The following is a 57671-nucleotide window of genomic DNA, read 5'->3' as shown; positions in this document are numbered from 1 at the left end:
ATTATTACGAATGATTGCTGGCTTAGAAGAAATTTCTTCGGGGAATTTAATTATTAATGAACGTGTTGCAAATGATTTGGAGCCGAAAGACCGTAATCTATCAATGGTATTTCAAAATTATGCATTATATCCACACTTATCTGTAGAAGAAAATATTTTATTTGGGCTTAAGGTAAGAAAAATACAAAAAGAAGAGCGGCAAAAACGATTAATAGAAGCTGTTGAAATGGTAGGACTGAAAGAGTATGTGAAAATGAAACCGGGGCAATTATCAGGTGGACAAAGACAGCGTGTTGCGCTTGCTAGGGCGATTGTGAGTCAAGCACCGATTTGTTTAATGGATGAACCACTTTCGAATTTAGATGCGAAATTACGTGCGCAAATGAGGATTGAAATTAGAGAAATTCAGCAACGATTAGGAATTACGATGATTTACGTTACTCACGATCAAATAGAAGCAATGACTATGGGAGATCGTATCATGGTTTTAAATAAAGGAAGTATACAACAAGTTGGAACACCGCTTGATATATATAACGAACCAGCAAACGAATTTGTTGCGAGTTTTATAGGTTCTCCTTCTATGAATATAAATGATGGAGAGGTGGATAAAGAAAAAGGGGTATTACATATAGGGCAATTGCAAATTCCATTATCTATTGGACAGTTAAAGCGATTACAAGAAGGAACAATTCGAATAGGCATGCGTCCTGAGCATATTGCATTGTCTGAGGAAGGACAAGAAGTTACGCTACAATCTATAGAAGTATTAGGAAATGAATCTATATTAAACTTTGCGGTAAATGGTGCAACTTGGAGTGCGAAAGTTATCGGGCAGTTACTTCTGAACAAAGGTGACAAAGTAAAATTATTATTCTCGCAAGATAAACTATGCTTCTTTCATCATGATACGAATGAACGATTAAAAGTGGTAGAAGAAGAGTTGAAAGTGGTGGCGAAATAATGATTGAAGTAAGTAAGTTACCAGCTCAAACAAAAGTGTCAAACAAGAAAAATTTATGGGGCAGAACGAAAGATTTAAGAATAGGATTATTGTTTTTGGCGCCATCTATTTTACTATTTTCGATTTTTCTTTTCTATCCATTGTTTAGGACGATTTACTATAGCTTTTATTTAACAGATATACATGGAGAAGCTAATCTTTTCGTTGGCTTAGAAAATTATCAATATTTATTTTCTGATCCTGCTTTCTACAAAAGTATAAAGTCAACTTTACTATTTGTTTTATATACAGTGCCTACGAGTATTATATTTGCTTTGTTTCTTGCATTGATTGCAAATGGCAAGGTAAGAGGTATTGGGTTATTTCGAGTCCTGTTTTCTTCAACGATGGGAATATCAGTAGCTGCTAGTGCAGTGATTTGGCTATTTTTATTTCATCCAAGTGTAGGATTATTTAATAATATATTAGCCTCTATGAATCTTCCTGCAATCGCATGGTTAACGAGTCCGGACTGGGCACTGTTTTCTGTATCGGTTACAACGATCTGGGTGAATACAGGATTTGCATTTTTAGTTATATTAGGTGGTTTACAAAATATTGATACGTCTTTATATGAGAGTGCATCTATAGATGGTGCTAGCTATTTATATAAGCTCCGTCGCGTGACATTACCGATGCTATCACCAACTCTATTTTTTATCGTGACAGTAACGTTAATTAGTGCGTTCCAAAGCTTTGGACAAATTGATATTTTAACGCATGGTGGACCGAATGATGCAACGAATTTAATTGTGTACTCGATTTATAAAGAAGCATTTGTGAATCATCAATTTGGAACAGCAAGTGCACAAGCGATGGTATTATTCGTTTTCATTTTTATTGCTACATTGATTCAATTCAAGTTTGCTGAGAGAAAGGTGCATTATAAATGATCGTTAAACAGTGGAAACAAAATTTCCTATTATACATGCTGCTCATTATTAGTGCAGTAATGGTGTTTTTTCCTGTACTCTATGCGTTTTTAATAAGCTTTATGACACCAGATGATATTCAAATGAGAAGGTTATTTCCGACCCAATTTACTTTCGATAATTTTATTAATATCTTTCAAAAAGTACCGCTTTTTACATACTTGTACAACAGTTTAATTGTATCAACGATTGTTATGATTGGACAACTTATCGTATCCAGTTTAGCAGCTTATGCTTTTGTTTTTCTTCAGTTTAAAGGGAGAAACGTAATTTTCTTCCTGTTTATTTCAACGATGCTTATTCCGTGGGAAGCAACGATGGTACCGAACTTTTTAACGATTCAAAGCTTTGGTTGGATCAATAGCTTTGCTGGGATGACAGTGCCATTTTTTGCAACAGCTTTCGGTATTTTCTTACTACGTCAACATTTTATGACACTTCCGAATGAACTGAAAGAAGCTGCTTTTATTGAAGGGATTGGAAATGTAAGGTTTTTATTCAGCGTTGTAATTCCGTATTGTAAAACGAGTTTTATTACGCTTGGAGTATATAGCTTTTTAACAACATGGAATATGTATTTATGGCCACTTTTAGTGACCACTGATGAAAAAGTAAGAACGGTTCAAATTGGTGTGAAGCAGCTTCAGTCACAAGAAGTTGCAACTGATTGGGGAAGCGTAATGGCTGGTGTTACGGTTATCGTTATTCCAACATTGATTTTACTATTTTTAGGACAAAAACAATTACAACAAGGATTAACAAAAGGTGCAATTAAATAACTAAGAGAAGGTGAGCTTAAAATGAGTTTAGTAAAAAAAGGTGCTGCTCTATTAATGGCAGCAACAATGGCATTATCTAGTGCCGCTTGTTCAAATAGTAAAACAGAGGGAAAACCTGAGGCGCAGGCAAAAGTAGCACCAGTTGAAAAAAATGGTGATAAAACTGTAATTCGCTTTTGGCATGCGATGGGTGGAAAAACACAAGGTGTACTAGATGGTCTTGTTGCAGACTATAATAAGTCACAAAATAAATACGAGATAAAGGCAGAGTTCCAAGGGACATATGAAGAGTCTTTAACGAAATTTAGAACGATGTCTGCAACGAAAGAAGCGCCAGCTCTTGTTCAATCGAGTGAAATTACAACGAAATATATGATTGATAGCAAAAAAATCACACCAATTGATAGCTGGATAAAAAAAGATAAGTACGATACGTCAAAATTAGAAAAAGCAATTACAAATTATTATTCAGTTGATGGAAAAATGTATTCTATGCCATTTAATTCATCTACACCAGTATTAATTTATAATAAAGATGCTTTTGCAAAGGCGGGCTTAGATCCAGAGAAAGCTCCGAAAACATATGCGGAATTACAAGAAGCAGCGAAAAAGTTAACGATTAAAGAAGGTGGAAATGTAAAACAATATGGATTCTCCATGCTTAACTATGGTTGGTTCTTTGAAGAATTGTTAGCGACACAAGGTGCTTTATATGTAGATAACGAAAACGGCCGTAAAGATGCTGCAAAGAAGGCGGTATTTAACGGTAAAGAAGGACAGAAAGTATTTGGAATGTTAGATGATTTAAATAAAGCTGGTGCGCTTGGAAAGTATGGAGCAAGTTGGGATGATATTCGTGCCGCGTTCCAGTCTGGACAAGTTGCTATGTATTTAGATTCTTCGGCTGGTGTTCGTGATTTAATTGATGCATCTAAGTTTAATGTAGGCGTTTCGTATATTCCGTATCCAGAAGATTCGAAACAAAATGGTGTTGTTATTGGCGGTGCATCATTATGGATGACGAATATGGTTTCAGAAGAAACGCAACAAGGTGCTTGGGACTTTATGAAATATTTAACGAAGCCAGATGTACAAGCAAAATGGCATACAGCAACAGGATATTTCTCAATTAATCCAGATGCATATAATGAGCCGTTAGTAAAAGATCAATACGAAAAATATCCACAGCTAAAAGTAACAGTAGAACAATTGCAAGCGACGAAGCAATCTCCAGCAACTCAAGGTGCATTAATTAGTGTATTCCCAGAATCAAGAGATGCAGTTGTAAAAGCATTAGAAGCAATGTATGACGGAAAGAATAGTAAAGAAGCTTTAGATGAAGCTGCAAAAGCAACCGATAGAGCAATTAGTATTTCGGCTCGTACGAGTCAAAAATAAGAGAAAGCCGTATCCCAAAAGGATACGGCTTTTTTACAAGGAGATAAGGGATCAAAAAAATGAAGAAGTTTTATCTCTTTTATATGAGTAAAGGGTCTAGAATGAATCTTGTCCTTTTCATTATTTGTTTAACTCCATTGCAACCTGTTTCCCATTTACAAAAACCTCTGCCACCGCTACTACAACTTCCATCACTTTTTTCATATCTCATCTCTCCTTGTTTTTTGTTTCATTTCTTACTTTTAGTATAAGGAAATACAGTAATTGCAACCATCGAATTGGATGACAAGAGACTTACATTGTTGTAAGGATAATAGTTTTAGTTTGTAATAAATGTGATTTTGGATCAGGATTCAGAAATTTCTGTTGTTTTGAACTATAATTAGAAAGAGGGGGTAGAATATGAAAAGAATTCTTGTTATTAGTGATATTCATGGAGAAATAGAAAAGTTCGAACAGCTATTGGAAGAAGCTCACTACGATGCAAAACAGGATCAACTAATTTTATTGGGGGATTATGTAGATCGTGGCCCGAATGCAAGTGCTGTCATTGAAAAGGTAAAAGAGTTAAAAGAAGAGGGAGCCTTCGTTTTAAAGGGAAATCATGAAGATATGATGATTAAGGCGTTAACGACAGATGAGGAGCGTCCATGGAGCCATTGGGTAAAAAGGAATGGTGGAGATAAAACGTTATATAGCTATGGATTTGTAGAAGAAGACATTGCGGTTAATGAGGAAAACTTCCAAAAACCGATTTTACAATCTCATGTATTAGAGGAACATGTAACGTTTATTCAAGGATTAGATCATTACATTGAAACAGAAGAGTATATCTTTGTGCATGCTGGTGTTGAGCCAATGAAACGAGTTTCTGAATCTGAACCATACACGTTAATGTGGATCCGTAATGAATTTCATAATGGGTATAGTGGTGAAAAGGTTGTTGTATTTGGACATACGGAAACGAAGACGCTTCATGGTAATGATGATTGTGGAGTGTATTTTGGGGATAATCGTATTATAGGGATTGATGGCAGTGCTGTGTATGGTGGCCAGTTAAATTGTTTAGAATTGCCGAGTAAAAAGGTGTATGTAGTAAAAAATTGAAAGGGATAAGGGAAATCTTATTTCTTTCAATTTTTTATTAAGCAAAATTTAAGAAAGAGCTTTTATAATAAAGGTTCAAAATTCTAGATCAAGCAAAACCTTAGAAGGAAATAGTTAAAAATAAAATTACATAATATGATTACATTCTTTCGTTATGAAGAGAAGAAATGTAATAATAAATAGAATTGAAATAGATTGTGGAAGGTGAGAATATGCGTTTACTTGTAGTAGAAGATAATGCTTCTTTATTAGAATCTATTGTCCAAATCTTACGTGATGAGTTTGAAGTAGATACAGCGTTGAATGGAGAAGATGGATTATTTTTAGCACTGCAAAACATTTATGATGCAATCCTACTTGATGTGATGATGCCAGAAATGGACGGATTTGAAGTGATTCAAAAAATACGTGATGAAAAGATTGAAACGCCAGTCCTGTTTTTGACAGCGAGGGATTCTTTGGAAGACCGGGTGAAAGGATTGGATTTTGGTGGAGACGACTATATTGTTAAGCCGTTTCAGGCTCCTGAATTAAAAGCGAGAATTCGTGCTTTACTACGTAGAAGTGGTAGTTTAACAACACAGCAGACCATTCGCTATAAAGGGATTGAATTGTTCGGGAAAGATAAAGACGTTCAAGTAGATGGACAAGCAATTAAGCTTACATTAAAACAGTATGAACTTCTAGAGTACCTCATTCAGAATAGCGGTAAGATTTTAATGCGTGAACAAATTTTTGATCGTGTTTGGGGATTTGATTCAGATACGACAGTAGCAATTGTAGAAGTGTATGTGCATCATTTACGTAAAAAATTAGAAGCATTCGGTTATCAGAAAGATATTCAAACCGTTCGAGGTATTGGATATATATTAAAAGAACAATGAAAAAAGGAAGTATGTTTCAAAAAACACGCATTCGTCTGACTATATTAAATTCGTTAGTGTTTATTATATTAATTGGAGTGTTAGGAAGTTTAGTGTATTCATATACATCCAATGAAATTTATAAGGGAGTAGATGAATCGATAAAGGACTTTATTATAAAGATAACGAGAGAAAAGCCACTAGGACCTCCACGATTTGAGGTGGGTAAAGAATTACGTATAGGGGATTCAAAAGCTTTTTACTTAATATGGGACGAAAGTAAGCAATTGCGAGAGATTGATCCGAGAGTTCGAGATCGTAGTTTTCTGGAAGAAAACAAAATAAAGCTATTCCCCAAAAAAATTGGAGATTTCTATGATATAGAAATAAAAGGAAAAAGTTATAGAACCGTGGCAGTCAAAGAAACTATACGTTCGGGAGAGAATGTCACATTTCAAATATTACGTGAAACTACGACTGAAACAGAAGTACTGCGTACATTGTTTTTAATTCTTATTATTGGTTGTAGCATAGGAAGTTTATGTGCAATAGGTATCGGCTTTTTCTTAGCTGGCAGGGCACTCGTACCCATCCAAAATTCATGGGAGAAACAGCAGCAGTTCGTGTCTGATGCATCACATGAATTAAGGACACCACTTGCGGTTATTCAATCAAAAACAGATATATTATTCCAGTCACCATCTGCGACGATAGAAGAAAAAGCGATGGATATTTCTACAATTTCAAAGGAGTGTAGACGATTATCGAAGCTCGTAGCTAATTTATTATTGTTAGCACGTTCGGATTCTAATCAAATCGAGATGGATAAGAAAACATTTGAAGTGGATAAATTGTTAGAAGAAATAGTAGATCCATATAAAGAGATTGCTTCTTATCAAGAAAAAGAGATGATATTAAAAGTAGAGCGTGACATATCGTTTATTGGCGATAGAGAGAGAATTCATCAATTGATGGTCATCTTGCTAGATAATGCGATGAAGTATACGAATGAAGGTGGATATATTCAAATTAATTGTATGCAAACGAGTAATTCAATTCGCATACAAGTGAAAGATAACGGGATAGGAGTTAAAGAAGGGGATATTCCAAAGTTATTTGATCGTTTTTATCAAGGAGATAAAGCGAGAAGCCCATCAGAGGGAGCGGGATTAGGTCTTTCAATCGCTAATTGGATTGTAGAAAAGCATTATGGGAAAATATCGGTAGAGAGCAAATGGGGAGAAGGAACTTGTTTTGAAGTGATTTTCCCTAAAAATCAAAGATTATAAGTAAGAAGACGACCTTGTTTTTACAAGGTCGTCTTTTTTTAAGGGAAAGTTAAGGAACAACTTGTATCATGTATTACATCATGGAAACTTGTAATAGAAAGAGACGCTGGAGTAGATATTTTTGAATGAATTAGATGAATCATACTGTTATTTCTAACAGAGATGAAGTTTATGTATAGTATAAAAAAAATTATGGGAAAGCTGGAAAAAGAAAGTGTGAGAGGGAGGAAGAAGTCTTGAAAAAGAAAATGATGACGGTATTCACTATTGGAGTAATGAGTTTAAGTATATTAGGAGGGGCCTCTCCTTCTGGAACGACAAAAGGAAAGACCGATTATACGCAGCGTAGTAAAGAACAATTAAACGATGGGAAAATACATGCAATGCATACAGAAGAAAAGGCAGAAAAGCTAGGCATTGAAACGGGTGGAAAAGAACAAATTACGTTAGAAAAAGAAATTCATGAAACGGAAGTAGGAAGAGAAGCGGAACAATTAGGTATCTCGGTAGAAGGAAAAGATGTTGGAATTCTTTCAGAAGAAATTTATGAAACAAAAGTGAGGCAAGAAGCGTTAAAATTAGGAATATCTATAGAGAATACGTCGATTGTAAGTTTAATTGATCAAATTAATAAGATTAAAATTAATAATGAAGCAGAAAAGCTTGGTGTTTCAACTGAAGGAAAAGAAGTAGAAGAAATTGAGGAAGAAATCTATGGAACGAAAGTTAGAGAAGAGGCAGAAAAGCTAGGTATTGCTCAACGAGGAAAAGAGATGGAAGAGTTAGCACAAGAAGTATACGAACAAAAAGTGCAGGAAGAAGCAAAAAAATATCATATTGATTTATATGGCAAAGATATATATCAAGTATTAAGAGAAATCAATGAACAAAAAGTGATACAAATGGCGGATGAGCTTGGTATGGATAGAGCAAATTTGAATATTCAAGATTTAGCGGAGAAGATAAATCTTGAACAACCTGAAAAGGGAAAAGAGCTTAAGTTTGTTCCTATGGTTCAAACAGATGCTGATGCGTTTTATTCGTATTTAACGAATTAAAAAGGGCGTGAGAGTGATACGAAAATGGAAGTGGTATATATGTATGGCCTTACTATGTATAGGGGTATGGGGTGCATATACAAATGGAATTACAAATTATGTGGAGAAAGTAAAGAGGTTACTATTTTCAAGTGTACAAAGTCAAAAACGAATAGAGTTTAGTAATAACGATGAAAAAGTCATGTTATCAAATGTGCCTTTAATTCAGCAATTACCGGAGTTAGATAGAGGCTGCGAAGTAACAAGTTTAGCGATGATGTTACAATATGCGGGTGTTTCTGTAGATAAGATGAAATTAGCGAGTGACATCAAAAAGGTAGATTTTTTAGACGATGGTGTAAGAGGAAATCCGAATGAAGGATTTGTGGGGAACATTTATACGTTTTCTGAATCGGGATATGGTGTATATCATGGACCACTTTTTCAATTAGCGAAAAAATATTTACCGAATGAAGCTGTGGACTTAACAGGGAAGAGTATTGAAGAACTTTATAAGAGTGTAAGTAATGGGCAACCGGTAGTAATGATTACGAATGCAACATATGCACCGCTAGATGAGGATGAATTCACTATATGGGAAACAAATGGTGGAGATGTTTCTATTACTTATAATGAACATTGTGTTGTTCTTGTTGGATATGATAAGGAGTCTGTATATATTCAAGATCCACTTAATGAAAGCCCGAATATCAGTGTATCGAGAGAAGATTTTGAAAAGGCGTGGGTACAAATGGGGAGCCAAGCGATTAGTTATGTGAAAAGCTCAAAATAAATTAGGAGGAAAAGGGGTATGGACTTAGGCATAACGGGTGACGAAATTAAGTTAATGAGTTATACAGATGAGTGGAAAAAAGAATTTTCTAAAGTGAAACATGAAATACAAGAAAATATGCATATAGAGGCGAATCGTATTGAGCACATTGGCAGTACGGCTATTGAAGGTATGGTATCCAAGCCAATTATAGACATATTAGTAGCTGTAGATGATTTAAATGCAGTAGGAAAATCTATTATAGATGGTTTTAAATCTATAGGTTTTTTACGATTAAAGGTGGAACGACCTGGTGAAATTATCTTTGCAAAGTTTACTGATTCTACTTTTCAAAAACGCACACATTATATTCATTTAGTAGAGTATGAAAAGGGGATTTGGAATAATTTAATCTTCTTCAGAGATTATTTGAGTGCAAACGAGGAAGCAAAGGGAGAGTATATAAATTTAAAATTAGATTATGCTAAGAAGCATTCAGCCGGGATAAAGAATTACACGGATCATAAAGAAAGTTTTGTGAAAGGTATTTTTCAGAAGCGAAAGTGATATGAAACAAGAGAACTTCTATATGGGGTTCTCTTATTTTGTAATTTAATCTTTTTAAAAATAACTAAATATGCAAAAATGCATAATTGAGCAAAATAATACATGTTATTATTATGTATTGTTTTCTAAGTTGTTGAAATAACGAAGAGTGCAGCGGCTGTAGAAAAATAAGTTAATTTGATGGATGAAGAAAAGAACTACAAGAAATGATTAGTAAATTTAAAGTATAATAACAGCAAATAAGTAAGGTGAAAATAATATCACCTTACTTATTTTTCTATTCAGCAATTAGGGGAGTCATTAGTGGGATGAAAAAAAGAAAAAAACTATGGAATTTATGGAAAACGATTACATTGCTAGTTTGTACAGTTGTAATTTTTTCTTTACTTGTTACAGATATATTAATTAGTCATAATGTAGAGCGGACAACGGAGGATAGCCAGGCAGAGAAAGCGAAAACGATTGCACATATTGTGGCTAATGATTCGATTGTAATCGATGGTTTGATTGGGAAAGCAGATACTTCTGCAATTCAAACGTATACAAATAGAATATTAAAAAACACAGGTGTTCAATTTATTGTAGTTATGGACATGAATGGAATAAGAAAATCACATCCAAATCCTCAAAAAATAGGTCATCATTTTATTGGGGGAGATGAAGGGCCTGCTTTGAAAGGAAAGGAACATGTATCGCTAGCAGAAGGAACGTTAGGTATTTCAATGCGAGTGTTTGTACCTATATTTTCTGAAACAGGTGAACAACTTGGAGCGGTAGCCGTTGGTATCTCGGCAGATAATGTAAAAGAGAGAGTTAAGGAAAGTAGACATATTATTTATATCGGTGTCGGAGTTGGAGTACTAGTCGGAATTATAGGAGCAATATTGCTAGCTAGACATATAAAGAAAAGTTTATTCGGTCTTGAGCCGCACAGGATAGCGAAAATTCTTGAAGAAAGAAATACGATGTTACAATCTGTAAAGGAAGGCATTATTGCTGTAGATAAAGAAGCGAGAGTAACGTTAATTAATAATGAAGCGAAACGTCTATTTAAAAAAAGTGGACTTGAAGAAGATTTTATAGGTAAAGACGTTGAGTTGTATATGCCTAATTCGCGTATAAAAGAAGTATTACAAACGGGAGAGGTACAATTAAACGAAGAACAAAATATTTACGGAATTACGATTGTGACGAATCGTGTTCCTTTATATGTAAAAGGAGAAATAGTTGGCGCGATTGCAACATTTCGTGATAAAACAGAAATTAGAAAACTAGCAGAGGAACTAACTGGTATTAGGCTATATGCGGAAGCATTACGGGCACAATCTCATGAGTTTATGAATAAGATGCATGTCGTATTAGGGCTTACACATATGAAACAATATGAAGAATTACAAAAGTATATAAGCGGCATGGTATCAGAGCATCAATATGAAATTGGTGGGGTTATGAAAAGAATAAAAAGTCCAGTATTTGCTGGTTTTTTACTAGGTAAACTTAGCTATGCTAGGGAGAAAAATATAAAGTTAATTATAAGTGAAGATTCTTACTTGCCGGAAATATATGATGAAAGTATTACTCATGAACTTATTACGATTGTAGGGAACTTAATAGATAATGCATTAGAGGCAGTGATACATTGCAAAAAGAAACAAGTTGAAGTTGGGATACAATATCAGAATGCATTAACTATTACAGTGCAAGATACGGGGAAAGGTATAGAAGAAGCCGCAGTGGATGCATTATTTACAAAAGGTTATTCCACAAAAGGGGATAATCGCGGTTATGGTTTGTATCTTGTAAAAGAAAGTATACAGCGAATAAATGGGGAGATTCACATTTCCTCCTTATTAGGAGAGGGAACAACGATAACAATTGAAATACCTAAAGGTAGGGATGAGAAGCAAATATGATTAAAGTTTTAATTGTAGAAGATGACCCGATGGTAGCAATGTTAAATACACATTATTTAGAGCAAGTGGGAGGATTTGAACTTGTTCAAGCAGTTAACTCAGTAAAATCGGCGATAGAAGTATTAGAGAAATCACGAATAGATTTAGTCTTACTTGATATTTTTATGCCTGAAGAAACTGGGTTTGAGCTTTTAATGTATATTCGGAATCAAGAAAAAGAAATCGATATTATGATGATTTCAGCTGTACATGATATGGGGAGTATTAAAAAAGCATTACAATATGGCGTAGTAGATTATTTAATTAAACCATTTACATTTGAACGATTTAAAGATGCATTAACTATATATCGAGAAAAACTTACTTTCATGAAAGAACAACAAAAAATTAGTCAATCGGAATTAGATTCGTTAATTTTACAAAAAGAAAAAAGAGAGTCCTTTGACTATAAAGAGCTTCCGAAAGGATTAACAAAGCAAACATTGCAACTCATTTGGCAGAAAATCGAATCGCTTAATGGACAAGCATTTACAACTGATGAAATGGCGAAATTAGTAGGAGTTTCAAGAGTCTCTATTCGAAAGTATGTAATGTTTTTGACTGAAATCGGAGTATTAGAGAATGAAATGGTGTATCAAAATGTGGGAAGACCGGTGAGTAAATTAAGGTGTATTGACCGGAATAAAATAGATTTTTACGTATAAGCGACTTATTATAGGTCGCTTATACTTTTTTTAATTACAAAAATAGTTACAAAACTTACAAAAACTATTTTTAATATTGAAAGCGTTTTAATATTGTTATTAAGAAAACAAGGGGGTGCCATATGGGGATTCAAAAGAACGTGGGAGCGGTATCATTTTCTGAGGAAAACGAAGTACAAGGGGAATCTTTCGCTTCTAAAATTATGAATGTAAAAATCGGTGTAATACCTTTACCGTTATATGTAGTATTGGCTGCTATTATTTATGGGGCATCTGTATATAATAAATTGCCAGCAGATATGATTGGTGGATTTGCAGTTATTATGATCATGGGGATTTTCTTAGGTGACATTGGGATGAGAATTCCAATTCTAAAAAACATCGGTGGTCCAGCAATTCTTTCGTTATTTATTCCATCGTTACTTGTATTTTTCAACTGGATGAATCCAGCTTCAATGGAAGCTGCGACTATGTTAATGAAAAAATCGAACTTTTTGTATTTATATATTTCTTGTTTAGTAGTGGGAAGTATTTTAGGAATGAACCGTAAAGTATTGGTACAAGGTTTCATTCGCATGTTTATTCCTTTAGTAGTAGGAACGTTAGCTTCTATCGCAGTAGGCTTATTAGTAGGCTCACTATTTGGATTTGAAATGAAGCAGACATTTTTCTTTATCATCGTGCCAATTGTGAGTGGTGGTATTGGGGAAGGGATTTTACCGTTATCACTAGCTTACGGTGATATTTTAAATGAATCATCAGCAACATTTGTATCACAGCTTATTCCAGCAGCTATTATCGGAAATATGTTTGCAATTGTGAGCGCAGGTTATATGAAGCGTTTAGGTGAGAAGAGACCCGAGCTTAGTGGGAATGGTGTATTAGTAAAAACAGATAATCAAGCAGAGTTATTAAAAGAGCAAAATACAGAAAAACCAATTGATTTCTCATTAATGGGAGCTGGGTTATTGATTGCATGTACATTCTTTATTTTCGGAGGGTTTGCTTCTAAGTTTATCGGTATTCCAGGAGCAATCATTATGATTTTTTCAGCAGCACTTGTGAAATACTTTAAATTAATGCCAGCAAAAATGGAGCAAGGTGCATTCCATTTATATAAATTTATTTCAAAGAATTTAACTTGGCCGCTAATGGTCGGATTAGGATTGCTATATATTCCGTTAAAAGACGTAGCGGCAGTTCTTTCTGTAGGATATGTTGTTGTTTGTGCATCGGTTGTTCTTACAATGGTAGCGTCAGGTTTTCTTATAGGAAAAGTGATGAAAATGTATCCAGTTGAATCAGCGATTGTAACTGGATGTCATAGCGGTTTAGGTGGAACTGGAGATGTTGCTATTTTATCAGCTTCAAATCGTATGGAATTAATGCCGTTCGCACAAATTTCGACGCGTTTAGGCGGGGCAGCAATGGTTGTAATAGCAACAATCTTATTAACAATGTTTTCATGATTAAACAAGCTAGCTATATTCATATAGCTAGCTTGTCAAATTAAGGGGAGATTATAAGTATGTTAGAAAATCAAATTAATGAAAGATCATTGTTATTGCATAAAGAGTTAGTAGGGAAAATTGAGATTACAAGTAAGGTAGAAGTAAATACAGCGGATGATTTAAGCCTGACTTATACACCAGGTGTAGCGGAGTCTTGCAAAGCAATTGCGGCAGATGAAGAAACAGCGTATGACTATACAGCAAGAGGGAACATGGTGGCAGTTGTTTCAGATGGAACAGCAGTACTTGGTTTAGGAAATATTGGACCGAAAGCGGCTATGCCTGTTATGGAAGGGAAAAGTATTTTATTTAAGAAGTTTGCGAATGTAGATGCTTTCCCGCTATGTTTAGGTACGACTGATGTGGATGAAATCGTTACCCTTGTGAAAAATCTAGAGCCTACATTTGCAGGTATTAATTTAGAAGATATTGCAGCACCACGCTGTTTTGAAATTGAAAAACGATTAAAAGAAGAAACGAATATTCCTGTATTTCATGATGATCAGCATGGGACGGCTATTGTTGTTTTAGCAGCTGTTATTAATGCATTAAAAGTTGTAAGTAAACAAATGGACGATGTGAAAATTATTATTAACGGTGCGGGTTCGGCAGGAATTGCAATTGGAAAATTATTATTAAAAGCTGGTGCAAAACACATTACGTTAGTTAGTTTAGAAGGTATTGTTTGTGAAGGTGAAACATGGATGAACGAAGCGCAAATCGAAGTTTCAAAGAAGACAAATCGAGAATATGTACGTGGCACATTAAAGGAAGCGATTCATCAAGCTGATATTTTCATCGGTGTATCTGCTCCAAACGTATTAACGAAAGAACTTATACAGACGATGAACGAGAAACCAATTGTGTTTGCAATGGCGAATCCAATTCCAGAAATATTTCCAGAGGACGCATTAGAAGCTGGGGCAGCTGTAGTAGGAACTGGACGTTCGGATTATTCAAACCAAGTAAATAATGTATTGGCGTTCCCTGGAATATTCCGTGGTGCGCTAGATGTTCGTGCGACTGATATTACAGAAGAGATGAAATTAGCGGCAGCATATGGGATCGCTAACATAATTACGGACGAAGAACGTAATGCGAATTATGTAATTCCAAATCCATTGGATAAAAGAGTTGTTCCAAGTGTTGCAGAAGCAGTAGCAAAAGCAGCCATTGATTCAGGAGTGGCACAAATTACGAAAATGCCAAGTTATAAATAGTCAAAAGCAGTGCCTTAAAAAGGCACTGCTTTTTTTGAGATAAGAAATCAAAACAATGAAGAAGTGTAAATTTATTCAAGCCCCTTTCATTATTTATTTAATTCCATTGCAACTTGTTTACCATTTACTAAAACCTCAGTTACTGCTACGATCACTTCTATCATTTTTTTCATCTCTCATCTCTCCTCGCTTCATTTCTTACTTTAAGTATAGGAGAAGAGAGATAATCCAACTATCGAAGTACGTGACGTAGAAATTACATTGTTGTAAGGAAGTGTTTCAGTTTTGTCACTTTATTCGGCGTTAATTACAAACTGATCATAATATTTTTCATTCACATATATATTTAATGCCCATAATCCAGAGGAAGGTAGTGACATTACGAGAGGGAGTTCCTTTATGGTTGTATCGACTGTATTTGAAGTAGTCCAAGTTTGTTTGGAAGTTTCTTTTTGAAAGAGTACTGGTGTTGGAGTTGTAGTTCCTTGTTTTAACGCGATAATAGATAGTTTTCCAGTTGGCATTTCAGGATCTAGGAAGAACCACATTATTTCATTTTGTTCATTTGCGATAATAGAGCTATCAGCCATTGCAATTTTTCCTTCAATGCCTTTTAAGGGCATCTTCCCCTCTGTAAAGGAAGGTGCTTCTTCCCAATTTACATCTTTTAAAACACTAAGATGAAAAAAGGAAGGTGCGTTAATTTGAGAGGATGACGTTTCTAGTATTTCTTTTTTAGGTACATTTGAATCTGGTTGCACTTGTGCGCAGCCAGTAATGAGGAAGGAGAAAAGTAGCATAGTTCCGATTTTTTTCATGGTGCCACACTCCTAATTTTTATTGTTAGTGTAATTGTATTTGCTAGCAGGCGGGACAATTCCTTTAAATCATAAAAAGAGGTCGTAAGTTTTGTACGACCTCTTTTGACATTTTCTATATTTGTTCAGTTGAAAAGGTTGGCTCTCTATCTTTTTGAGGCATTGTTAAGAAAATAACAGAAAGAACGATACATACTCCGCCTAATAATTGATATGCTCCAAAAGATTCATTTAGCCAAGCGATTGAAACGATGGCAGCTACAAGTGGTTCAATGCTAGATAAAATACTCGTTTCTGTTGCTGCTAAATATTTAAGACTACCGATATAAAGAAGGAAAGAAAGAGTGCCGCTTATAATGATAAGAATAAGCATAGAAAAAGTTTGAAGTGTGAAAGTTTGCGAAATCTGATTCCATCCAAAAGAACGATTACAAATAAGCAGTGCAATCCCTCCAATTAACATCCCCCAGCCAATTACTATAGTTGTTCCGCATTCTTTAATAAGAGAAGCCGGATGAAGGGTATAAAACGCAAAACCAATCGCTGTTAATAGGCCAAAAGTAATAGCGGCTTTAGATAAAACAATATTTTCAATTGAACCGTTTGTAATAATAAAGTATGTCCCTGTTAGAGCAGTGATAATTGCGATTATTTGCATAGAAGCAGGGAATTTCTTTTGCTCAAGCGCAACGTAAATTGTAATAAGAACAGGACCTAGAAATTGAAATAGTGTTGCTGTGACAGCGTTACTAATATGAACTGTTTCGATAAAAGCGTACTGCGCACCAAGCATGCCAAGAATAGAGAAAATTATAAGCTGTATAAAGTGTTTAGGGTGTTTCCAAATGTGAAATATGTTTTGTTTTTTAATAAGTAAGAAAGATAAAATGAATATTCCAGCGAGCAACAGCCGAATTGTTAAAAAATCAAGTGATGATACGTTAGTATGTTGAAACAGCCACTGAATCATGGGACCAGATAATCCCCATAGGGTAGCTCCTGTAATAATCATCATAAGTCCAATGCGTCTATCATTGTTCATTATCATGCATCTCCTCTCTAGTATTTGATTATTAATGCGTTACATGATAAAAGGAATTATATAGAACTTCTGGTACTGTAAAAAGTATCAGTTATGTGTTTTTGAGAGGGGTCAGTTATTGTGTTAGAATTAACGCCTAATTTGAATGCAAATAGTAAGACGGCATTGTATGTACAATTGTATGAGTATATAAAAAAAGAGATCAAAGATGGAACGATTCCGGCTTTTACGAAATTACCGGCTAAGAGGAAGCTAGCAACATATTTACAAGTGAGTAAAAATACAGTTGAAGCTGCTTATGAGCAACTTCTTGCGGAAGGATATATTGAGTCGATTTCTAGAAAAGGATATTTTGCATGTGAAATCGAGCAAATGATTCATGCGGAAGGTAGCGAAGAGGTAATAGGAGAAGCGCCTTTTCAAGATAAGGAGTATAAATTTGATTTCACTCAAACGGGTGTGGATACTAATACTTTTCCGTTTCATGCATATCGAAAAATTACGAATGAGGTATGGCAATTTGAAAATAAAGATTTACTTTTTATTGGACATCCGCAAGGAGAGGTAAGTTTACGAGAAGCAATCGCGAGCTATTTGTATGAATCTAGAGGTGTACGATGCGTAGCTAGTCAAATTGTAATAGGAGCGGGTACACAAATATTAGTAAAAATGTTATTTCAGCTGTTAAAGGGAAGTCGTTATGCAGTTGAGAATCCTGGGTACCATCGGAAAATGGTTGTTTTTGAGCAAGGGGAACAAAATGTCCAAATGTTATCTTTAGATGGAGATGGAATTTGTATGTCACAGTTAACTGATAGCCATGCAAATGTTGTATTTGTTACACCTTCGCATCAGTTTCCTTGCGGGATGATTATGCCAATTACGAGAAGAATGCAGCTTTTACAATGGGCGAAAAAAGAAGAAGGAAGATATATTATTGAAGATGATTATGATAGTGAATTCCGATATTCAGGAAAGCCGATTCCGGCGCTGCAAGGGTTAGATAGAGATGGGAAAGTAATTTATATGGGTACGCTGTCTAAAGCGCTATTGCCATCATTACGGATGAGTTATATGGTGTTGCCAAAACCGCTCATTAAGCAGTATCAGGAGCAATATTTATTTTATACACAAAGCGTTTCAAGAATGGATCAAGAGGTCATTAAGAAATTTTTAAATGATGGGCATTGGGAAAAACATATTCATAAAATGCGTGTTGTGTACCGAAAGAAGAGGGACCGTCTTGTTTCGGTAATAGAAAAATATTTTTCTAATGGAGTTGAAGTAATAGGAGAGGACTCTGGCCTACATATTTTATTAAAAGTGCATAATGGGATGGAAGAGAAAGAGTTAGTGGAAGCTGCAGCTGAGAGGAGTATTAAAGTATATCCTGTTTCGATGTATTATAAGGAAAGGACTTCCCCCGAAAATACAGTATTGCTTGGATTTGCGACTTTATTAGAGGAAGAAATTGAAGAGGCTATTCAATTATTATATACAGCATGGTTTACAAGGAAGTAAAAAAACATCCTCATAAATGGAGGATGTTTTTTATTATTTTTCTTCATCTAGGAAAAGAACCATATGCTCTTCATCCCAATATTGTCCGTTATATTTTAATGAACGTTCCTGCACACCAAATGTTTTAAATCCTAATGACTCATAAAGTTTTTTTGCACCATCGTTGCCAACAACAACATCGAGCATAACTTGCTCTACTTCTAGAGATTTAGCAAGTTCAAGACATTCCTTAATAAGTGCTTTTCCTGCTCCAAGTCCGCGTGCTTTTGGAGACACGTATACTGAACCAATTTTCGCTTTATGTTCTTGTTTTACATATGGTTTCGTTTCCAGTGTTGCAACTCCGATTAATTCTCCATCTTTAAATGCACCTAGTGTATAGTTCTCATCTTGTGCTAATTTTTGGGCTTTATATTCAATAGCACACTCTTTATTAATAATATCTTCATAAGAAGAGCTGAAAGCTTCCGGGTTTTGTTTTAATCCTTCTACTCGAAGTTCTAAGTAAATTTCTGCTTCGTCTTTTGTTAATACATGGATATCCAATTATATCACCCTCCAAATCTTTTACAGTTGTACCTATATTTTATATTGAAATAAAAATAATTTCAAAAGCTTAGCTTATATGAGCTGGTTTTATAAATAAAATAGCACCAGTAGTGCTGACTACTACTGGTGATTTTCCGCATATATTATTCAAAGGGTAATTCAATTATAAATTCTGTTCCGACTTCTAATTCGCTTTTAACTTCGATAGAACCATTATGAAGTTCTACAATTTCCTTTGCAACAGCTAGTCCAATACCTTTTCCGCCTGTAGCCCTTGTTCTAGATTTATCGACACGGTAAAAGCGATCGAAAATGTGTGTGATATCTTCTTTTGGAATACCTTCACCTTCATCTTGTACACTTATTGTAAAAGTATTCACACTGGTTAGTACACGTATTGTAATAGAAGTGTTTTCTGGCGAATGTTGATAAGCGTTGTGTAATAAATTTAACATCACTTGTTCCATACGCCTTTCATCTATACAAACTTCTAAATCTTCTTTGCAATATACATGAATTTGCATTTGTTTGTTCGTTAATGTTGTTTTTGTTTTCTCAACCATTCGCTCTAAAAATGGTCTAAGAAGCATTTTTTGTTTTTTTATAACAAATTGGTGCTGTTCTAATTGTACAAGCATAAATAAATCTTGTACAAGATCGGTTACACTATCTGTTTCGTCTTCAATGATTTGTAAGTATTCTTCACGTTCTTCTTTCGTTAAAGAGTCTCTCTTTGCTACCTTCGCATAACCTTTCATATAGGTTAATGGAGTTAATAATTCGTGAGCGACACTAGCGAGGAATTCATTTCGTTCTTTTTTCATATACGTAAGTTCACTAGATAAATCTTCAATAGTTTTTGCTAAGCTTCCAAGTTCATCATTTCGTTTAATTCCTAATTGAATTGGCTTGTTCAATTTGGACATTTTTTCAGTAGCTCTTTTCATCTTTATAAGAGGTTCTGTAATAACCCGAGAAAAAACAAAGACAGAAATAGTTGTTAAAATAATTGTCAAAATACTAATGATAATAAATTGATCCATGAGTTTAAGTAACATATTTTCTAAGAAAGATGTCTTTAATAACATATGTAAGTTACCTTGAAATCCATTTATTTCAAGTGGGCTTACTGTTGAGATGAATTTCGATTTTTTCCAGTTTTTTTCTACAATCAACCCGTTTTTAGGAATAGTTTCCGTTTTACAAGTAAGTTGCTTTTGCATTTCTTTCGTTACGGGTTCTGAGGTGGAAATGATTTTGCCGTTATTGTCAGTTATAATGATAGTGATATCGGTATTAGCAATTAATTCTGAGCCAATTAATTCTTCAGCTGCATGCTCGATAGTGAACTCTTGATACCAAGGGCGTTTAGGGCGTTCAATGTTTGGATTTTGTTTAGAATGTTCATTCCATTTTGCACGGTTTACAATTTTGTCACGATACCGATTACCTTTCTCTAATAGAGCAACTGTTTCCTCTTCAACCCGCATTTTTGAAAGGCTTTTATAAAAAGATACGAAAGCAATTGTTTCAATACATAAAGCTAATATTAAAAAGTATGTCCCAATTTTAAGGGAAAGTTTACTCATTTTCTCACCATACCTTATTTTATATAAAGTGAAACTTTGGAGATTTCACGGATTATTATCCTGCATTAATTGGAGCCTTATTGCCCATTAATGCAGGATAAAGGATCAGTGGTATACTATTATCGACTGACCAAATTAATTATTCACTTTTCCATTTATATCCGACTTTATAGACAGTTTCTAAGTAATCTTCAACTGGAAATCCTTTTTTGCGTAACTTATCCCGTATATTACGAATATGTGAATCGATAGTTCTGTATTCGATGTCTGTTTGATAGCCCCAAATCTTCTCGATTAAATCGTCTCGGCTGTAAGCACGGTTTGTATTTTGTAAAAATAGTCCGAGCAACGAAAACTCAATAGGAGTTAGTGAGATTTTTTCATTATAAGCTGTAACAGTATGTTTCGTTTTATCCCACTCAATACCATTGAAGCTAACAAAGCCGTCTTTCTTTGTGCGGCGTAATATAGCCTCGATTCGCGCGACTAATACATGTTCATCGAATGGTTTTGTAATATAGTCATCTGCTCCCATTGTTAGGCCTTTGACCATATCGTAGTTTTGGTTGCGAGCTGTAAGCATAATAATTGGAACGTTGGAAATTTGACGGATTTGATAGCACGTATCCCACCCGTCCATATTTGGCATCATAACATCTAATAAAATAATATCGAAGTCCTTCTGTTCGATTAATTCTAGCGCTTCAAGGCCAGAAGTAGCTTTCATACAAAAATGGCCACGAGGACTTAAGAACAGATCTAATAATCGTAACATACGTTCTTCATCGTCTACCAATAAAATTTTCACCATAATCTTGTGCACCCCAAACTATTCATTCTACTTGTATAGTTTACATGAAAATAATAAAAAACTCTTTTTATGTGATTAAATGGATGGCTGATTTTTTCAATCAGGGCAATTGACATAAAAAATGCACTAGTTTTGCACAACTATTTTTTATAATAGAAAACGTAGCGACACAAATACCCTATGTTGCGACATAACGTCATGTCATTTTATTTATAAAATGACAATTCCATTCTATTGTGTATGTGAGATAGAGAGGGTTTTCGTATTCACCTCGCATCGGATAAGAAAAATTTCCTATCTCACACTTTTTTTAAAAGGGGATTGTACACATGAGTAAAAAAGTAGAGCATTTACAAAAAGAAAAGCAAGATCGTAATGCGGTTGTAATGTGTGTTGCGGTATCTATGCTTATTATGATAAGTTGTGTAAATAAATTTTTCGGGATTTTATAATAGAAAAAAAGCTTATTGCCTCTTAAGGAGCAATAAGCTTTTTTTATGTATTCTATATAATAAACCAAGGTAAAATTGCTAATCCAGAAGTTACAATTGCTGTAGCACATATTAAAAAGATAGCTCGTTTGTTTTGTTTCATGTCATATTCTCCTCTACATATCAATTGCATCATGCTATACGTTCATTTAATAATCAGCGGGAGATGGATCCTCTTTGCTGAGTAAAGTTTCACTTTATCCCGCTATTTGCGGGCAGTAAGACTCCCATCTCAAAATTCAGTGGGGGATGGAGCTCCCAACTGAGTAAAGCTTCACTTTATATTTTTAGTATAACGAATGGAAAGGATTGGAACGATCGATAAAGGTGACATGAAGATTACATTGTTGTAATGAAAAAAGCATCTTAATTAATAAGAAGATGCTTTTGAAAAATTATATTAAAATGTTAATTATTTAAGAATAAAACCATATGCTCTTCGTCCCAATATTGGCCATTATGTTTTAAGGACCGTTCTTGCACGCCGTAAGTTTGGAAGCCGAGAGACTCATATAATTTTTTTGCAGCAGTGTTATCAGCAACAACATCAAGCATGAGCTGTTCTACATTTAATTTATCGGCATTTTCAATAATCGCTTTAATTAAAGCTCGTCCTGCACCGAGACCACGTGCTTTTGGAGAAACAAAAACGGAGCCGATTTTTGCCTTATGCTCTTGCTTAATAAATGGCTTTGTTTCTAGAGTAGCAATACCGACTAAATCATTATCTTTGAAGACACCTAGAGTATACTTATCCGGATTACTTAATCGCTTTGCCATGGCAGCGACAGGGTTTTCATGTTTAAGAACATCTTCATAAGAAGAGCTAAAAGCCTCAGGGTTTTTCGTTAAACCTTCCATACAAACTTTCAAATAAATTTCTGCGTCCTCTGTTGTTAATAAGCGAATTTCCATAGTTGTAACCTCCTTGGTTGATCCTAATTTAATCCATTAACTCTTATAAGAATAAGGGTAGCTAAATACATTCTGTGATTATTCTTTCTTAATTTGTAAAAGAATGAAAAGATATATGCTACTATGTTTTCATTTTATTTATGTAATGAAATTGTATATTAACTTTATTAACTATTCAAGTGTTATATATATTACATTTTTATAACTAAAATACCTCCTCAATTGAGGAGGTATTTTTTAATTATTCGATTGATAACCATCGATTCGTTCTGGATGTGTATAAATATTGCAAGATTCATTTCGAATGAATCCTACTACGGTAATGCCTAAATCGTGAGCGAGTTGCAATGCTAGTTTAGTTGGAGCTGATTTAGATAGGACAATTTCGCAACCAATTTTTGAAACCTTTAACAAAATTTCAGATGAGATTCGTCCGCTAAACGCGATGATTTTCCCTTGAACAGATATATTGTTCCGTAAACAATGACCGTATATTTTATCTAGTGCATTATGTCTTCCGATATCCATTCTTGATATGAGAATATTTTTTCGATCGCATAACGCGGTATTGTGCACACCACCTGTTTGGCGAAATGTAGTTGAAGATTGTTGTAAGGAAGTCATTAGGTGAAAGCATTCTTCGGGAGTAATAGATATATGTATATCGTGTAACTTTTTTGCTTTTGCGGCATCATTGACGAAAACAAAACCTTGTCTACTTTTTCCGCAACAAGAAGTTACGTATCTTTTATTATATAAAGTTTGATAGAGTGGATTAATTTTTGATGATTTTACATGGGCAATTCCGTTTTCCTTTTGAACCCATAATTCCTCAATATCTTTATAAGAAGAAAGAATTCCTTCAGAAATTAAAAAACCAATTACCATATCCTCAATGTAATTAGGAGTACATACAACCGTTACGTATTCTTCGCCATTCAACTTAATTGTAATAGGAAATTCTGTCACAACATCATCAGTTTGTTTTGAAAATGTACCGGATTGATAGCGTACAATTGTATACGTTTCTTGAGTAGGCCCCATATTAAATTCCCCTTTATATGTATTTTTCCCCATATTTATCATAAAACATCGGAAAAATAAAAGCATCTACTATCAGAAAGATGGCAGATTATTTTGGTTATTATTGTATATGTACGATATAATAGATTAGTAGAATAGTGACATTTTCAAGCTTGCGTAGCTATACCTTATAACATCGAGAATCGACTTCATAAGAAAAGTATTTCAACAGAGCGTTTCAAAAATATGTACAGAAATACGTTTTTGAAAACGGATTCATAATCGTATTGTACAGTGAGTTGTAAGGAGAGGGGAAACTATGACAGAACAGACAGTCCGTGTAACCGTTGATGGTAAAGAACTTTTTGCATCAGGTGAAAAGACGATACTCCAATTATTTAATGAAAGTAATTTAGAACATCCTCAAATTTGTCATGTACCAGAGGTAGATCCTATTCAAACCTGTGATACATGTATTGTAGAAGTAGATGGGAAGTTAATGCGTGCTTGTTCAACTAAGCTAGAGAATGGTATGCATATTGAAAGACAATCGCAGCGTGCTAAAGAGGCGCAGACTGAGGCGATGGATCGAATATTAGAGAATCATTTATTGTATTGTACAGTATGTGATAACAATAATGGTAACTGTAAAATCCATAATACAGTACATATGATGGAGATTGAAGAACAGAAATATCCGTATGAACCGAAAGTAAGTGCATGCGAGGTGGATACATCGCATCCATTCTATCGATACGATCCAAATCAATGCATTGCTTGTGGACAGTGTGTAGAAGTATGCCAAAATTTACAAGTGAATGAAACGTTATCAATCGATTGGAGTTTAGACCGTCCACGTGTTATTTGGGACAATGGTGTAAGTATAAATGACTCATCTTGTGTGAGTTGTGGGCAATGTGTAACAGTATGCCCATGTAATGCGTTAATGGAAAAAACAATGCTGGGTGAAGCAGGATTTATGACAGGTTTAAAACCAGATGTGTTGGATCCAATGATTGATTTTGTAAAAGATGTAGAACCTGGATATAGCAGTATTTTAGCGGTTTCAGAAGTAGAGGCTGCGATGCGTAAGACGAAAGTTAATAAAACAAAAACAGTTTGTACATTTTGTGGTGTAGGTTGTTCATTTGAAGTATGGACGAAAGATCGTCAAATTTTAAAAGTACAACCTGTTTCAGATGCACCGGTTAATGGTATCTCTACATGTGTAAAAGGTAAATTTGGTTGGGATTTTGTAAACAGTGAAGAGCGTATTACAAAACCGTTAATTCGCCAAGGGGATATGTTTGTTGAGGCTTCATGGGAAGAGGCTCTTGAAGTTGTTGCATCTAATATGCAACATATTAAGTCAGAATACGGTAGCGACGCATTTGGTTTTATTTCTTCTTCTAAAGTAACAAATGAAGAAAACTACCTTATGCAAAAACTAGCCCGTCAAATATATGGAACGAATAACGTAGATAACTGCTCGCGTTATTGCCAATCTCCAGCGACAGACGGTTTATTTAAAACTGTCGGTATGGGTGGGGATGCTGGAACAGTAAAAGATATTGCTGAAGCAGGTCTTGTTATTATTGTTGGTGCAAATCCAACAGAAGGTCATCCTGTACTTGCAACTAGAGTAAAGCGTGCTCATAAATTACACGAGCAAAAATTGATTGTAGCAGACCTTCGTAAACATGAAATGGCAGAGCGTGCTGATATATTTGTTCACCCGAGTCAAGGAACGGATTATGTATGGCTTGCTGGTATTACGAAATATATTATTGATCAAGATTGGCATGATAAAAAGTTCATAGCTGAAAATGTAAAGAATTTTGATGAATATAGCAAAATGCTAGAAAAGTATACGCTTGATTATACTGAGAAAATTACAGGGATTTCTAAAGATAACCTTAAAGAGATGGCTCGTATGGTATATGAAGCAGATGGTACTTGTGTACTTTGGGGAATGGGTGTAACTCAAAATACAGGAGGAAGTACAACGTCAGCTGCAATTTCAAATTTACTGCTTGTTACGGGCAACTATCGTCGTCCTGGTGCAGGTGCGTATCCGTTACGCGGACATAATAACGTACAAGGCGCTTGTGATATGGCAACATTACCGAACTGGCTTCCAGGTTATCAAGCAGTTTCGGATGATGTGCATCGTGCGAAATTTGAAAAAGCATACGGTACTACCATTCCGAAAGAACCGGGACTAAATAATATCGCAATGTTACTAGCAGCGGAAGAAGGAAAACTGCGTGGTATGTATGTTATGGGAGAAGAAATGGCTTTAGTAGATTCAAATGCCAACCATGTACAACATATTTTAGCGAATTTAGACTTCCTCGTTGTTCAAGATATGTTTTTATCGAAAACAGCTCGTTTTGCTGATGTTATTTTACCGGCAGCACCAAGCTTAGAAAAAGAAGGAACATTTACAAATACAGAACGCCGTATTCAAAGATTGTATGAAGTATTGAAGCCACTTGGTGATTCTAAGCCAGATTGGTGGATTTTACAAAAAGTAGCTCGTGCACTGGGCGGAGACTGGAATTATGGAAGTCCAAGTGAAATTATGGATGAAATTGCATCGCTTGCCCCGTTATACTCACAAGCAACGTATGACCGTTTAGAAGGCTGGAATAGTTTATGTTGGGGTAGCCATGATGGTAGCGATACACCATTATTATATGTAGATGGATTTAACTTCCCGGATAAGCTAGCTCGTTTATCATTAGATGAATGGGTACCACCAGTAGTAGCACCAGATGAGTATGATTTACTATTAAATAATGGCCGTATGCTAGAGCATTTCCATGAAGGAAATATGACGAATAAGTCAGCTGGCATTTTATCTAAAGTGTCTGAAGTATTTGTTGAAATTTCACCTGAACTTGCTAAAGAACGCAATGTGAAAGATGGCGGTCTTGTAGAATTAGCATCACCATTTGGAAAGATTAAAGTACAAGCGCTTGTTACAGATCGTGTAACTGGAAATGAGTTATATTTGCCAATGCATGCGACAGTAAATGAAGAGGCAATCAATATTTTAACAGGGACAGCAACAGACATTTATACTTGTACACCAGCTTATAAACAAACGATGGTGAAACTACGCGTATTACGTGAAAAAGGGAATCGTCCGTTACCATCTTCAAACCCGAGAGATAAAAAACGTCATCCGCAAAATGGTGTTGAAATTGAGCAAAAGTGGCAAAGAAAACAATACGTATCACTTGTGGACCAGAATTAGGGGGCGGAGATCATGGCAAAAGAGATTACTTTAATAAAAAAGAAGGTTGTAACAGAAGAAGAAAAGAAACAGCAAGTAACAGATGAACTGTTAAATGAGCTAGCTGAAAATAGGGAAGCAGTAGAAGAGACGATGCAGCTATTAGGACAGTTGCAAAAAGCTGGAATTTTAGATGCAGCGATTAGTTTACTTGCTGCAAAAGAAGATGTTTCCAAAATAGCTGTTGAACAATTAAATCGTGAACCAGTAAAAAATGCATTAAACAATATGATGGGGGCGGGAGAGGTGTTATCTTCAGTGGACCCAGAAATAACGAAACAAATAACATCTAGTTTAGTCACTGGATTACAATTTGCAACGGATGAGCTGAAAAATGGAAAAAAAACAAAAGTGATGGATTTCTTTAAGGTATTAAAAGATCCAGATATCAACAGGGCGATAACATTTGGTTTTAGTTTCTTAAAAGCATTTGGACAAGGACTAGAGAAAAAATAGAGTGAGTGAAAAAAGTGATGGAAGTAGCCATCACTTTTTTCATTATATGTATAAGAGTGTTCATGTTAAGCGGAATATATTATTATTAAAAAGATGGATTGAAATTGGAAATGTGGAATCCATCTCAAATATAGTTTTAGAATGTGGAGGAATATATGCAACACCGTAAAAGACTATCTATACCAGGAGTAATGAGACATTCCTTTCAAACTGTACAATTTGCTTTTTGGAATGTGCTAACATTTCAGCTCGTCTATAAATTGTTAGCTGCAATCGTATTTATCCCCCTCTTAGGTATTATTTTCAATAAGTTATTGTACTTTGGTGGTTATGCAAATGCGACAAATGATGAATTAGTAGCATTTTTGAAAACACCATATGGGATTTTGGCGATTGTAATTTTATCGATACTAGCATTGTTTCTTATTTTTACGGAATTTGCAGTGCTTATTATTATTTCGTATTTCGCTCATAAAAGGCAAAAGGTAAGATTACGTCCGATTTTGTATAAAACAGTAACGTATTTACCTTCTCTTTTTACATATTGCTTACCAGGATTTGTGTTGTATGCAGTTGTGCTATTACCGCTATTAAGTATGGGATATAAATCTGCATTAATTCCTGAAATTCAAATTCCTAATTTTATTACAGGTGAACTATTTAAGACGACAATGGGTCAGGTTGGCTATTATGCTTTCTTTGCTGTAGTTGCTTATTTAAATCTTCGTTGGATTTTTGTGTTACCTATTATTGTATTAGAAGAAAAACCATTTCGCACGGCAGCACGTAAAAGTGCGAACTTAGTAAAAGAAAGCTTTTTTAAAGTGTTGTTCTTTTTAGTAGGAGTTTTCATCTCTGTAGGAATGGTCTTTCTTTTATTTATAGGAGTGTATTTACTCTGTTTATGGGGCGTATACGAATTTACGAACCCAGAAGGGACATTTGCGCTATTAGCGGAGTCAACGATTTCAGTCTTCTTAACGAGTACATTGTATTTATTCAGCTTCATTATGACGCCGTTTTATATTATGGCGTTAACAAGATTATACTTACAGAAAGTTTCGGTTGAAGATGTTTTATTAGAAGAAGGATTAGATTATTCAAAAACAAAAGCAGATAAATGTTTCTTTAAAAAACACCGTTGGAAATTTATTGGTGTATATATCGTGGGGATTATTACTGCTGGAATGATCGTTGCCTTCATTGTGACCTTTATTTCAAACACATATAAAGAACCAATTATTATGGCGCACCGTGGATATATATCAAAAGGTGTAGAGAATACGAAAGAAGCAGTACAAGGTGCCATTGATGCAAAAGCAGACTATGCAGAAATAGATGTTTTGCAAACGAAAGATGGCGAACTAGCGGTCATACATGATTTGAAGTTGAAACGTCTTGCGAATGCGAATGTGCATGTATCGGATTTGACGATGGATGAGCTAAGAAAGCTTACTCTTAGTCAAGATGGATTCTCGGGACAAATAAGTACACTTGATGAGATCATTAAGCTTGCAAAAGGCAAAATAAAACTTAATATAGAAGTGAAACTTCACGGTAATGAGACGGATTTCGTAAAGAAAGTACTAAAAACAATTAAAGAGAACGATTTTGAGAAACAATGTGTAATTCAAACGTTACATTATCCGCTTATTAAAGAGTTTAAGCGTGCAAATCCGGATATAAAAGTAGGGTATGTATTGTTTGCAAGCAGGGCTAATTTAAAGAATGTACAGGCGGATTTCTATGTAGCAGAAGAATATATGTTAAATAAACGCCTAGTGAAAGAAGCGAGAAAGCTAAATAAACCACTTTACGTATGGACAGTAAATGATATGGAAAGTTTAAAGGCATATTATAAGTTAAACGTGGATGGTATCATTACCGATTACCCTGAAGACGCACGCGAAACAATTAAGATGTTAAAAGAGCAAGAAGATCGTGAAAGTGACATGTTTGATAAAATTTCTGAAACGACAGAAGATTTATTCTCAAAGTTATTTATAAGTTATCCAGCTGCTGGCTAAATGCTAGTAGCTGTTTTTTTTATGAAAAGAATATATTTCTAAAGTATTGTACAAAGTAATAAGTGTATATGTATACGTAACTACTTAGTTTTTTTGCATTGTTACATTATTGTCAAATAATAAATAATTACTATGCGTTTTGAATGGATATAATGTAAATAGAGTGATAGATAATGCGATGGTACAAATAACCCAACAGAATCAATGTTTCGTATATTTACACTATTCTAAATATATAAACTTTAAAAAAATAGTATGTTAGCGTTTTCATAACTTTTAAGTTATGCTAGAATAAGGACATAAGTTATTAATTATTACAAAAAGAAAAAAGAATTCCTTTTTTCTGTTAATTATAAGGGGGCATTTCATTATGCGTATTGGGGTACCAGCAGAAATTAAAAACAACGAAAACCGTGTGGCAATGACACCAGCAGGTGTTGTACATTTAATTCGTAACAATCACGAAGTATTCATTCAAAAGGGTGCAGGTTTAGGATCTGGTTTCACAGATACTCAGTATGTTGAAGCAGGAGCGAAAATTGTTGATACAGCTGAAGAAGCTTGGAACATGGAAATGGTTATGAAAGTTAAGGAACCAGTTGAAAGCGAATACAAACACTTCAGCGAAGGTTTAATCTTATTCACATATTTACACTTAGCTCCAGAACCAGAATTAACAAAAGCGTTAATCGAGAAGAAAGTTGTCGCGATTGCATATGAAACAGTACAATTAGAAAACCGTTCTCTACCATTACTTGCACCTATGAGTGAAGTAGCTGGTCGTATGGCTGCACAAATCGGTGCACAATTCCTTGAGAAAAACAAAGGCGGTAAAGGTATCTTACTTGCAGGTGTTCCAGGGGTTAAACGTGGTAAAGTAACAATTATCGGTGGTGGACAAGCTGGTACAAATGCTGCTAAAATTGCAGTTGGACTAGGTGCGGATGTAACAATCATCGACTTAAGTGCAGAACGTCTTCGTCAATTAGATGACATTTTCGGAAACCAAGTAAAAACTTTAATGTCTAATCCTTACAATATTGCAGAAGCTGTAAAAGAATCTGATCTTGTAATCGGTGCAGTATTAATCCCAGGTGCAAAAGCGCCAAAACTTGTAACAGAAGAAATGATTAAATCAATGGAACCAGGTTCTGTTGTTGTAGATATCGCGATTGACCAAGGTGGTATTTTCGAAACAACTGACCGTATTACAACTCATGATAACCCAACTTATGAAAAACACGGCGTTGTTCACTATGCAGTTGCAAACATGCCAGGTGCGGTTCCACGTACATCAACTCTTGCATTAACAAACGTAACAGTACCATATGCAGTACAAATTGCTAACAAAGGCTACAAAGAAGCTTGCCTAGGCAACTCTGCATTACTAAAAGGTATTAACACATTAGATGGCTACGTAACATTCGAAGCAGTTGCAGAAGCTCACGGTGTAGAGTACAAAGGTGCTAAAGAATTATTAGAAGCAGAAACAGTATCTTGCTAATAGAAGCATTATACAAAACAAAATCGAACAATATATAAAACAACATGATAAGAGCTAAGAGATAATACCTCTTAGCTCTTCTTGGTAAAAGGGGGCATTCATCGTGGCCAACCTATTCAAAAAGAAATCCGTTACGCAATTGTTAGGGGAAAGTAAAAGTAAAACTTTGACGAAAACGCTAGGGGCATTTGACCTAACAATGCTAGGGATTGGTGCGATAATTGGTACAGGAGTTCTAGTATTAACGGGATTAGTAGCAGCAAGAGATGCTGGTCCAGCAGTTATTTTTTCATTTATGATTGCAGCAATCGTTTGTGGATTTGCAGCTTTATGTTATGCGGAGGTTGCATCTACACTTCCTGTTTCAGGTAGTGTGTACACATATTCATATGCAACAATTGGTGAATTTGTTGCCCATTTAATGGGATGGACATTGTTATCCGTATATGTCGTAACAACTGCCGCAGTAGCTGGCGGATGGACAGGTTATTTCAATAATTTAGTGAGTGGATTGGGACTTGAAATTCCAAAAGCATTGTTAACGATTCCATCGCAAGGTGGTATGGTGAACTTACCGGCAATTATCGTTACGTTGGTTATAACTTGGTTATTATCACGAGGTACGAAAGAAAGTAAGCGTGTGAATAACATAATGGTATTAATTAAAATTGGTATTGTTGTTTTATTCATTGCAGTTGGTGTATTCTACGTGAAACCAGAAAACTGGATACCATTTGCACCGTACGGCTTAAGTGGAGTCTTTGCCGGAGGAGCAGCAGTATTCTTCGCTTTCTTAGGATTTGATGCATTAGCAACTTCTGCTGAAGAAGTAAAAAATCCGCAACGTGATCTACCGATTGGTATTATTGCTTCGTTAGTTATTTGTACAATCATTTATGTTGTAGTTTGTCTCGTTATGACAGGTATGGTTTCTTACAAGGAATTAGATGTACCAGAAGCGATGGCATATGTACTAGAGGTTGTAGGGCAAGATAAAGTGGCTGGTGTAATCGCTATTGGAGCTGTAATCGGTATTATGGCTGTAATTTTCGCTTACATTTATGCGACAACACGTGTATTCTTCGCAATGAGCCGTGACGGTTTATTACCAAAATCTTTTGCGAAAATTAACAAGAAGACAGAAGCACCAACATTTTCAGTTTGGTTAACAGGAATTGGTAGTGCTTTAATTGCTGGATTTATCGATTTAAAAGAATTGTCGAATTTAGCGAATATTGGAGCGTTATTAACATTTGCGATGGTTGGTGTAACTGTCATCATTCTTCGTAAAACACATCCGAAATTACAACGTGGATTTATGGTACCACTTGTACCAATCTTACCGATTATTTCAGTTGCATGCTGTCTATTCTTAATGCTAAATTTACCATTAACAACATGGATTTACTTCGGTATTTGGTTAGCAATCGGAGTGGTTGTATACTTTGTTTATTCGAAAAAACATAGTCATTTAAAAGACGATGGAAGTTCGCAAGATAGTTTAGAAAAAGCTAATTAAAAAAAGCTAAATAAAAGGGATATAAGATAGTAAGCCTTGTGCGTCTAGGGAACGCGCAAGGCTTTTTATTATGTAAATATAAAGGGAATGGATATGGTTTTGTAGAATTTTGTATGTCGTAATATGCAAAAGGGGTGTAAGAATGAGAATAAAAGAAGATATAAAAGTTGTCGTTGGAGCAGAGGGATACAATAATAACCCTGGTTGGTTACATACGAATGAAGAAGAATTAAATTTATTAAAAAGAGCAACGTGGCTTAATAAATTTCAGCTTAATTCTTTATCAGTAATTTTAGCGGAACATGTATGGGAGCATTTATCGTACGAAGAAGGAATCGAAGCGGCAAAAATTTGTTATGAGTTTTTAACGGAGGATGGATATATTCGTTGTGCAGTGCCAGATGCATTTTTTCCAGATGAAGAATATCAGGAAGGTGTACAAGTAGGCGGACCAGGTCCATTAGATCATCCAGCAGCAAGCCACAAAATCGTTCATAACTATAAAACGATCACGTCCATGTTTGAATCAGCAGGTTTTCAAGTGAGGGTTTTAGAATATTGTGATGAGAATGGTGAGTTTCATTATAATGATTGGGATGAAAAGAAAGGATTCATTTATCGATCGAAACGTTTTGATCATAGAAATCAAGATGGTAAATTAGAATTTGCTTCGTTAATTGTGGATGCAGTGAAAGTTAATAAAGTGAAACTTTAATCAGTGGGTGGCTTCATCCTCACTGATTATTAGCCTTCACCAATCGGGCTTTTACGGGCAGTTAATGTGGGTTAAATAAGAGAAGGATGCACGATAGTTTTCGTGCATCCTTTTTGTATGAAGAGTATGATGGATGCGGAGAATATTGATATGTGCATGTTGAAATGTGAACGGAATTGTCAAAAAAATCTTTCGGATTTTATTGACACATATGAGTAGGCGCTCATATAATAAAAGTATAAGATATATGAACAGTTGTTCATATGTTCAATTAAAGAGGTGAGCTATAATGGCTGAAAATAAAGTAGAAACACCGCAGGAAACTTGTTCTCAAACGGTAATTCATGAGGAAATCGTGGATCAAGTGAAGCAAACAATTCCGACGGATGAAAGTTTAAGTAAAGTAGCAGAATTATTTAAAGTATTAGGTGACCGTACACGTACGAGAATATTACATGCATTATTTGAAGCTGAAATGTGTGTTTGTGATTTAGCTTATTTATTAGGAATGACGCAATCTTCAATCTCACATCAGCTTCGTGTATTAAAGCAAGCAAAGCTTGTAAAGAACCGTAAAGAAGGAAAGGTAGTTTATTATTCATTGGCTGATCAACATGTAATTCATATCTTCGAGCAAGCATTTGAACACGTAAACGAGGAAGAATAAAAACGCGAGGAGGGAGAACGATGGCAGAAGCATTAGTGAAAAAGAAACTTATGCTAGAAGGCTTAGATTGTGCGAATTGTGCAATGAAAATTGAAAAGGGTGTTGGGAATATAGAGGGAGTAACATCTTGTTCTGTAAACTTTGCAACTAAGACGATGCTTTTAGAAACACCACAAAATAAAGAAAATCAAGTTGTTACAGAAGCGAAGCAGCTCGTTACAAAATTGGAGCCGCATATTAAGGTACAAGAAGAGAAAAAAACAAAAGCGGCGAAAGAAGTATTTATATTAGAAGGTTTAGACTGTGCGAACTGTGCAATGAAGATTGAAAATAAGGTAAAGGAAATGTCAACAGTTTCAGAAGCGACTGTTGATTTCGTATCAAAGAAATTAAGAGTAGAAGTTGCGAATAAAAGAGAACTTGAATCGACTGTGCAAGATATAAAAAATGTTGTTCAAAAGTTAGAGCCAGATGTAAAAGTTGTTCGTGAAGAGGAAAAAGGACACGACCATGGCCATGATCATGGTGATGGAAATGTGAAAAAAATGATAGGAAGATTAGTAGGCGGCGGAATTTTGACAGGAATTGCTGCATTAGCCGGATTACCGCAAATGATAACAATTCCATTATTCGTTCTTGCTTATTTATTAATAGGTGGAGATATCGTTTGGAGAGCGGTAAGAAACATCACTCGCGGCCAAGTGTTTGATGAAAACTTTTTAATGGCAATTGCAACTTTAGGAGCTTTCGCGATTCAACAATATCCAGAAGCAGTTGCGGTAATGCTATTTTATCAAGTAGGGGAACTATTCCAAAGTATTGCGGTAAATCGCTCTCGAAAATCAATTACTTCATTAATGGATATTCGTCCTGATTATGCAAATGTGAAAGTTGGAAATGAAACGAAACAAGTATCACCAGAAGATGTGCAAATTGGTGAGTATATTATCGTGAAACCAGGTGAAAAAGTACCGTTAGACGGGAAAGTAGTTGAGGGAACATCAATGATGGATACTTCAGCGTTAACAGGTGAATCCGTACCGCGTGAAGTAGAAGTTGGTAATGACGTATTAAGTGGTTTTGTAAACCAAAATGGTGTATTAACAATTGAAGTTACAAAAGAATTTGGTGAATCTACTGTATCAAAAATCTTAGATTTAGTACAAAATGCAAGTAGCAAAAAAGCGCCAACAGAAAACTTTATTACGAAGTTTGCGCGTTATTATACTCCAGTCGTAGTTATAACAGCAGCGATTATGGCATTTATTCCACCACTTATTTTAGAGGGTGCTACATTCTCCGATTGGATTTATAGAGCTTTAGTGTTCTTAGTAATCTCTTGTCCATGTGCACTCGTTGTATCGATTCCTCTTGGGTTCTTTGGAGGTATTGGTGGGGCATCTAAAAGTGGTATTTTAGTAAAAGGAAGTAACTATTTAGAAGCATTGAATGATGTGAAATATATCGTTTTTGATAAAACAGGAACATTAACAAAAGGTGTCTTTAAAGTTACGAAGATGGAGCCTAGTGAAGGTACTACAGCTGAAGAGCTATTAGAATATGCAGCATTTGCAGAAGTATATTCTAATCATCCGATTGCACAATCTATTCGAAATGCATATGGAAAATCAATCGATGAAAATAGTATTGAAGACTATAGTGAAATTTCAGGTCATGGTACGGTTGTAAAGGTACAAGGAAAAGAAATTTTCGCAGGTAATGCTAAATTAATGAGAAAAGAAAACATTACATTTAAGCAACCAAATACAGTAGGTACACTCGTTCATGTTGCTGTAGATGGTAAATATGCAGGTTATATTGTTATCTCTGATGAGGTAAAAGAGGATTCAAAACAAGCAATTCAAAAGTTAAAAGAACTAGGTATTAAGAAGACAGTCATGTTAACTGGTGATGCAAAATCAGTTGGTGAAGCTGTTGGTAAAGAATTAGGTTTAGATGAAGTGCATGCCGAATTATTACCACACCAAAAAGTAGAAGAAATCGAAAAAATTGATGCAGCAAAACACGGTAAAGAAAAGATTGCATTCGTTGGTGATGGTATTAACGATACGCCAGTATTAGCACGAGCGGACGTTGGTATTGCGATGGGCGGTTTAGGATCAGATGCAGCAATTGAAGCTGCTGACATCGTCATTATGACCGATGAGCCTTCAAAAATCGCGACAGCTGTGAAAATTGCAAAACGTACACGTAGTATTGTATGGCAAAATATTATATTTGCATTAGGTGTAAAAGGGCTAGTTTTATTACTTGGTGCCTTTGGTATTGCAACAATGTGGGAAGCGGTCTTCTCAGATGTTGGTGTGACATTACTTGCAGTTTTAAATGCAATGCGTGTACTACGAGTGAAAGATTTATAAAAAAGAGGATGCAACCCGCGTCCTCTTTTTTATCGGTTATTTTGTTGAAATTGACTCAATAAAATAATATCAAATATTATTTTAGTTTTGAATAACGTAATATTGAATTTTACAAATAAAAAATATTCGCCATGTTATTTTAATATATTTTTTACAAATATCCATATAGTATTGAAAAAACAGAGAAGGAGGAAACTTCTCTGTTTATTTTTGTATGTTTTTTTCAACTTGTTCGCGAACAGTTTGAATATAATTCATTTTATGATCCCAGCACTCTTGGCTTAAATCGACAGGATACTCTTCGGGGTTTAAAGTTCGCATGTATTCTTCCCAAAATAGAGCGAGACTCTGTTCGTTATATTTTTGAATATCTAATATACTTGGTAGTTCATATGTTCTTTCACCGTTAACGAAAATGTCTTTATGCAGTTCACGTGCTTCAAAGTTTGTTACGAATTTACTTATATATGTGTGAACGGGGTGGAACATTTTTAAGCGTTTTTCTTTTTCGGGCTCTTCAGAATCTAACGCAATATAATCGCCTTCAGCATGATTATTAACCCTGTTGACTATGCGATAAATTCGTTTAAGCCCTGGAGTTGTAATCTTTTCAGGATTAGATGAAATTTTAATCGTGTCATTTAATTTCCCGTCAGTATCTTCAATCGCAACTAGTTTGTAAACAGCCCCTAATGCTGGTTGCTCAAAGGATGTAATTAATTTTGTTCCAACACCCCATACGTCAATTTTTGCTCCTTGAGATTTAAGGTGCATAATTGTGTATTCATCTAAATCGCTAGAAGCAATAATTTTTGTATTTGTAAATCCAGCCTCATCTAGTAATATTCTTGCCTTTTTAGACAAATAAGCCATATCGCCACTATCAAGACGAATGCCATAGAAATCAATACGATCTCCAAATTCTTTTGCGACACGAATCGCATTTGGAACACCAGATTTTAATGTGTCATATGTATCAACGAGAAAGACACATTTTTTATGAGTTTCAGCGTATTTTTTAAACGCGACATATTCATCGCGATACGCTTGAACGAAAGAGTGAGCATGTGTGCCAGCTACAGGTATCCCGAAGCGTTTTCCAGCACGAACGTTGCTGGTAGATGAGAAACCACCAATAAAGGCAGCTCGTGTTCCCCAAAGGGCAGCATCAAACTCATGAGCGCGTCTTGTACCGAACTCTAAAAGCTCATCATTATTTGCAGCGTGCTTCATACGTGCAGCTTTTGTAGCAATTAATGTTTGGTAATTTACAATATTTAAGAGGGCGGTTTCAATTATTTGTGCCTCACCGAGTGGCGCATCAACCCGTAATAAAGGCTCATTATTAAAAACAACTTCACCTTCTTGCATACTACGAATCGTTCCAGTAAATTTCATGTTTTGTAAATAATGAAGGAAGTCTTCTTCGAATTGCAGCTCTGCTAAATAAGCGATGTCACTTTCGGTAAAACTGAAATTTTCTATGTACTCTACAATTTTCTCAAGACCAGCAAAAACAGCATAGCCGTTTTCGAATGGAAGCTTTCGAAAGTATAAATCAAAAACAGAACGGCGATTATGAATACCATCTTTCCAATATGTATAAGCCATGTTGATTTGATATAAATCTGTATGTAAGGCGTAACTATCGTCTTTATAATGATTCATTGCGAAAACACCTCCGTAATTTGGTTATAGTATACCAATTTTTCCCCTTGCGTAGCAAAGAAGTAATAGGGAGTGAAGTCAAGAGAGAAAAAAATGAAATAATGCATATTTTTTAGAAAATTTACATTTATCAATTTATATTTCTCTAGATTTTATGTATTATTAGAGTAATGGGGGTAATGAGAATGGAGGAGGACAATGCAACAAACATTAGAAAAAATAGGCAAGCAAGTTTTTTATAAACGGCTACAGCAAAAAATGACACAAGAAGAATTATGTCAGGGCATTTGTTCTGTCTCATACTTAAGTAAGATCGAAAATGGAAAGATAGAAGCATCAGAAGAGATTCTACAATTGCTCTGCACAAGATTAGAGATTGCCGTGACGGATTTGAGAGATGTAGAAGAAGATGTGAAGGTGAAGTTGGACGAGTGGTTGAATGCATTAGTTCATTTGGACAAGCAACAAGTAGAACGCATATATGAAGAGTTGCAAGGTGAAATGCAGCATGTTTTAGATTTTGAAATTATAAATTATTATAAACTGCTTTATACGCGGTATTTAATGATGAAACGAGATCTACCAGCTCTTGAAGAAGAGTTGGATAGATTAAAAAAGGTGTATAAGAAATATTCACCATTTCAAAAAATGCTTTATACGTATAGTAGAGCACTATTATACTCTGTGCAATACAAATATACGCAAGCTTTAGATTACTTACTAAAAACAGAAACTATGGCTAAAGAGTTAGGATATTATGAAACAGGAATATATTATAATTTAGCACTGACATATAGTCAGATGGAAATAGACCATATGACGTTATACTTTGCTAATGTTGCATTGGAAGGTTTTAAGAGTGAATATAAGTTTAGAAATATAATAAATTGTCAATTTTTGATTGCATTTAGCTACACTAGAAAAAAACAGTATAATGAAGCGATGGAAATTTATAATCATATCTTGAGGGAAGCGAATTCTTTTGCAGATAAAGATAATATTATGTCGATTGCTCTAAATAATATAGGTTATTTACACTATCGTCAAAAAGATTATTTGAAGGCGAAAGAATATTATTTAGAATGCTTGAAATACAAAAAAGAAGAAGATATGAATTATATTGATGCTATGTATGAGCTCTCGTTACAGTGTATTCAATTAGGAGAGCTTGAGGAAGCTGCAGAATGGATTGAAAAAGGTGTTTCTGCGGCAAGAAAAGATGATAGATACAAAGGAATGCTATATTTATTATTAAATTTACGATATAAGTATTTTGAAAAAAGGGACGTCTATAAAAAGTTTTTAGAAACAGAAGTAGTTCCTTTCTTTAAGGTAGAGGAAAATATAAAGGATTTAAAGAAAGTATACTTAGAATTAGCCGAATACTTAGAAGAATGTTTGGATTTTAAAGAAAGTAATCGCTATTATAAATTAGCGATTAACTTATTAGAAGAATAGAGAGGGGGGATAGTATGAAAAAATTAATCGCAGGAACATTTGTTGTTGTGGCAATTGCAGCAGTAGTGTTGGATATTCAGTATGCTTGGAAACCAGATACTCTTGGTCAAGAAGCTAAAACAGTTCAACAAATTAATTCATAATAAGGAAACCCCTTTCCAACAGGAAAGGGGTTTCTCAATATTTGCTCCCTAAAATTCTACAAAACTTGAGAAATTAATTAATTGAATTTTTAGTATATTAATAGTGAAAACATAATGCTAATATGAAATTACTCTTTTTCAAAAAAATTTTTTATTAGGGGGAAGGTTATATGAAAAAGAAGAGTTTAGCATTAGTTTTAGCGGCAGGAATGGCAGTTACTGCGTTCGGAGGGACAGGCTCTGCATTTGCGGATTCTAAAAATGTGCTCTCTACGAAGAAGTACAATGAGACGGTAAAGTCACCTGAGTTTATTTCTGGTGATCTAACTGGAGCGACTGGTAAGAAAGCGGAATCTGTTGTGTTTGATTACTTAAACGCGGCAAAGGGTGATTATAAGCTAGGGGAAAAGAGTGCGCAAGATTCTTTTAAAGTGAAACAAGTGAAAAAAGATACTGTAACTGATTCAACAGTAGTACGTATGCAACAAGTTTACGAGGGAGTACCTGTATGGGGATCTACTCAAGTAGCTCACGTAAGTAAAGATGGTTCTTTAAAAGTATTGTCTGGAACAGTTGCGCCTGATTTAGACAAGAAGGAAAAGCTGAAAAATAAAAATAAGATTGAAGGCGCAAAAGCAATTGAAATCGCGCAACAAGATTTAGGAGTAACACCTAAGTATGAAGTGGAACCAAAAGCGGACTTATACGTATATCAAAATGGTGAAGAGACAACGTACGCATATGTTGTGAATTTAAACTTTTTAGATCCAAGTCCAGGAAACTATTATTATTTCATTGAGGCAGAAAGCGGTAAAGTATTAAATAAATACAATACAATTGATCATGTGACAAATGATGATAATTCGCCGGTTAAACAAGATGCTCCTAAACAGGATGCTAAAGCAGTTGTAAAGCCTGTAACAGGAACGAATAAAGTGGGAACAGGTATTGGAGTGTTAGGTGATACGAAGTCACTTAATACAACGCTATCTGGATCATCTTATTATTTACAAGATAATACGCGCGGAGCAACGATTTTCACATATGATGCGAAAAACCGTTCAACATTACCAGGAACATTATGGGCAGATGCTGATAATGTATTTAATGCAGCGTATGATGCGGCGGCAGTTGATGCTCATTACTATGCGGGGATAACGTATGATTACTATAAGAATACATTTAATCGTAACTCAATTAATGATGCGGGTGCGCCATTAAAATCAACTGTGCATTATGGAAGCAAGTATAATAATGCATTCTGGAACGGTTCGCAAATGGTATACGGAGATGGTGATGGTGTAACATTCACTTCATTATCTGGCGGTATTGATGTAATTGGTCACGAATTAACGCATGCTGTTACGGAAAATAGCTCGAATCTAATTTATCAAAATGAATCAGGAGCGCTAAATGAAGCGATTTCTGATATCTTTGGTACTTTAGTAGAATTCTATGATAACCGTAACCCAGATTGGGAAATTGGTGAGGATATTTACACGCCTGGTAAAGCAGGAGACGCGCTTCGCTCTATGAGTGATCCAACGAAATACGGTGACCCAGACCATTATTCTAAGCGTTACACTGGTTCAAGTGATAACGGTGGAGTTCATACAAACAGTGGTATTATTAACAAACAAGCTTATTTATTAGCAAATGGCGGTACGCATTCTGGTGTAACTGTAACTGGTATCGGTAAAGATAAGCTAGGTGCAATTTATTACCGTGCAAACACACAATATTTCACGCAATCTACTACATTTAGCCAAGCTCGTGCTGGTGCAGTACAAGCTGCAGCTGATTTATACGGTGCGAATTCTGCTGAAGTAACAGCAGTTAAGCAATCATTTAGTGCTGTGGGTGTAAATTAAGGCTTTAAGGGAAGTTATTAATAAAATACTTCAAAAATAAAGAAGGAGCCTATGCTCCTTCTTTATTTTTTTCTCCATTTTTTCCACAAATAAAGCAATCCAATGCAACCTGCGATTGTTACAATCCACTTCGCTTCATTTGTTCCGTTCATAACTTGGTATGCCGAATATACTTCAATCAATAAGGCCGGTATTTTACCTATTGTGCTGGCAATACTGAAAGAGAGTAATGACATTTTTCCTAGAGCTGCAAATAAAGTAACGATACTTGATGGGATGAAAGGTATCAATCGAAACGATAAAACGAGTAGAAAGGCCTCTCTGCCTTCTACATAAAGAAGACGCTCTACCTTTGGGTGCTTATTCACTTTATCGTGAGTGAACTTTTGAAGGCCTATGCGATAAATATAAAACGAGATAATAGCCCCTAATGCCTCGCCTGCGATCGAAATGATTGTGCCATTCGTTACATCAAAGAGCTGTATATTAATGGCGGTCAAAAAAATACTAGGGATAAAACCTAAAAGACTAATGATGATGTTGATTAAGATACTAAGTGGAATTGCGATGGAATAATAGTCTGTTAAGAAGTTTTGAATTGTTTCAGCCATTGTTTAAAATCCTTTATCTTTTTTTGCATTACACCATATTTCCATTGTATAGGCAAGTGCAAATTTACATAATGTAGAAAAACGTTGATAGAGAAGGTGTTTTATACCTTATATAGGTATTGGGTATATAAAAATAGGGGTATATTTTTAAGGTTTTATAAAATGTGTATAAATCCTTTGAATAAAAGGGTTTTACGACGATTACGATTGGTATATATATTCGGGAAATAATTTTTAAAATAAGGGGGTATATATTTAAAAAGGGGAAAAACAGTGATTTGATGAAAATAGAGTGGTAAATATAGCAAAATAGCTGAAGGATTTAAAAAATGTATGTGTTTTTTCGTTGTGAAATTGACTTTTAATGAAGTTACGATAATAATCATGGAAGAGGTGATATGATGAAACGGATAAGCAGTCTTTTCTTGAGTAGTTTATTGGCACTAATGCTGATCTTAAGTGGATGTGCAGGAAAAGAACAAAAAACAGAGAAACAAACAGGGAATCAAGGTACGTCAGTAGAAAAAATTAGTGATAATATTTTAGATGAAATGGAAGGTCCACCTAAAAATGGTCATACGATTGAAAGGCATGTAGGCAAATCAGAAGAGGATTTGAAGAATCGTTTGAAGACAGATAAAGTATCAGCGGCAAGTACATACTATGATAAAGAAACAGCGACGAAAGCTGTGAAAGATAGTTTGAAGCAACATGATAAAGAAATTCAAGATTGGTTAAAAAATTCTAAAGAGACTCGTCTCGTATTAAATACAACTCATTCATTCCCGGTTGGGAAAACGGTAATAAAGAAAAATATGAATGTAAAAGACAAGTTAGTAAAAACCGTTACTGTTTTAGCGAGAGATAAGTCAGGAGATTTAGGATATAAGATTATTACTTCTTATCCATCTGACAAATAAGAAGGGGGAGTACATATGCATACGACATTACAATACTTTCTTAAATCATACTGTACGTTAAGTATTCATGAGGATGAAATAGTAAGCGTGATGGAAGAGTTTATAGAGCAAGAAGATGAAGAAATTGTTTTGAAATTACGCGATGAATTAATATATATGAAGAAAAAGAACGCGTGGGAAGAAGCGTGCGTATTAGCTGCGAAGCAAGGGAATCGTATATGGTCTTTAGAAGAAACGAAGGATCATCTTGAAACTTTTTTACTATTACTGCAAAAGAAAAAGGCGTGAGTAGATCACGCCTTTTTCTTTATGCTTTTTGAAATTTGTCCGTTTGATAGTATCTCATTGTTTTGGGGCACTTTTATATACGCTTTTTGAAATTTGTCCATTTGATAGTACTTCACCATTTTGTGTTACTTTTTTATACGTAACCGCTGTTATTTTATCATCAGTTCTACTAATTACTTGAGAAGAAACTTCAACATTTTTACCAGTATTTGTACCGAAAATGCGTGTAGTAATACTACCTCCATTTGAAAATGCTTGAATATAAATATGATTACCTGTATTGTTTTTAAATTGTAAGTCCGGACCATAATCTGCCACTGCTGCATCTTGCCCAAGTGGTAAATAATTTACGGGCATAGAATGATTACTTCGAGAAACAATTCCTAAATCTGCTCTTAAAGCTGCGCTATATAAAGTACTACTGACTTGGCAAACGCCTCCGCCTGCACTTTGTATAACTTTGCCTTGTGAATATACTGCTGCAGATTTATAACCATGTGCAGCATCAGTTACACCAACACGGCCATTAAAACTAAACGTTTCATCAGGTGCTACAATAACTCCACTTAAAGTATTAGCTGATTTGTTTACGTTAAAGGATTGATTACCATTACGGCCAGCCATTGGAGTAGAGTACTCAGCAATTACTTCTTTAATCCCCATTTTCTGTATATCTTCTGTAGAACGTTCTGGTTTTATTAATGTAACAGGTAATGTAACATCTGATTTACCAGTAGTAATAGCTTCGTTTGTTAAATTGCTTAGTTTGCCTTTATCAATTTTTTCTCCGTTTTGACTTTGACTAACATTTACAGTAGAGCCTTCAACACTTAATTCTGCATTAACAGGATTTTTTAATGTTTCATTATATTTATCTTTTATAAAGGTTTCATAAGCTGTTGTATTTAATTGTGGTGTCAATTTATAGTCACGTTTTAATTCATCGTTTTCAGCTTGCTTCCGCATTTTGTAACGACTCATTACGTTTCCTTCTTGTTCTTTAAAGATTTTGTTTACAATATCTTTCTCTTTATAATTTATACCTAAATCTTTCCATATGTAAGTTTGTTTATCATCTTGGAATATGTAGGTAAGGGATTTTTGATCTAATTCATTTATTTTTTGATTAATAATTGCTTGAATATCTGCTTTATTTTTTCCATCAAGAGAAATACCTTCAAACGTAGTATTTGGTAATGCGGTGTTATTTAATTGATTATTTAATTTGGATACATATTGATATCCACCAATACCGCCTACACAAAGTAATATGCCCCCTGCAATTGCAGAACCGATCAGTATTTTACTTAGCTTCATTTATTTCCCCCCAGAAATTTGTGTATAAATATATGTATTACATTTTTTGTATAAAAATGATGAAAATAACAGTATGTAAGTCCTAGTATACTATTATTTTCATTGTGTGTGTAATATTTTTATAAAAAATGTTACACTGTTGTAATAATTGTCTCTTTTTGTCACAATATGCATAAAAATTTGTTGAAAATTATAATAAAAAGGCTGTCTAGAAAAATCTAGCAGCCTTTTTATTATAATTTTTTATGCTCATTTTTATTCGTAACACCGAGATGTTCTTGAAGTGTTGTCGATATATTATTGACGCTTTTTTCGTTTGGAACGTAATAATAAATACCATCTATATATTTATCTGTACCTTCCACTTGAAATTTGTCCATTTTTAAACTTGAATCCATTGAATTTTTTGCAATTGTCATCATATCATCAAAAGTTAAATTTGTTTTTAAATCATTATCGACAGCATCTAGTAGACCACCGATTTTATTAATAGAATTAAGAGATAGTGCTTTTTCGGCAATAGCTTCTAAAACAAGTTGTTGTCGTTGACCGCGCATATAATCGCTATCGATATGACGAGTTCTAGCTAGTGCAAGTGCCTCTTCTCCGTTTAAATGTTGACGTCCTTTTTTAAGATGAATTGCATTTGCTTCGTCTTTACTATTTTGTTCTGTAAACTCAACCGGAACATCGACAGTAATACCACCAAGGGAATCAACGATTTTGATAAAGGATTTAAAGTTGAATTTTACATAGTAGTCAACTGGAACGTCTAAAAAGTTCTCTACTGTATCAATCGTGCTGTCTACACCACCGAATACGTGCGCATGTGTAATTTTATCGTATTTATCACGTGATTTAATGTAGACGCGTGAATCACGTGGAATGCTGACAAGTTTAACGGATTTATCATTTTTATTAATTGTTGCAAGTAATAAAGCATCTGTACGGGTTGCTTTTCCGTAATCTTTTTCCCTAATATCACTTTCATCAACACCCATGATAAGAACAGAAATATTGTCAGTCATAGGTTTAACAGCTTTTTCACGTTTGCTGGATTTATCTCCTCGGCCGAGTTCAGAATAGGCGTTGCTTAAGACGGATTTTGCTTTACTGTATATATGGAAGGAGTAACCTCCTGCTCCAAGTGCTACAATTAGTAATGGAATAAGAAGGAACCAAAGTAGGCGTGTTTTCTTTGAGCGTCCTTTTTTGGCTCGCATATTGTTGTTTGTGTCGGATTTCATCATTTTTTCTCCTTTAAAACTATCCAAGTGTATACATCTAGGTGTATTTAAAACACATAAAAAATATTTTACGCTAAATAAAAGCGATTGTACATGTATAAAAAATAGATGTCTTGATTATTTATAAGACATCTATTCGTTATTGTATACAAAAGATAGGGATAAGAAAATGATAAAATTTTACCTAATTACAACATAATACTTACAATAATCGCAGATAAAATACTAACAAGAGTAGCGCCGTATAGCAATTTTAGACCGAAGCGGGCAACGACATTTCCTTGCTCTTCGTTTAACCCTTTTACCGCACCAGAAATAATTCCAATGGAAGAAAAGTTAGCAAAAGAAACGAGGAAGACAGAAATAATACCAACTGTACGGATAGAGAGAGTGCTGGAAATTTTACTAAGATCCATCATTGCTACAAATTCATTTGTTACAAGCTTCGTTGCCATAATGCTACCAGCTGTGACAATTTCAGAACTTGGTACGCCGATAAGAAATGCAATAGGGGCGAATACATAGCCTATTATTTGCTGGAAAGTAACTCCAAATATAATGAGGAATAGGTCATTAATACAACTAATTAATGCGACGAATCCAATGAGCATAGCACCGACGACAATTGCTACGCGAAAACCATCAAGAATGTATTCTCCAAGCATTTCAAAGAAACTTTGTTTTTCCCCTTTGATTTCCAAAATGTCTTCATCATCGTTAACGTCGTAAGGGTTAATAATGAGTACGATAATAAAACCGCTAAATAAATTGAGAACGAGTGCGGTTACTACATATTTTGGTTCGATCATTGTCATATAGGCACCGACAATGGACATAGATACTGTTGACATAGCAGAGGCGCAAAGTGTATAAAGTCGATGTTTTGGAATTTGGGCTAATTGTTTTTTTACCGTAATAAAAACTTCTGATTGGCCGACAATAGCGGAAGCGATGGCGTTGTAAGATTCTAATTTACCAAGACCGTTTATTTTACTAAGAAAGAAACCAATCCAATGAATAAAGAATGGTAGTATTTTGAAATGTTGTAATATACCAATTAAGACTGAGATGAAAACAATCGGTAATAATACGTTAAGGAAAAATGGCATTTCTCCTTTATTTGCAAGACCCCCAAATACAAAATTTATTCCACTGGCAGCATACTCAAGTAGCCTCGTAAACAGATTGGAAATTATCGTAATAAGTACGAGGCCAATTGCTGTATTTAATAATAAATAAGTTAAAATTAACTGTATAATAAGCATGATAAAAATTGGTTTAAATTTAATATGTTTTTTATTGTTGCTAGCAATGTAGGCAAGGAAAAAAACAACGATAAGTCCAACGAAAAAAGTGATAAATTTCATAATAGGCCCCCTAAAAGAGATATTCTGCTATATATGTTTTTCATTTAAAAGGAGAATATGCATGTTTGGTAAAGAGAGGAATAGAGGAATCATGAATATATGTAGAGTACATCACGTTGCAATTATTAGTTCAAATTATGAAGTGTCAAAGGATTTTTATACACGAATATTAGGTTTCAAAGTGATAAATGAAGTATACAGAAAGGAACGAAATTCTTATAAGTTAGATTTATGTGTAGGAGAAGAGTATCAAATTGAATTATTTTCATTTCCAAGTCCGCCAAACCGCCAAAGCTTTCCAGAGGCTGCTGGGCTTAGACATTTAGCTTTTGCCGTTACTGATATAGAAGAAGCTGTTAAACATTTAAACCGATGTGATGTTGAGACGGAATCGATACGTGTTGACGAGATAACGGGAAAAAAATTCGTCTTTTTTCAAGATCCTGATGGTTTGCCATTAGAATTGTATGAGGACTGAAAATTGGTGAATTTTATATAGGGTTGCTTTCAAGTAAATGAAGAAACTAAAGTGAAACTTCTTTTTTAAAGGAGGTGTAACTTTAGCTAAGAAAAGCTAAAGAACATATGTGGATATTTTAAAATTATTGATGGTAGCTGTTCTGATTGCACTAACAGGTTTTTTTGTAGCTGTAGAGTTTGCAATTATAAAGGTGCGTAGCAGTCGTATTGATCAACTCGTTAGTGAAAAAAGACGAGGCGCATTGGCAGCCAAAAAGGTAACTTCAAATTTAGATGAGTATTTATCGGCATGTCAGTTAGGAATTACGATTACTGCTTTAGGACTCGGGTGGTTAGGAGAGCCGACGATTAAGCATTTACTCGAACCACTGTTTTTAAAATTAGATTTATCTCCTGCAATTGCAAGTACAGTTTCATTTATTATTGCATTTGCAGTTATTACGTTTTTACATGTTGTAATTGGTGAACTCGCTCCAAAGACTTTTGCAATCCAAAAAGCAGAGCAAGTTAGCTTATTATTATCAAAGCCCCTTATTTATTTTTACCGAGTTATGTATCCATTTATTTGGGCTTTAAATGGCTCTGCACGATTTGTGACAGGCTTATTTGGCTTACATCCCGCTTCTGAACATGAAGTTGCACATTCTGAGGAGGAACTAAGATTAATCTTGTCTGAGAGTTATGAGAGTGGCGAGATTAATCAAGCTGAATTTAAATATGTAAATAACATCTTTGAATTTGATAATAGGGTAGCAAAGGAAATCATGGTACCTCGTACTGAAGTTGTTGGTTTATATGAAGATGAGCCGTTTGAGACACATATTAAAGTAATTGCACAAGAAAAATATACGAGATATCCAGTATTTGGCGAAGATAAAGATGAAATTATTGGGATGGTTAATGTAAAGGACTTATTTATTCGTTATATGGATGGTAATCGAGATGAAGAGTGTTCGATTACACCATATACACGTCCAGTTATTGAAGTATTAGAAAATATCCCAATCCATGATTTACTATTGCAAATGCAAAGAAAGCGCATTCCATTAGCTGTATTATATGATGAATATGGTGGCACAGCAGGGATCGTTACATTAGAAGATATTTTAGAAGAAATTGTTGGAGAAATCCGAGATGAATACGATGAAGATGAACATCCACCAATAGAGCATATAAGTGAAGTGTGTAAAATTGTAGAGGGAAAAGTGCTTATTAGCGAAGTAAATGATTTATTTGGCATACATTTGGTCGCTGCTGATGTTGATACAATTGGTGGGTGGTTTATGGTACAAAATCAAATCGTTGCTGAGGGGGACATTATTGAGAAACACGGCTTTTCTTTTAAAGTTCTTGAAAAGGATATGCATCAAATTAAGCGAGTTGAAATAAAGAAAGTAGAAGAATGAATTTTTTATTATATAAACTTTAATAAAAAGGATATATAGAAAAATAAATGTTTGCGCTTTCAAAAAAGGTGCTTTATAGTGAAGGTGGATACTGAAGAATTCTTTTTAATGATACTCGTATTTTATAGGGCGAATTCTTTGGATAAGGATTTAGAATGAAAAGTATAGGTGATGAAAAATGATAGCAACGAAGGATATACGTATAGAAAAAGATTTTTTAGGTGAAAAGGAAGTACCGAGTGTAGCTTATTATGGTGTACAAACATTACGTGCCGTAGAAAACTTTCCGATTACAGGATATCGCATTCATCCGTCACTCATTACGGCAATGGCAATTGTAAAAAAAGCGGCAGCGCTTGCGAATATAGATACAGGTTACTTGGCTAAAGATATCGGACAAGAAATTGTAGAAGCTGCACAAGAGATTATGGATGGAAAGTTCCATGATCAATTTATCGTAGACCCAATTCAGGGCGGGGCAGGGACTTCAATTAATATGAATACTAATGAAGTAATTGCTAATAGAGCGTTAGAACGTATGGGGTACGAAAAAGGTGAGTATGCGAAAGTTAGCCCAAACACTCACGTGAATATGGCGCAATCAACAAATGATGCGTTCCCAACTGGGATTCATATTGCAACTCTTATGATGCTAGAAGAACTTCTTGTTACAATGGAAGAACTTCACTCTGCTTTTCATGATAAAGCAAAAGAGTTTGATCACGTTATTAAAATGGGGCGTACACATTTGCAAGATGCAGTTCCAATTCGCCTTGGACAAGAATTTGAAGCATATAGCAGAGTGCTAGAGCGTGATATAAAAAGAATTAAACAGTCTCGTCAACATCTATACGAAGTTAATATGGGTGCGACAGCTGTCGGTACAGGATTAAATGCAAACCCTACTTATATAGAACAAGTTGTGAAGCATTTACGAACTTTTAGTGGTTTCCCTCTTGTTGGTGCAGAGCACTTAGTTGATGCGACGCAAAACACAGATGCATATACAGAAGTATCTGCAGCGCTAAAAGTATGTATGATGAATATGTCTAAAATTGCAAATGACCTTCGTATTATGGCGTCTGGTCCACGTGTTGGGTTAGCAGAAATTCAATTACCAGCTCGTCAACCAGGTTCATCCATTATGCCAGGTAAAGTAAATCCAGTTATGGCAGAAGTAATTAACCAAGTTGCTTTCCAAGTAATCGGAAATGACCATACAATTTGCTTAGCGTCAGAAGCTGGGCAATTGGAGTTAAATGTAATGGAGCCAGTACTCGTATTTAATTTAATTCAATCCATCAGTATTATGAATAATGGATTCCGTGTATTCCGTGAATACTGTATTAAAGGAATTACAGCAAATGAAGAATTGCTGAAGCAATATGTTGAGAAAAGTGTTGGAATTATTACAGCGGTGAACCCTCATATTGGTTATGAAGTAGCATCTCGCATTGCACGCGAAGCGATTGAAACAGGGAAATCTGTTAGGGAGCTATGTTTAGAGCATGGTGTACTTACAGCAGAAGAGCTTGATATTATTTTGGATCCATATGAAATGACGCATCCTGAAATTGCTGGTGCTTCTTTATTAAAGAATAAAAAAATGTAATGTAAAAAGAACCGATCCATTTGGATCGGTTCTTTTTTTTAGAAGATATTAAATACAGCGTTTAATTGAAGTAAGCTAATAACGGCTAAGAAGATTAAACTGTATTTCATTGCTGTTTTAAATAAGGCAGATTCTTGACCAACTAGTCCAACTGCCGCACAAGCAACTGCTACTGATTGTGGTGAAACCATTTTCGCCATTGTACCACCTACTACGTTTAATGCAACGAGTGTAGAAGGAACGATGTTTAATTGGTCTGCAGTTACTGCTTGAAGTGGTGCGAATAATGAGCCACTTGATACTACTGATCCTGTAATGAATACGCCAATCCATCCTAAGATTGGAGAAAGAACTGGGAATGCATTACCAGTAGAAGAGAATGCAAGTCCAAGTGTAGATGACATACCAGAGTAGTTCTCTACGTAAGCTAAAGCGATAACGCTACAAATTGTATATACTGGAGCCTTTAGTTCTTTAATTGTTTCAACCATCAGTTCTTTAATCATTTTACCTTTTACGCGGTAAACGATAAGTGAAACGATAATTGCTAATACAATCGCAGTAGTTGTAGAAGAGAATACATCGAATTTGAAAATAGCTGCGAAAGGTGTATCGGCTTTTGTAATTGGTGTAGTTTTCATAACCATATTATGAAGACCAGGGAACTGAATGTTAAATACTAAGTTTGCTAACGCGCCATCCGGAGCAAATAAAGCTTTAATTGGTTTTAAATTAAAGATTGTTACGAATGCAGTTAAGAATACGAATGGAGACCAAGCATATAAAATTTGATTGAATGTATGAGATTCTTTTTCTTCTTGTTTATCTTCTTTAGCAGAAGATTTTGGCTGCCAAACACGTAAGAATAATGCAAGAGAGATCATACTTACAACGGCTGCGAAAATATTAGTAAGTTCTGCACCTAAGAAGTAAGTTACAAGGAACTGAGTAATTGCGAAAGAAAAACCACTTACAAGAATACCTTGCCAAGTTTCTTTAATACCTTTAATTCCATCGACCATTGAAACAAGTAAGAAAGGTAAAATAATGCTAATGAAAGGTAAAATAAGAACAGTTTGACGACCTATAGTTAATGCATCTAATTGAGTTAATTGTGCAGGTACTGTAACTGGAATACCCATAGCACCCATAGCACCACCAGCGATATTTGCTACTAAACAAATACCTGCTGCTTTTAATGGATTAAAGCCCATACCTACAAGTAGTGCAGCTGTAATAGCAACTGGAACACCTAGACCAGCTGCGCCTTCTAAGAAAGCACCGAAAGAATAAGCGATTAATAACACTTGTAAACGTTGATCATTTGTAATGCTTGAAATACTATCACGAATTATGTTGAATTGCTCTGTTTTAACAGTTAATTTGTAAAGGAAAATTGCTGCGATAACGATAGTACAAATTGGATAAAATCCTGATAGAATACCGAATCCGGCAGATGCTACAGCTACTGTTGCTGGCATTTTATAAACGAATATAGCAAGAATAATAGCGACAATCACACTGTAAAGACCAGCGATGTAACTTTTCATTTTGAGTCCCATTAAACAAATGATGAAGCAGAAAATTGGAAGTGCTGCGATTAGTGCAGATAACCAAATATTGTTTAATGGGTCATAAATTTGTGTCCAAGTACTCATAATAATGACAACTCCTATCTATTTTATGTGAAGAAATTCACATTATTTGTGAAACTATTCACAATCAACTTACATGCTTAGTATATTCTCCTTCACCACTATTGTCAACGTAAAAAAGTATAATTATTCCATAATAGTATTAAAAGTAACTTTTTGTTCATAAAGTAGACAAAAAGCGTAATCAAATTAATTTGATTACGCTTTTATAAATTATTTACATATTCTTTCATTTTTTCATATGTCATTGGTCCTACATGCTTATATTGAATGACACCGTTTGAATCGATGACAAAAGATGTTGGAATACTGATAATTTGATATGCGGCACTTGCCTGTCCTTTCTGATCTAGTAGGACGGGGAAGGTATATTTGTTTTCTTCAAGAAATTGTTTTACATTGTTCGGGTCTTTTTCAGTAGCTGTCGCATTTACAGCAACAATTTCAATTCCCATATCTTTAGTATCATGATAAAACTTTTCCATATCAGGCATTTCTATTTTGCATGGACCACACCAGCTTGCCCAAAAATTCAATATTACTTTTTTTCCTTTATAGTCTGTAAGACGAACTTCTTGACCAGTGGTTGTTTCCAGGAGGAAATCGAGGGCAACATTGCCAACTTCAGTTCCAATGGGGGTGTTTGATTTTGAAGCTATATCTTCTTGTTTGTCTAATAGGAAGTGATTGGTAATAGTCCAGCCAACCGCAATGCTAAGTAACGCAATAATAAACCATTTTTTAATACTACATCCTCCTCCTTACTTAAATTTCCTTTTTTATCGTAACAAAGAGGTTAAATATGGTCAAATTACTTTACGATAGGTTATCAATTATAGACTATATTTTACAATATCATTACTGTACATTTCAGTAAGGTGAAAATATAACAAAAAGCCTGATAAAACAACGTTTGTAAGCAAAGTATCGCTGGCCCTTTATTTTGCTTTTTTATTGTATCATATAGTATAATATTCAAAATCAGGAGAGATTTTTTCTTGAACTGTGTGCTGATAAAAGTCGGAAAATTTTCTCAGCATTATGGGTTGATAAAGTTATGTCGTAACAGGAAATATAAGAACAGATATATAAATAAATAAAAAGAAAATAAAAAATGAAAATGAGGGGAACTTTATGAACCAAAACCAATTTGACTGTCGTATTTCAGAAGAAGACGTACAGATGTTAAGAGCATTAGCTCATCCATTGCGTCTACGTTTAGTAATGGAACTAATGCAGCGTGGAACATGTAATGTAACACAATTACAAGAGGTATTAGAAATTCCACAATCAACTGTTTCACAGCATTTAACGAAACTAAAGCAAAATAAAGTAGTACGCTTTGAGAGACGCGGGTTAGAAGTGTACTATCAAGTTCATAACGATAAAGTAAGTGAAGTAGTAAAAACATTATTTTCTTAATTTTTGAATATTATGGAAAGAAGACGTGTGAAATATACGTCTTTTTTTATTTGGAAAGGATGTACTAATAGGAAGAATTGAGAGCGTATATAGTAGTGCGTCAGAAAGAAACAAACTATTGAAGTGCTAAATTGATGGAATATATTCTGAAGGGATATGAAAAGATAGAAAGGAGTGTTGTAAGCTAAAGGAGGAATAATATAATGGATGTAAAACGTGTGAAACAGATATTATCTTCTTCAAGTAGAATTGATGTTACATATGAGGGAGTCCCCGTATGGATTGAGAGCTGTGATGAGCAGAAGGGGAGTGCTCAAGTGTATGACGTATCCAATCCAGGAGAGAGCGTTCACGTGGATGTGACGGCTTTAGAAGAGAGGTAATAGAAAAGACGCTTCTAATTTTAGAAGCGTCTTTTTTATTTGCTATTCCATCATGTGTGCAATTTTCTTAGAGAACATAAGAAGTACTAATCCTAGCACGATTACGATAACACCGATGCTCGCGAATACTTCTAAATATCCTAAAGATTGAGTGAAAGCAGCTAACTGTCCAGCTAATAAGTTTGCACAGCCAGTACCAGCTAACCATACACCCATTAATAAAGAAGCTAATTTAAGAGGAGCGATTGCACTTACCATAGATAATCCGATTGGTGATAAGAATAATTCACCAATTGTATGGAACATGTAAGTGAACACAATGAACAGTAAGTTTGCTTTCATTGTAATGTTACCTTCATCGCTACCAGTTTTTAAAACAGCTAAAGTTAGAATTAAATATCCAACTCCTAGTAAAATCATACCTAATGCCATTTTTGTTGGGATTTTTAAATCACCATTTTTTGTTTTTGAAAGTTTAATCCATAATGCAGAAACAGGTAATGCTAATAAGATAATGAACAATGGGTTTACAGATTGGAACCAAGGTGTTGGAATTGTAAATCCACCAATTGTACGATCTACGAATTTATCTGTATAAAGTGTTAAAGAACTACCAGCTTGTTCAAATCCTGCCCAGAAGAATACAACGAAACAAGTTAAAATTAAAATTGCAGCTGTACGTTTTTTCTCTTGTGCTGTTAAAGGTTTTTTCTCAATTACTTTTGCATTGTTTTCTTTAGATTTTTTTCCGACAACAGTTGTTCCGATAGATCCTAAGTAACGAGGTGCTAATGTATTAAATGCAATCTGACCAATGATCATACCGATACAAGCTGTTAAGAATCCGTATTTATAATCTGTGAAATAACCGCAAATGAATGGAGCGATAAAAGCTCCTAAGTTAATTCCCATGTAGAAGATAGTGAAGGCACTATCACGACGAGAATCGTTTTCGCTATATAATTGACCTAATAAAGTCGAAATATTTGGTTTGAAGAATCCGTTACCAATAACTAATAATCCTAAGCCTAAGAAAAGTCCAGTTTTAGTGTTCATTGAAAATAGTACAAAGTTACCAAGTGCCATAATGATACCGCCGATGGTAATGGCATGTCGTTTCGTAATGAAATGGTCAGTTAGCCAACCACCAATAATCGGTGTGAAATATACAAACATTGTGAAAAGACCGTAAATTTGCACAGCAACTGCTTTATCAAATCCTAAACCGCCACTTACTAAGCTCGTTGTTAAATAAAGAACTAATAAGCCACGCATTCCGTAATAACTAAATCTTTCCCATGCCTCTGTAAAGAACAACAAATATAATCCTGGTGGATGTTTTTTTGGTGATTGTTGCTCTCCAGCTTTGTCTAATTTTAAAGCTGCATCCATGTTTGTTTCCCCCTAATCCTGTATAACGGATATTTATGTAATTATTTTAATTCACAAAATATTTAGAAGTCAATAGAATTATATGGAAATAGAAAGAAAATTTCTAAAAAAGTTCTATTTTTCTTCAACCGTTATTGTATTTTTCCCTGAAAACGAGATAATAAGCGTTTTCAAATGTAGTAATTGAATTCTAAAAGAAAGTAAAATAGTGATTAATCAGAAAATTTAGATTAGAATATCTATTCCGATATAGAGAAAATACACTGTATTTACTTTTATAATATAACATATTGGGAATAAAAATACAAAATGAAATAATGTGACACTTCAGTGAAATGAAAAAACCAGCTCCATAGAAAGGGAGCTGGTTAGGGAAATATTATTTAACAAAGCGTTTTTCGATATCATCTAGTAGTAGGTTAGCAGCCATTACACCGCCTGCTGTATTCCAAATAACATCGTCAACTTTGTATGCTTTTCCATTTTTTACTGCATTTAAGTTTTTAAATAGAGGATCGTTTATATATTCCTTTTCTAGTTCAGAGCCTTTTTTCTCGTTTCCTTTATCGAATGTGAAGTAGAATAATACATCACCATCCATTGCAGAAATACGCTCTTTAGATACGTTACGCTCTGCAAAATCATCTTTATTTTGATCTCCAGGACGTTTAAATCCAAGTTCTTTTAAAATAACACCAGAGAATGTATCACCATGATAAATACGAACATCACCAGGCATAAAGCGTACCATAGAAATTTCTTGATTTACTTTATCGCCTAGTTTGCCTTTTAAATCTTTCATACGTGATTCGTAATCAGCTAAAACCTTTTGACCTTCTTTTTCTTTATTTAATGCTTTCGCATAAAATTTGAAGTTATCTTTCCATTCACCGCGTAATGTTTCTGAGAAAACAGTAGGTGCGATTGCTTTTAGTTGCTCATACACTTTTTCGTGACGCATTTTATTGCCGATAATTAAGTCTGGTTTTAAAGAAGCAATCGTTTCAACGTTAACTTGTCCTTCATCACCAACAACTTTTACATCTTTCATTTCATCCTTAATATGTGGATACCATGGATCTCCAGTCCAAGACTTTACAGCCCCAACTGGTTTTACACCTAACTCAAGTAAGGCTTCAGTTCCTTCATTTGTTAAAATAACTACACGTTTTGGGTTTGCTGGAACTTCTGTTTTACCCATTGCATGTTCAACCGTAATCATTTCTTTTTTATTATCTTCTTTTGTAGACTCTTCTTTGTTATTTGATTTTCCACAAGCGCTTAAAAGAAGTGAAAAAGCTAGTAGAAATACAAATACTGTGAACGATTTCTTTTGCATGAAATTCATTATGTACCCCCTACATGTTGAGAATATTTTTCAATAGCAAGCATGATATTAATACTTCGTGGTCCAATTGTCAATGAAAATAATTCTCATTATCGTTGACAATGAGAATTGAGTTGAAATACACTTACAACGTATCATTATACATTGAAGGGGAAACGCTGCATGTTATTAAAAACAAATCAAGCAAAATGGATTGGATTATTTGTTGGAATCATTGCAGTCGTTATTTGTATTTGGGGAAGTATTATTTTCGGATATACAAATACGAGTTGGAAATTAGCTTTAGATGCTTTTTTCCATTTTAATGGTTCAAATGAGCATATTATTATTCAAAATGTGCGTCTACCAAGGGCGTTAATTGCAGCTAGTTTAGCCATAGCGGGTTGTTTAATGCAAACTTTAACAAAGAATCCGCTTGCTTCACCAGATTTTATTGGATTAAATTCAGGCGCTGCGTTCTTTATAGTTGTAGCAATTGTACTCTTTTCCGTGACATCATTATCAGCTTTCACATGGATTTCCTTTTTAGGAGCGGCAGTTGCAGCAGTACTTGTATTTGCCTCTAGCTCTTTAGGAAAAGAAGGGACAACGCCTCTTAAGTTAACGCTAGCAGGTGTCGCGATAAGCGCGTTGTTTTCATCATTAACACAAGGGTTACT

General features: G+C 34.7%; 51 protein-coding genes (2 of these 51 running past the window's edge). 35 read left to right on the top strand and 16 right to left on the bottom strand.

Features of this window, described 5'->3' with window-relative positions:
- The 14 genes from ACP6L7_RS25165 to ACP6L7_RS25100 all read left to right on the top strand — a co-directional run.
- A protein-coding gene (locus ACP6L7_RS25165) for an ABC transporter ATP-binding protein (protein ID WP_141533467.1) crosses the window boundary here: on the top strand, positions 1-964 show its 3' portion. 131 nt of this gene lie to the left of the window's left edge; only the last 964 of its 1095 coding nucleotides appear in the window; its start codon lies off the left edge, out of view; it ends in the stop codon at positions 962-964.
- The gene (locus tag ACP6L7_RS25160) at positions 964-1896 is read left to right on the top strand and encodes a carbohydrate ABC transporter permease (protein WP_097832261.1); all 933 of its coding nucleotides are present in this window, start codon (positions 964-966) and stop codon (positions 1894-1896) included. The genes ACP6L7_RS25165 and ACP6L7_RS25160 overlap by 1 nt, the downstream gene beginning before the upstream one ends.
- Entirely contained in the window at positions 1893-2714 is an 822-nt protein-coding gene (locus ACP6L7_RS25155; protein ID WP_097832262.1) for a carbohydrate ABC transporter permease, read from the top strand. Before ACP6L7_RS25160 ends, ACP6L7_RS25155 begins: the two co-directional genes overlap by 4 nt.
- A gap of 21 nt (positions 2715-2735) precedes the next feature.
- Positions 2736-4112 carry an ABC transporter substrate-binding protein gene (locus ACP6L7_RS25150; protein WP_097832263.1) on the top strand — a complete coding sequence of 459 codons (1377 nt, stop codon included), beginning with the start codon at positions 2736-2738 and terminating at the stop codon, positions 4110-4112.
- A gap of 402 nt (positions 4113-4514) precedes the next feature.
- Positions 4515-5219: a metallophosphoesterase family protein gene (locus tag ACP6L7_RS25145; RefSeq protein ID WP_097832264.1), complete on the top strand. Its 705-nt coding sequence runs from the start codon at positions 4515-4517 to the stop codon at positions 5217-5219.
- A 212-nt stretch (positions 5220-5431) separates the two neighbouring features.
- Positions 5432-6103, top strand: a complete 672-nt coding sequence (locus ACP6L7_RS25140) for a response regulator transcription factor (RefSeq protein ID WP_097832265.1) — start codon at positions 5432-5434, stop codon at positions 6101-6103.
- 11 nt (positions 6104-6114) lie between these two features.
- Positions 6115-7371, top strand: coding sequence for a sensor histidine kinase (locus tag ACP6L7_RS25135; protein ID WP_141533466.1), 1257 nt, complete (start codon positions 6115-6117; stop codon positions 7369-7371).
- A gap of 236 nt (positions 7372-7607) precedes the next feature.
- On the top strand, positions 7608-8429 hold the full coding sequence (locus ACP6L7_RS25130; protein WP_097832267.1) for a transporter: 822 nt from the start codon (positions 7608-7610) through the stop codon (positions 8427-8429).
- 43 nt (positions 8430-8472) lie between these two features.
- A complete protein-coding gene (locus ACP6L7_RS25125; protein ID WP_141533465.1) occupies positions 8473-9201 on the top strand; it encodes a C39 family peptidase in 729 nt (242 codons plus the stop codon).
- A gap of 18 nt (positions 9202-9219) precedes the next feature.
- Positions 9220-9747, top strand: coding sequence for a GrpB family protein (locus tag ACP6L7_RS25120; protein ID WP_097832269.1), 528 nt, complete (start codon positions 9220-9222; stop codon positions 9745-9747).
- 308 nt (positions 9748-10055) lie between these two features.
- The gene (locus ACP6L7_RS25115) at positions 10056-11660 is read left to right on the top strand and encodes a sensor histidine kinase (protein WP_097832270.1); all 1605 of its coding nucleotides are present in this window, start codon (positions 10056-10058) and stop codon (positions 11658-11660) included.
- On the top strand, positions 11657-12364 hold the full coding sequence (locus ACP6L7_RS25110; RefSeq protein WP_097832271.1) for a response regulator: 708 nt from the start codon (positions 11657-11659) through the stop codon (positions 12362-12364). Before ACP6L7_RS25115 ends, ACP6L7_RS25110 begins: the two co-directional genes overlap by 4 nt.
- Positions 12365-12486: 122 nt before the next feature.
- A complete protein-coding gene (locus ACP6L7_RS25105; RefSeq protein WP_097832272.1) occupies positions 12487-13833 on the top strand; it encodes a 2-hydroxycarboxylate transporter family protein in 1347 nt (448 codons plus the stop codon).
- Positions 13834-13892: 59 nt separating this feature from the next.
- Entirely contained in the window at positions 13893-15095 is a 1203-nt protein-coding gene (locus ACP6L7_RS25100; RefSeq protein WP_097832273.1) for an NAD(P)-dependent malic enzyme, read from the top strand.
- Between the two features lie 293 nt (positions 15096-15388).
- On the opposite strand, the gene ACP6L7_RS25095 is transcribed toward ACP6L7_RS25100, so the two are convergent.
- Positions 15389-15913 (bottom strand): DUF4871 domain-containing protein, encoded by a 525-nt coding sequence (locus tag ACP6L7_RS25095; protein ID WP_097832274.1) that lies wholly within the window; start codon positions 15911-15913, stop codon positions 15389-15391.
- Positions 15914-16028: 115 nt separating this feature from the next.
- The gene (locus ACP6L7_RS25090; RefSeq protein ID WP_097832275.1) at positions 16029-16955 is read right to left on the bottom strand and encodes a DMT family transporter; all 927 of its coding nucleotides are present in this window, start codon (positions 16953-16955) and stop codon (positions 16029-16031) included.
- Positions 16956-17075: 120 nt separating this feature from the next.
- Between ACP6L7_RS25090 and pdxR the strand changes: the two genes are divergently transcribed.
- Entirely contained in the window at positions 17076-18476 is a 1401-nt protein-coding gene (gene pdxR, locus ACP6L7_RS25085; protein ID WP_097832276.1) for a MocR-like pyridoxine biosynthesis transcription factor PdxR, read from the top strand.
- Positions 18477-18509: 33 nt separating this feature from the next.
- Here pdxR and ACP6L7_RS25080 read toward each other — a convergent pair whose 3' ends face one another.
- From ACP6L7_RS25080 to ACP6L7_RS25070, 3 genes are all read right to left on the bottom strand, one after another.
- Positions 18510-19022, bottom strand: a complete 513-nt coding sequence (locus ACP6L7_RS25080) for a GNAT family N-acetyltransferase (protein WP_000351210.1) — start codon at positions 19020-19022, stop codon at positions 18510-18512.
- A gap of 146 nt (positions 19023-19168) precedes the next feature.
- Entirely contained in the window at positions 19169-20614 is a 1446-nt protein-coding gene (locus tag ACP6L7_RS25075; RefSeq protein ID WP_097832277.1) for a HAMP domain-containing sensor histidine kinase, read from the bottom strand.
- Between the two features lie 139 nt (positions 20615-20753).
- A complete protein-coding gene (locus ACP6L7_RS25070; protein WP_097832278.1) occupies positions 20754-21425 on the bottom strand; it encodes a response regulator transcription factor in 672 nt (223 codons plus the stop codon).
- A gap of 329 nt (positions 21426-21754) precedes the next feature.
- Between ACP6L7_RS25070 and ACP6L7_RS25065 the strand changes: the two genes are divergently transcribed.
- Positions 21755-21877, top strand: a complete 123-nt coding sequence (locus tag ACP6L7_RS25065; RefSeq protein WP_002125145.1) for a hypothetical protein — start codon at positions 21755-21757, stop codon at positions 21875-21877.
- Positions 21878-22324: 447 nt separating this feature from the next.
- On the opposite strand, the gene ACP6L7_RS25060 is transcribed toward ACP6L7_RS25065, so the two are convergent.
- Positions 22325-22831 (bottom strand): GNAT family N-acetyltransferase, encoded by a 507-nt coding sequence (locus tag ACP6L7_RS25060; protein ID WP_097832279.1) that lies wholly within the window; start codon positions 22829-22831, stop codon positions 22325-22327.
- Positions 22832-23068: 237 nt separating this feature from the next.
- Positions 23069-23875 (bottom strand): formate dehydrogenase accessory sulfurtransferase FdhD, encoded by an 807-nt coding sequence (fdhD, locus tag ACP6L7_RS25055; RefSeq protein WP_097832280.1) that lies wholly within the window; start codon positions 23873-23875, stop codon positions 23069-23071.
- A gap of 298 nt (positions 23876-24173) precedes the next feature.
- Here fdhD and fdhF point away from each other — a divergent pair, with 298 nt between their 5' ends.
- The 8 genes from fdhF to ACP6L7_RS25015 all read left to right on the top strand — a co-directional run bounded on the left by fdhF (position 24174) and on the right by ACP6L7_RS25015 (position 36424).
- Positions 24174-27116, top strand: coding sequence for a formate dehydrogenase subunit alpha (gene fdhF, locus ACP6L7_RS25050; RefSeq protein WP_097832281.1), 2943 nt, complete (start codon positions 24174-24176; stop codon positions 27114-27116).
- 12 nt (positions 27117-27128) lie between these two features.
- Positions 27129-27611: a helical membrane plugin domain-containing protein gene (locus tag ACP6L7_RS25045; RefSeq protein WP_097832282.1), complete on the top strand. Its 483-nt coding sequence runs from the start codon at positions 27129-27131 to the stop codon at positions 27609-27611.
- A gap of 155 nt (positions 27612-27766) precedes the next feature.
- Complete coding sequence (locus ACP6L7_RS25040; RefSeq protein ID WP_097832283.1) at positions 27767-29638, top strand: glycerophosphoryl diester phosphodiesterase membrane domain-containing protein; 1872 nt, start codon at positions 27767-27769, stop codon at positions 29636-29638.
- Positions 29639-30008: 370 nt separating this feature from the next.
- Positions 30009-31142, top strand: coding sequence for an alanine dehydrogenase (ald, locus tag ACP6L7_RS25035; RefSeq protein WP_264448598.1), 1134 nt, complete (start codon positions 30009-30011; stop codon positions 31140-31142).
- A 103-nt stretch (positions 31143-31245) separates the two neighbouring features.
- A complete protein-coding gene (locus tag ACP6L7_RS25030; RefSeq protein ID WP_071743815.1) occupies positions 31246-32661 on the top strand; it encodes an amino acid permease in 1416 nt (471 codons plus the stop codon).
- A gap of 142 nt (positions 32662-32803) precedes the next feature.
- Positions 32804-33376 (top strand): class I SAM-dependent methyltransferase, encoded by a 573-nt coding sequence (locus ACP6L7_RS25025; protein WP_071743814.1) that lies wholly within the window; start codon positions 32804-32806, stop codon positions 33374-33376.
- A 289-nt stretch (positions 33377-33665) separates the two neighbouring features.
- Positions 33666-34043 carry an ArsR/SmtB family transcription factor gene (locus tag ACP6L7_RS25020; RefSeq protein ID WP_000829678.1) on the top strand — a complete coding sequence of 126 codons (378 nt, stop codon included), beginning with the start codon at positions 33666-33668 and terminating at the stop codon, positions 34041-34043.
- Positions 34044-34063: 20 nt separating this feature from the next.
- Entirely contained in the window at positions 34064-36424 is a 2361-nt protein-coding gene (locus ACP6L7_RS25015) for a heavy metal translocating P-type ATPase (RefSeq protein WP_097832819.1), read from the top strand.
- A 204-nt stretch (positions 36425-36628) separates the two neighbouring features.
- Here the strand turns inward: ACP6L7_RS25015 and ACP6L7_RS25010 are convergent, their stop codons facing one another.
- Entirely contained in the window at positions 36629-38092 is a 1464-nt protein-coding gene (locus tag ACP6L7_RS25010; RefSeq protein WP_097832820.1) for a nicotinate phosphoribosyltransferase, read from the bottom strand.
- A gap of 198 nt (positions 38093-38290) precedes the next feature.
- Here ACP6L7_RS25010 and ACP6L7_RS25005 point away from each other — a divergent pair, with 198 nt between their 5' ends.
- From ACP6L7_RS25005 to ACP6L7_RS24995, 3 genes are all read left to right on the top strand, one after another.
- Positions 38291-39550 (top strand): tetratricopeptide repeat protein, encoded by a 1260-nt coding sequence (locus ACP6L7_RS25005; RefSeq protein WP_097832821.1) that lies wholly within the window; start codon positions 38291-38293, stop codon positions 39548-39550.
- 14 nt (positions 39551-39564) lie between these two features.
- On the top strand, positions 39565-39693 hold the full coding sequence (locus tag ACP6L7_RS25000) for an NprX family peptide pheromone (RefSeq protein WP_002204499.1): 129 nt from the start codon (positions 39565-39567) through the stop codon (positions 39691-39693).
- A gap of 170 nt (positions 39694-39863) precedes the next feature.
- Positions 39864-41564, top strand: a complete 1701-nt coding sequence (locus ACP6L7_RS24995) for a M4 family metallopeptidase (RefSeq protein ID WP_097832822.1) — start codon at positions 39864-39866, stop codon at positions 41562-41564.
- 62 nt (positions 41565-41626) lie between these two features.
- Here ACP6L7_RS24995 and ACP6L7_RS24990 read toward each other — a convergent pair whose 3' ends face one another.
- Positions 41627-42175: a TVP38/TMEM64 family protein gene (locus ACP6L7_RS24990; RefSeq protein WP_097832823.1), complete on the bottom strand. Its 549-nt coding sequence runs from the start codon at positions 42173-42175 to the stop codon at positions 41627-41629.
- A gap of 401 nt (positions 42176-42576) precedes the next feature.
- Between ACP6L7_RS24990 and ACP6L7_RS24985 the strand changes: the two genes are divergently transcribed.
- Together ACP6L7_RS24985 and ACP6L7_RS24980 are read left to right on the top strand one after the other, a co-directional pair.
- A complete protein-coding gene (locus ACP6L7_RS24985) occupies positions 42577-43095 on the top strand; it encodes an RNase A-like domain-containing lipoprotein (RefSeq protein WP_141533277.1) in 519 nt (172 codons plus the stop codon).
- A gap of 15 nt (positions 43096-43110) precedes the next feature.
- Positions 43111-43383, top strand: coding sequence for a hypothetical protein (locus ACP6L7_RS24980; RefSeq protein ID WP_097832825.1), 273 nt, complete (start codon positions 43111-43113; stop codon positions 43381-43383).
- Positions 43384-43437: 54 nt separating this feature from the next.
- On the opposite strand, the gene ACP6L7_RS24975 is transcribed toward ACP6L7_RS24980, so the two are convergent.
- The 3 genes from ACP6L7_RS24975 to ACP6L7_RS24965 all read right to left on the bottom strand — a co-directional run bounded on the left by ACP6L7_RS24975 (position 43438) and on the right by ACP6L7_RS24965 (position 47314).
- Entirely contained in the window at positions 43438-44700 is a 1263-nt protein-coding gene (locus ACP6L7_RS24975) for a VanW family protein (protein WP_097832826.1), read from the bottom strand.
- A gap of 233 nt (positions 44701-44933) precedes the next feature.
- Positions 44934-45950, bottom strand: a complete 1017-nt coding sequence (locus ACP6L7_RS24970) for an LCP family protein (RefSeq protein WP_141533278.1) — start codon at positions 45948-45950, stop codon at positions 44934-44936.
- 185 nt (positions 45951-46135) lie between these two features.
- Positions 46136-47314, bottom strand: coding sequence for a NupC/NupG family nucleoside CNT transporter (locus ACP6L7_RS24965; protein WP_097832828.1), 1179 nt, complete (start codon positions 47312-47314; stop codon positions 46136-46138).
- A gap of 91 nt (positions 47315-47405) precedes the next feature.
- Here ACP6L7_RS24965 and gloA2 point away from each other — a divergent pair, with 91 nt between their 5' ends.
- The 3 genes from gloA2 (at position 47406) to aspA (ending at position 50812) form a co-directional block, all read left to right on the top strand.
- Positions 47406-47792: an SMU1112c/YaeR family gloxylase I-like metalloprotein gene (gene gloA2, locus ACP6L7_RS24960; protein WP_097832916.1), complete on the top strand. Its 387-nt coding sequence runs from the start codon at positions 47406-47408 to the stop codon at positions 47790-47792.
- Between the two features lie 109 nt (positions 47793-47901).
- The gene (locus ACP6L7_RS24955) at positions 47902-49200 is read left to right on the top strand and encodes a hemolysin family protein (RefSeq protein ID WP_097832829.1); all 1299 of its coding nucleotides are present in this window, start codon (positions 47902-47904) and stop codon (positions 49198-49200) included.
- Between the two features lie 178 nt (positions 49201-49378).
- On the top strand, positions 49379-50812 hold the full coding sequence (gene aspA / locus ACP6L7_RS24950) for an aspartate ammonia-lyase (protein ID WP_097832830.1): 1434 nt from the start codon (positions 49379-49381) through the stop codon (positions 50810-50812).
- 38 nt (positions 50813-50850) lie between these two features.
- On the opposite strand, the gene ACP6L7_RS24945 is transcribed toward aspA, so the two are convergent.
- Both ACP6L7_RS24945 and ACP6L7_RS24940 read right to left on the bottom strand, forming a co-directional pair.
- A complete protein-coding gene (locus ACP6L7_RS24945) occupies positions 50851-52470 on the bottom strand; it encodes an L-lactate permease (protein ID WP_097832831.1) in 1620 nt (539 codons plus the stop codon).
- A 203-nt stretch (positions 52471-52673) separates the two neighbouring features.
- The gene (locus ACP6L7_RS24940; protein WP_206763994.1) at positions 52674-53063 is read right to left on the bottom strand and encodes a TlpA disulfide reductase family protein; all 390 of its coding nucleotides are present in this window, start codon (positions 53061-53063) and stop codon (positions 52674-52676) included.
- 538 nt (positions 53064-53601) lie between these two features.
- Between ACP6L7_RS24940 and ACP6L7_RS24935 the strand changes: the two genes are divergently transcribed.
- Positions 53602-53889 carry an ArsR/SmtB family transcription factor gene (locus tag ACP6L7_RS24935; protein ID WP_001075218.1) on the top strand — a complete coding sequence of 96 codons (288 nt, stop codon included), beginning with the start codon at positions 53602-53604 and terminating at the stop codon, positions 53887-53889.
- Between the two features lie 203 nt (positions 53890-54092).
- Positions 54093-54272 carry an acid-soluble spore protein H gene (locus ACP6L7_RS24930; protein ID WP_002169177.1) on the top strand — a complete coding sequence of 60 codons (180 nt, stop codon included), beginning with the start codon at positions 54093-54095 and terminating at the stop codon, positions 54270-54272.
- Positions 54273-54314: 42 nt separating this feature from the next.
- Here the strand turns inward: ACP6L7_RS24930 and ACP6L7_RS24925 are convergent, their stop codons facing one another.
- Both ACP6L7_RS24925 and ACP6L7_RS24920 read right to left on the bottom strand, forming a co-directional pair.
- Positions 54315-55664: a peptide MFS transporter gene (locus tag ACP6L7_RS24925; RefSeq protein WP_097832832.1), complete on the bottom strand. Its 1350-nt coding sequence runs from the start codon at positions 55662-55664 to the stop codon at positions 54315-54317.
- Positions 55665-56043: 379 nt separating this feature from the next.
- Positions 56044-57012, bottom strand: a complete 969-nt coding sequence (locus tag ACP6L7_RS24920; RefSeq protein ID WP_097832833.1) for an ABC transporter substrate-binding protein — start codon at positions 57010-57012, stop codon at positions 56044-56046.
- 162 nt (positions 57013-57174) lie between these two features.
- On the opposite strand from ACP6L7_RS24920, the gene ACP6L7_RS24915 reads away from it, so the two are divergent.
- Positions 57175-57671 carry the 5' portion of a FecCD family ABC transporter permease gene (locus ACP6L7_RS24915; protein WP_430529463.1) on the top strand. 496 nt of this gene lie beyond the right edge of the window, so 497 of the gene's 993 nt are visible here — the first part of the coding sequence; it begins with the start codon at positions 57175-57177; its stop codon lies beyond the right edge, outside the window.

This window comes from Bacillus silvicola (assembly GCF_050524305.1).
GTDB lineage: Bacteria > Bacillota > Bacilli > Bacillales > Bacillaceae_G > Bacillus_A > Bacillus_A cereus_AT.
Note: the sequence above shows the minus strand (reverse complement) of the source record. Positions and strands in the feature narration are given on the sequence as shown.

Coding starts and splice junctions, on each gene's coding strand:
- ACP6L7_RS25140 (WP_097832265.1), top strand. CDS start 5,432: ATGCGTTTACTTGTAGTAGAAGATAATGCTTCTTTATTAGAATCTATT.
- ACP6L7_RS25145 (WP_097832264.1), top strand. CDS start 4,515: ATGAAAAGAATTCTTGTTATTAGTGATATTCATGGAGAAATAGAAAAG.
- ACP6L7_RS25120 (WP_097832269.1), top strand. CDS start 9,220: ATGGACTTAGGCATAACGGGTGACGAAATTAAGTTAATGAGTTATACA.
- ACP6L7_RS25005 (WP_097832821.1), top strand. CDS start 38,291: ATGCAACAAACATTAGAAAAAATAGGCAAGCAAGTTTTTTATAAACGG.
- ACP6L7_RS25065 (WP_002125145.1), top strand. CDS start 21,755: ATGAGTAAAAAAGTAGAGCATTTACAAAAAGAAAAGCAAGATCGTAAT.
- fdhD (WP_097832280.1), bottom strand. CDS start 23,875: ATGGGGCCTACTCAAGAAACGTATACAATTGTACGCTATCAATCCGGT.
- ACP6L7_RS24925 (WP_097832832.1), bottom strand. CDS start 55,664: ATGGATGCAGCTTTAAAATTAGACAAAGCTGGAGAGCAACAATCACCA.
- ACP6L7_RS24965 (WP_097832828.1), bottom strand. CDS start 47,314: ATGAAATTTATCACTTTTTTCGTTGGACTTATCGTTGTTTTTTTCCTT.
- ACP6L7_RS25090 (WP_097832275.1), bottom strand. CDS start 16,955: ATGAACAATGATAGACGCATTGGACTTATGATGATTATTACAGGAGCT.
- ACP6L7_RS24995 (WP_097832822.1), top strand. CDS start 39,864: ATGAAAAAGAAGAGTTTAGCATTAGTTTTAGCGGCAGGAATGGCAGTT.
- ACP6L7_RS24985 (WP_141533277.1), top strand. CDS start 42,577: ATGAAACGGATAAGCAGTCTTTTCTTGAGTAGTTTATTGGCACTAATG.
- ACP6L7_RS25135 (WP_141533466.1), top strand. CDS start 6,115: ATGTTTCAAAAAACACGCATTCGTCTGACTATATTAAATTCGTTAGTG.
- fdhF (WP_097832281.1), top strand. CDS start 24,174: ATGACAGAACAGACAGTCCGTGTAACCGTTGATGGTAAAGAACTTTTT.
- ACP6L7_RS25010 (WP_097832820.1), bottom strand. CDS start 38,092: ATGAATCATTATAAAGACGATAGTTACGCCTTACATACAGATTTATAT.
- ACP6L7_RS25075 (WP_097832277.1), bottom strand. CDS start 20,614: ATGAGTAAACTTTCCCTTAAAATTGGGACATACTTTTTAATATTAGCT.
- ACP6L7_RS25020 (WP_000829678.1), top strand. CDS start 33,666: ATGGCTGAAAATAAAGTAGAAACACCGCAGGAAACTTGTTCTCAAACG.
- ACP6L7_RS25100 (WP_097832273.1), top strand. CDS start 13,893: ATGTTAGAAAATCAAATTAATGAAAGATCATTGTTATTGCATAAAGAG.
- ACP6L7_RS24975 (WP_097832826.1), bottom strand. CDS start 44,700: ATGAAGCTAAGTAAAATACTGATCGGTTCTGCAATTGCAGGGGGCATA.
- ACP6L7_RS25105 (WP_097832272.1), top strand. CDS start 12,487: ATGGGGATTCAAAAGAACGTGGGAGCGGTATCATTTTCTGAGGAAAAC.
- ACP6L7_RS24920 (WP_097832833.1), bottom strand. CDS start 57,012: ATGAATTTCATGCAAAAGAAATCGTTCACAGTATTTGTATTTCTACTA.
- ACP6L7_RS25060 (WP_097832279.1), bottom strand. CDS start 22,831: ATGGAAATTCGCTTATTAACAACAGAGGACGCAGAAATTTATTTGAAA.
- ACP6L7_RS25095 (WP_097832274.1), bottom strand. CDS start 15,913: ATGAAAAAAATCGGAACTATGCTACTTTTCTCCTTCCTCATTACTGGC.
- ACP6L7_RS25040 (WP_097832283.1), top strand. CDS start 27,767: ATGCAACACCGTAAAAGACTATCTATACCAGGAGTAATGAGACATTCC.
- aspA (WP_097832830.1), top strand. CDS start 49,379: ATGATAGCAACGAAGGATATACGTATAGAAAAAGATTTTTTAGGTGAA.
- ACP6L7_RS25070 (WP_097832278.1), bottom strand. CDS start 21,425: ATGGTGAAAATTTTATTGGTAGACGATGAAGAACGTATGTTACGATTA.
- ACP6L7_RS25015 (WP_097832819.1), top strand. CDS start 34,064: ATGGCAGAAGCATTAGTGAAAAAGAAACTTATGCTAGAAGGCTTAGAT.
- ACP6L7_RS24935 (WP_001075218.1), top strand. CDS start 53,602: ATGAACCAAAACCAATTTGACTGTCGTATTTCAGAAGAAGACGTACAG.
- ACP6L7_RS24990 (WP_097832823.1), bottom strand. CDS start 42,175: ATGGCTGAAACAATTCAAAACTTCTTAACAGACTATTATTCCATCGCA.
- ACP6L7_RS24980 (WP_097832825.1), top strand. CDS start 43,111: ATGCATACGACATTACAATACTTTCTTAAATCATACTGTACGTTAAGT.
- ACP6L7_RS24945 (WP_097832831.1), bottom strand. CDS start 52,470: ATGAGTACTTGGACACAAATTTATGACCCATTAAACAATATTTGGTTA.
- ACP6L7_RS24930 (WP_002169177.1), top strand. CDS start 54,093: ATGGATGTAAAACGTGTGAAACAGATATTATCTTCTTCAAGTAGAATT.
- gloA2 (WP_097832916.1), top strand. CDS start 47,406: ATGAATATATGTAGAGTACATCACGTTGCAATTATTAGTTCAAATTAT.
- ACP6L7_RS24970 (WP_141533278.1), bottom strand. CDS start 45,950: ATGATGAAATCCGACACAAACAACAATATGCGAGCCAAAAAAGGACGC.
- ACP6L7_RS25025 (WP_071743814.1), top strand. CDS start 32,804: ATGAGAATAAAAGAAGATATAAAAGTTGTCGTTGGAGCAGAGGGATAC.
- ACP6L7_RS25150 (WP_097832263.1), top strand. CDS start 2,736: ATGAGTTTAGTAAAAAAAGGTGCTGCTCTATTAATGGCAGCAACAATG.
- ACP6L7_RS25160 (WP_097832261.1), top strand. CDS start 964: ATGATTGAAGTAAGTAAGTTACCAGCTCAAACAAAAGTGTCAAACAAG.
- ACP6L7_RS25000 (WP_002204499.1), top strand. CDS start 39,565: ATGAAAAAATTAATCGCAGGAACATTTGTTGTTGTGGCAATTGCAGCA.
- ACP6L7_RS25115 (WP_097832270.1), top strand. CDS start 10,056: ATGAAAAAAAGAAAAAAACTATGGAATTTATGGAAAACGATTACATTG.
- ald (WP_264448598.1), top strand. CDS start 30,009: ATGCGTATTGGGGTACCAGCAGAAATTAAAAACAACGAAAACCGTGTG.
- ACP6L7_RS25045 (WP_097832282.1), top strand. CDS start 27,129: ATGGCAAAAGAGATTACTTTAATAAAAAAGAAGGTTGTAACAGAAGAA.
- ACP6L7_RS25155 (WP_097832262.1), top strand. CDS start 1,893: ATGATCGTTAAACAGTGGAAACAAAATTTCCTATTATACATGCTGCTC.
- ACP6L7_RS25110 (WP_097832271.1), top strand. CDS start 11,657: ATGATTAAAGTTTTAATTGTAGAAGATGACCCGATGGTAGCAATGTTA.
- ACP6L7_RS25125 (WP_141533465.1), top strand. CDS start 8,473: ATGGCCTTACTATGTATAGGGGTATGGGGTGCATATACAAATGGAATT.